Genomic DNA, 48,262 nt, shown 5'->3' with positions numbered 1-48,262 from the left:
GGCCAGCGGGTTGCCGCCGTAGGTGGTGCCGTGCGTGCCGACGCCCATCACCTGCGCCAGATCTTCACGCGTCAGCATCGCACCGATGGGGAAGCCGCCGCCCAGCGCCTTGGCGGTGCTCAGCACATCCGGCGTGACGCCGTAATGCATATAGGCATACAGCGAGCCGGTGCGGCCGACGCCGCTCTGCACCTCATCAAAAATCAGCAGCGCCTGGTGGCGGTCGCACAGTTCGCGCAGTCCGCGCAGGAACGCCGGATCGGCCGGTAATACACCGCCCTCGCCCTGAATCGGCTCGACGATGACCGCGCAGGTCTGATCATTAATTAAGGCCGCCGCCGAGGCCAGATCGTTAAAGGTGGCATGCTGAATGGCTGGCGGTAACGGGGCGAAATCGCGCGAATAGGCGGGCTGGCCGCCGGCTGAAACGGTGAACAGGGTGCGGCCGTGGAAGGCATTGGTGAAGGCGACGATACCGTTTTTTTCGGCACCGAAACGGTCGTGCGCCACTTTACGCGCCAGCTTCAGCGCGGCCTCGTTGGCTTCTGCCCCGGAGTTACAGAAGAACACGCGGTCGGCAAAGGTGGCATCAATCAGCTGCTTCGCCAGGCGCAGAATCGGTTCGTTGGTGTAGCCGTTGCCGGTGTGCCACAGTTTACCGGCCTGCTCAGTCAGTGCCTGCTGCAGCGCGGGATGGGCATGGCCAAGCGCGTTCACCGCAATGCCACCGGCAAAATCGATGTACTCTTTGCCCTGCTGATCCCACAGCGTAGAACCTTCGGCACGCACCGGCACAAAAGCCGCAGGGGCATAAACCGGCATCATCCATTGATCGAAATCGTGACGTGAAACCTGCAGTGACATAGCCATTTCTCCTGCCTCACTTCGGGTGAAGCTTTTGTTTTAAAATTGTTAAAAGTTGCTGAGTTGCAGCTCGACTATAGAGTGCAGTTAACGTGCCAGCCAGAGGAAAAAATGCATAAATCAGGTTCGGCAACGAAATATCAATAAGTTACCCCCTTTCGCTATGCAAATTTAATGCATAAAAAGTGAATAACCATCCGATGACAGCGGCACCGCAGTAATTTGTTTAGCGGATTTATGCATTCGCAAAATGAAATATTGCTTTTGTGATCGCACAGCAGATATTTCGCCAAAATGAGGCGTCTGCTGCGCCATTTTGGGGCGCACTGCGCTTAGCGGGTGCAAGTGACAGCCCGGTTCAGGCATCGGCGTGGTGCATGTCGGCCGCTTATTAGTAACAACTGATTAACTTATTTTGGCTACCCTGTGCCAGGCTGGCCGGTAATTAGACGTATTAAAGATCGGGATATTATTTAGCCTGAAATAAACCGACACAGTGCGTCAATGCGGATAATTTACGGGGTGACTATCAGCCTGCTTTGATTCATAAGCATTGAACTTTAAGGCATAGGCTTGTGCTATTTAAGGCAATAAAGCGCTATTTTTATTAAGTCATATCCTTCTTAGTTTAATCATTATTTATCAATAAGATAAATATTAATCGTCGATTAAACGCTCACTTAATCATGATAAGTAAAAGCGATTCCCATTTCCGAATAATGGAATTGGAGTATGAAAATCGCACAAATAGCCAATAAGAAATTATTTGTTACAACTATTGCACTACTGATCTTTATCCTTTTGTGTCATTTTCTTGTCACCCCACCAGGGGCTTAAAAAATTAAAAAATAACACAGGGTAAAAATATAAATGATGAAGCGCACTTTACTGGCAGCAGTCATGCCATTGCTGCTGGGATTTTCTGTGGCTCAGGCCGCTGAAATCTATAATAAGGATGGTAACAAGCTGGATCTGGTCGGCAAAATTAACGTGTCGCACCTGTTCTCCGATGACACCACCAATGATGGTGATACCTCATCGTATGTCCGTATCGGTTTTAAGGGCGAAACCAAAATTACCGATCAGCTGACCGGCTACGGTTTCTGGCAATCGCAGTTCAGTCTGCGTAACACGGAAGGTGCCGATGCGCAGGCCGGTAACAAAACCCGCCTCGGCTATGCAGGTCTGAAGTTTGCGCAGTTTGGTTCGATCGACTATGGCCGTAACTATGGTCTGATTTATGACGTGCTGGGCTATACCGATATGCTGCCTTTCTTCGGCGGTGATTCCGGTTATGTCGATGCTTTCCTGTCCGGTCGCTCCACCGGCGTGCTGACCTGGCGTAACAAAGATTTCTTCGGTCTGGTTAAAGGCTGGAACGTCGCAGCGCAGTACGAAGGGAAAAACGAGCGCAGCGACAGCGCGGCAACGCCAAACCTGGCGGTACGTCGCTCTAACGGTGATGGTTTCGCCCTTTCCACCTCGTATGACACTGACTTTGGCCTGAGCGCGGTTGCCGCCTATGCCAGCCTCAATCGCGTCAGCGCGCAAAACCTTGCCACCTATGGCAGAGGTGAGAAAGCCGAACACTGGGAAACCGGGGTGAAATATGATGCTAACCAGCTCTATCTGGCGACCATCTACGGCGAATCCCACAACGCTACGCCAATCGGTAACATCGGGTTCGCCAACAAAGCGGTGAACTTTGAAGCTGTGGCGCAGTATCAGTTCCTGAACGGTTTCCGTCCGTCGCTGGGCTACGTGAGCTCAAAGGGCAAAAATATTGAAAACGTCGGCGACGCCTGGCTGTTCAAATACGCGTCCGTGGGTGCCACCTACTACTTCAACAAGAACATGTCAGTGTACAGCGAATACCGCATCAATCTGCTGAAAGATGACAACGCGCTGCGCCTGAAAACTGACGATATTACCGCGGTAGGTCTGGTGTACCAGTTCTGATGGTGATTTACCCTCATGGCATCCCGGCAAGTGTCGGCTGAGGATGCAGCAAAGGGCAGCTCCGGCTGCCCTTTTTCTTTGGCGCCGCGCTGATTATGGCGCCAGCAGGTCGAAGCGGTTTTCGCCCCCCTGCTCCAGCATCACCGGCGGCTGCACCTGCAGCGTAATCCAGTTGGAAGTCACGCGATTTTGCTTGCTGTCCTCCAGCGTCACCGACAGGCGATAACTGTTGTTCGCCTCAGGCGACGCATCCCACGCCGGCATAATGATACTCCAGCCCTGTGGATCGTTGGGATCGGCACCCGGCGTCAGGCTCAGCGCCTGCGTATCGCCCTGCCAGCTGACTTTACTGATTGGATGAGCACTGCGGATCTGCAGTTTCAGTGGCAAACTCTCGCCCGCATTGAGCTGCCACGGCGGCGTGGCGAGGAATACCGACAGGGTTTTACGCTGGCGGAACTCCAGCACCGGCGTATTGCTGCGCGTGACCAAATCATAGCGGCTACCGCGCAGCGAACGCGCGGCGGCGACGTTATCCGGATTGAGCTGCTGACTGAGCGCCACGCCAAAGCGGTAATTAACACGTAAGCCGAGCTGATCCTGGCTCTCGCCTTCATTACTGGTTTTGTGGCTGGCCGATACGGTGACCAGCGGCACTGGCGTATAGGAGACGCCCAGCGTCAGCGCTGAAGGATTGTGATAGCTGTTGCCGGAATTAAACAGATCGACATTGTTGCCGAGATACTGCTGCCAGCTGACCGACACGCCCAGCTGGCGGTAAAACGGCAGATAGCCCTGAGTGGTGACATCATACCCGCGCGCCAGCCGCTGCTGCTGGAACGGGTTGCGATTGCGCCAGCCGGACAGCGGCGTGTAGTAGTTGGCGGATAAGCGCAGGTAGTCGCTCCAGGCCTCGGTGCCCAGCGAAGCGCGCTGCAAGCCGCTGTCGAACAGCCGATCAACGAAGCCGTTATAGCCCAGCAGCCAGCTGCCGGCCACCCAGCGCTGTCCCAGCCCGGCATTGCCCACCAGCCCGTCATCGGTCTGGTGCACGCCCAGCTGGCTGAACGTGAGGTAATTGTAGCGATCGGCCCATGGCGTCAGCAGCGAAGCCCCGCTGCCGCTGAAGTTACCTTCCATATCGACGTTGAGATCGATCTGTGCCTGGCCATAAGGCGACAGCAGCGACTGCCCTTCATCCGCCACCCGGGTGGCAACCTCATCACGAAAATGGTTAAACGCCCAGATACCGGCCTGCTGACCCAGCGTGGTATCGCTGTCGCTGTTCTGGCTGGCCTCGCCGATGCTTTTGGCAATGCCCGCCAGCTTTTTACTGAACGCCGATGTATCGTCCTGATAGCCCAGCGCCGGTAATTCATCAGCGATTTTCTGGAAACGTGCCGGATCGGCAAACGGTGTTGCGGAGACGTCGCTGTTGTCGGTGAAGGCCTGCGCAGGCGCAACGGCCGCCAGTACAGGGGCCCCGAAGGCTACAGCAGCGAAAATTTTGCGGGTCAGAACCAATGGCAGCATAGCAAAAGAGTAGTCGTTTCAGTTTAGAATTTGAAGTAGCTCACAAAACTGTACGAGGTTACCTTAACATATCCTTGCGCCAACGTAGGACTTGTCTTGCTATGTTTCAGATTTTACGTCACCTAAGGGCATACAGTGCGATCAGACGGGAAAACACGTCGTGCGGTCCCCTCTCCCGGGCGGGAGAGGGTTCGGATGCGGGTTGAACACCCGATCAGCATTAAAAACCTAAACTGTCCAGCAGGTCGTCAACCTGGTCCTGGCTGGAAACCACACCTGGCGCGTTAGCATGGATCTGCGGACCGTTCAGCAGGCTGTTGCCCTCTTTACGTGCCGCCGCATTGGCTTCCGGCATGTTCTCCAGCAGTACCATCAGCAGCTGACGTTCAATCTCCTGGATCACATCCATCATACGCTTGATTACCTGACCGGTCAGGTCCTGGAAATCCTGCGCCATCATGATTTCCAGCAGCTGCTTGTTGGTGTACGCCGTGTGAGACGGAACGTCGTCAAGGAACTGGCGCGTATCCGAAACCAACTCGCGTGCATCCGCCAGCTCGATCGGGTTTTCAAACCAGGCATCCCAGCGGCCTTTCAGCTGGGTGGCGCCGGCTTCCATCTGGTCCTGGTGTGGCTGCGCCGCTTCCACACAGTTCAGCGCACGTTCCGCTGCCTGTGCGGTCATCTGCACCACATAATCCAGACGGTCACGCGCGTCCGGAATCGCTTCTGCCGCTTCGGCAATGGCCTGATCCAGCCCCAGTTCGCGCAGGCTGTCACGCAGCATACGTGTCAGAGAGCCAATCCGGGCAATAATCTCGTGTGCCGAAGCTTCTTCAGTTGGTTTCGGAAGGTCGCTCATCACATCTCCTTACATACCCAGTTTTTCGAAGATTTTGCCCAACTTCTCTTCCAGCGTGGCGGCGGTGAAAGGCTTCACCACGTAACCGCTGGCACCGGCCTGCGCGGCGGCGATGATGTTCTCTTTCTTGGCTTCGGCAGTGACCATCAGCACCGGCAGTTTGCCCAGCGTGGCGTCGGCACGAATGGTCTGCAGCAGTTCCAGACCGTCCATGTTCGGCATGTTCCAGTCAGAGATAACGAAATCGAAGCCGCCTGCACGCAGTTTGGTCAGGGCGTCGACGCCATCCTCGGCCTCTTCCACGTTATTGAATCCCAGCTCTTTCAGCAGGTTACGGACGATACGACGCATCGTGTTGAAGTCGTCCACTACCAAAAAGCGCATGTTTTTATCAGCCATATCTACTCCTGTGTTGTCTTGTCCGGCAGGACCGGCTCGTTAAATTCGCAATGCCTGTCCGGCGCTAATTTTGGCCAGCATATGCTGGCTGATGTGGCCCAGATCGACCACTTCACTGGTGCCGCCCATCGCTATCGCTTCGCGCGGCATACCAAATACCACACAGCTGGCTTCATCCTGGGCGATGGTCCACGCGCCGGCGCGGTGCATTTCCAGCATCCCGGCCGCGCCGTCGTTGCCCATGCCGGTCAGAATGACCCCCACTGCATTTCGCCCGGCGTTGACCGCAACCGAGCGGAACAGGACGTCCACCGACGGTTTATGGCGGTTCACCGGCGGTCCGTCGTTCAGTTTCACCACGTAGTTGGCACCGCTGCGCGCCAGCTCCATGTGCATCGCGCCCGGCGCGATATAGGCGTGGCCGGGCAAAATACGCTCGCCGTCTTCCGCCTCTTTTACGGTGATCTGGCACAGCTTGTTCAGCCGCTCGGCAAACGAGCGGGTAAAACCGGGCGGCATGTGCTGCGTAATCAGCAGCGCCGGACTGGTGGCCGGCAGCGGCTGCAGCACATGGCGAATCGCCTCGGTGCCGCCGGTTGAAGAGCCGATAGCAATCAGCTTTTCACTGCTCAGCAGCGGTCCCGCTTTCAGCATCACCGGCTGCGGCGTGGCGGCACGCGCATGCAGTTTGGCGCGCGCGGCGGCGCGAATCTTGTCGGCGATCATCTGGCTGTAGGCCAGCATGCCTTCACGGATGCCGAGCTGCGGCTTGGTGACGAAATCCACCGCGCCTAACTCCAGCGCACGCAGCGTCACTTCCGATCCTTTACCGGTCAGCGACGAAACCATCACCACCGGCATCGGCCGCAGGCGCATCAGTTTTTCGAGGAAGTCGAGGCCATCCATACGCGGCATTTCGACATCCAGCGTCAGCACCTGCGGGTTATACTGTTTGATCAAATCCCGCGCTACCAGCGGGTCCGGCGCCGTCGCGACCATCTCCATATCGGGATGGCTGTTGATGATCTCCGTCATCAACTGGCGCATCAGCGCGGAATCATCCACGCACATCACGGTGATTTTGCTCATCGTCTTTCCTTGGTCAGTCCATAGACAGTCTGTCCACGCAGCCAGAACTCTTTACTGATCTGACTGAAGTTTTCCGAATGCCCGGCAAACAGCAGACCACCCGGCTTTAGCAGGGGGACAAAACGGCGCAGAATTTGTTCCTGCGTCTCTTTATCGAAATAGATCATCACGTTACGACAGAAAATCGCGTCGAACGGCCCCGGCAATGCCCAGTCGTGCGCCAGTAAATTGAGCTGCGCGTAGTTCACCATGTTGGCCAGCTCGCTGCGCACGCGCACCATGCCGGCGTGCGGACCGGTGCCGCGCAGGAAGAAGCGCTGCAGCTGCGACTGCGATAAGGTGCGCAGCTCCTCCTGGCGATAAACGCCCGCCACCGCTTTCTCCAGCACCTGGGTATCAATATCACTGGCGTGGACGGAAAATTTCCCAGGTCCGGTGCCCAGCGTTTCTGCCAGCGTCATGGCAATCGAGTACGGCTCTTCACCGGTTGAAGCGGCGGTGCTCCACACGCTGTAGTTGCCGCTGCGTTTGCGCGCATGCTCTGCCAGAATCGGGAAGTGGTGCGCCTCACGGAAAAATGAGGTCAGGTTGGTGGTCAGTGCGTTAATAAACGCCTGCCACTCGGCACTGTTCGGGTCCTGCTCCAGCAGCGCCAGATAGCGACCAAAATCATCAATATTCAGCATGCGCAGCCGACGTACCAGACGGTTGTAAACCATCTCGCGTTTGTGGTCGGCCAGCACGATGCCCGCGCGCTGATAGATCAGCTGGCTGATACGACGAAAATGTGTATCGGAAAGCGGCAGGCGCTGCACCATTTGTGAGAGCAGCGTCGTGGCTTCATTTTGATCCAATAACGTCGATTTCTTCATTTCGGGTCACCCGGCAACAAACTGATTAAATTGTGATACTGCGGTTGCTACTGTGCTGCCAGTGCACACCATTCACACGGGCCGCCCTGCGGCGGCCACAAGGGTTAAAAGGTTTCCCAGTTATCGTCAGCGCCACGAGCTCCTGCCGCTGGCGCCAGCGCCTGCGGTGCAGACGGACGCGCAATTTTTGGCGCTGTAGTTACGTTAACGGCCTGGGCGACAAATTCTTTACCAATATTGAACACCGCCACCGACTGTTTCAGTCGGCTGGCCTGATCTTCCAGCGCCGCTGCCGCCGTCGCGGACTCTTCCACCAGCGCGGCATTCTGCTGGGTAACGCGGTCCATCTCGTTCACCGCCAGGCCAACCTGGTCGATGCCGCGGCTCTGCTCATCGGAAGCCGAGGCGATTTCGCCCATGATGTCGGTCACGCGGGTCACCGCGTTGACGATCTCGCTCATGGTTTCGCCCGCGCTCTCTACCAGCACCGAGCCGGTATTGACGCGGCTGACCGAATCTTCAATCAGGCCTTTGATCTCCTTCGCCGCCTGCGCGCTGCGCTGGGCCAGACTGCGCACCTCGCCCGCGACCACGGCGAAACCACGCCCCTGCTCACCGGCGCGTGCCGCTTCCACCGCGGCGTTCAGCGCGAGGATATTGGTCTGGAAGGCGATACCGTCAATCACGCTGGTGATATCGGCAATCTTCTTCGAGCTGCCGGCGATGTCCTTCATGGTACTGACCACACCATCGACCACTTTGCCGCCCTGCTGCGCCGTTTCGGACGCGTTCAGCGCCAGCTGCGACGCCTGACGGGCGTTTTCCGCGTTCTGCTTCACGGTAGCGGTCAACTGCTCCATGCTGGCCGCGGTCTGCTCCAGCGATGCGGCCTGCTGTTCGGTACGCGAAGAGAGATCGTTGTTGCCCATGGCGATTTCGCTGGCGCCGGTGTAGATGGCGTCCGAACCGTCGCGCACGATGCGTACGGTGCGCGCCAGCTCTTGCTGCATGTGCTGCAGCGAACTGAGCAGGTCGCCCATTTCGTTGCGTACGCTGAGATCGACCGGCTGCGTCAGATCGCCGCGCGCAATATGGCGGATGTGCTCAATGCTCTGCTGCAGCGGACGGATCAGCGCCGTACGCATACCGCTCCACACCAGCGCAATCACCAGCAGCGTCACCAGCAGCGTGCCGACCACCAGCATAATCGCGTGTTGGTAAGCGCTCTCGTTGGCGTCAATGCCCTGTTTTGCCAGCACAATGTTGTAGGCGAGCCAGGCGTTGTAATCCTTTTCAAATTTGTCCTGAAAACCCTGCGTTGGCTGATCGACAAAGCCTTTAAAGTTACCGGCACTGAGAAAATCAATCAGCTCGGCCAGAGCCCCGCGAAACGCGTTGTAGTTGGCCTGCAGCGTCAGCACGTTCTCCGCGCTTTTGCCCTTTTCCGACAGGTTAGCGTTGAACTCGGCAAAGCTCTGATCGGCGGTTTTCAGCTCCGTATTGGCCAGCGCTACCAGATCTTTTACCGTGGCACCGGAGCCGGCCTGCTGACTGTCCAGCAGATAGCGGATACCGGCACGGTTCAGCGTGTTACGCGCCTGTACCAGCGAAACCCATGAGGTGCCCATCGCCCTTTGCAGGGTGCTAAGACGTTGGTTGTACGCAAAATTATCTTTATCGGCTTTCACCGTTGAAAAAAACATTCCTCCGGAAAACAGCTGCAGTAAGGCAAATAACGCCAGCACGCACAGCAGGCCGGATACCACTCGAACACGACTAAACATAAACACCTCATTAATTGGCGGATCGCTGGTGTTATCGGCGCGCAGGCGCGGATCTTTATGTGAGGTGAAAGGGGTAAGACCAGCAGCAAACCGGGGAAGGGTCAGCCACGCGCCCCTCTCCCGCGGCGGGAGAGGGTCGATTCAGTCAATGATTAAAACGTTTCCCAGTTTCCGTCACTCACCGGGGCCGCAGCGGCTTTGCGCACCGCCGGCGGTGTCGTGGCCACCGGGGAACGCACGACGACCGCTGCCGACGCGCGCGGAATGCGGAACACCGCCACCGACTGGCTCAGGCGGCTGGCCTGCTCCTCCAGCGAGGCCGCAGCGGCGGCCGACTCTTCTACCAGCGAGGCGTTCTGCTGCGTGACGCGGTCCATCTCGGTCACCGCCTGGCCCACCTGGTCGATGCCACGGCTCTGCTCATCCGAGGCCGAAGCGATTTCGCCCATGATGTCAGTCACGCGCGTCACCGCTCCGACGATATCCTGCATGGTGTCACCTGCGGTGCCGACCAGCTGCGAACCGGCGTTAACCCGGCTGACCGAATCGTCAATCAGTCCTTTGATCTCCTTCGCCGCCTGCGCGCTGCGCTGCGCCAGGTTACGCACCTCGCCCGCTACCACGGCAAAACCACGGCCCTGCTCACCGGCGCGCGCCGCTTCGACCGCCGCGTTAAGCGCCAGGATGTTGGTCTGGAAGGCAATGCCGTCGATCACGCTGGTGATATCTGCGATCTTCTTCGAACTGCCGGCGATGTCATGCATGGTGCGCACCACGCCTTCGACCACGTCGCCACCTTTGCGTGCCGTCTCCGACGCGCTGAGCGCCAGCTGCGAGGCCTGCCGGGCGTTCTCGGCGTTCTGCTTCACCGTGGCGGTGAGCTGCTCCATGCTGGCCGCGGTCTGCTCCAGCGACGCCGCCTGCTGCTCGGTACGCGCCGAGAGATCATTGTTGCCAGCGGAAATTTCGCTGGCGCCGGTAAAGATGGCGTCCGAACCGTCGCGTACGTTGCCGACGGTGTGCACCAGCGACTGCTGCATTTCATGCAGACTGCTGGCCAGCTGGCTCATTTCGTTACGCCCTTCCACGGTGATGGTCTGCGTCAGATCGCCTGCGGCGATATGGCGAATGTGACCGAGCAACTGATGCAGCGGCTGAATCAGCACCGTGCGCAGGCCAAACCAGCAGGCGACGATTACCGCGATCACCATCACGGCGACGATCGCCAGCAGCCACATCATGGTGTGGAAGGCACGCTGGTTCTGCGCCACGCCCTCAGCGGCTAAAGCACTCTGCGCGCTGCGCCACTCTTCATAGGTGGCTTTCATTTTGACCTGTTTGGCTTCGATGTTCTGATCAAACATGCCCTGCAGATCGTTGGCTTTCAGCCGGGCCAGCATCGCCTTCAGGCCGTTATTGAACGCGGCATAATCCGCTTCCAGCCGGTCGCGCAGCGCATCCGGCAGCCCCGGCGTCGCGGGCAAATCGTAATAGCGCTGATAGTGGCCGGCCGCGGTGTCGAGCTGTTTCTCCGTCTGCGCGATCAGCGCATTAAGCTGACCGCCGTTGGTCTGTGATGCCATGCTGCCCTGCATGCGCAGCATGGCACGGTTGAGCACGGTACGGGTTTGATTGAGTTCAATCCAGGCATCGGACATGGCAGCGACGTTATTACTTGACGTTTGTGCCACAGCAAACGCCTCTTTATCTTTTTGTAATGCCGACCAGAACAGCCCGCCGGACAGTAATTGCATAGCACCGAACACCAGCAGGACGGCGATCAGGCTGGTGACGACGTTGATTCGTTTTAACATGGTGTCTCCAAAAAGGGGGGTTACGCCCTGTTTATCGACCGCTGCGCTGAATATTTGAGAGGGTTTACCGGACTTTACGAGGGATAATGCTGAATAAAAGCTTTTTTACAGCGTTTTATAAGTAAAGAAAGCAGGAGATGAGGGAGCGGCGCGTTGTCCGCTCCCGTTTCAGCTTAGAACGTTTCCCAGTTGGCGTCGCTGACCGGCGCGGTCAGCGCTTTGCGTGGCGCACTGGCCTGCGGGGGGGCGATCTGCGGATGGCGCACACCCGTGCTGCTGGCAGGCTGAGCGCCACGTGGAATGCGGAACACCGCCACCGACTGGCTGAGACGGCTGGCCTGCTCCTCCAGCGAGGCCGCCGCCGCCGCCGACTCTTCCACCAGCGAGGCGTTCTGCTGCGTGACGCGGTCCATCTCGGTCACCGCCTGGCCGACCTGATCGATACCGCGACTCTGCTCGTCCGATGCCGAGGCGATCTCGCCCATGATGTCGGTGACGCGCGTCACCGCATTGACGATTTCGCCCATGGTATCGCCCGCCGTGCCGACCAGCTGTGAGCCGCTGTCAACGCGACGCACCGAGTCTTCAATCAGCCCTTTGATCTCCTTCGCCGCCTGCGCGCTGCGCTGGGCAAGGTTGCGCACTTCACCGGCCACCACCGCGAAGCCGCGGCCCTGCTCTCCGGCGCGCGCCGCTTCGACTGCGGCGTTGAGCGCGAGGATATTGGTCTGGAAAGCGATACCGTCAATCACGCTGGTAATGTCGGCAATCTTCTTCGAACTGCCGGCAATATCGTGCATGGTGCGCACCACCCCTTCCACCACTTCTCCGCCTTTCTGCGCGGTTTCCGATGCGCTGAGCGCCAGCTGCGAGGCCTGCCGCGCGTTCTCGGCGTTCTGCTTCACCGTGGCGGTGAGCTGCTCCATGCTGGCCGCAGTCTGTTCCAGCGACGCCGCCTGCTGTTCGGTACGCGCCGAGAGATCGTTATTGCCGGCGGAGATTTCGCTGGCGCCGGTAAAAATAGCGTCCGAGCCGTCGCGCACGTTGCTGACGGTGCGCACCAGCGCCTGCTGCATCTCCTGCAGCTTGCTCGCCAGCTGGCTCATTTCATTACGTCCTTCGACGGTGATGGTCTGGGTTAAATCGCCCTGCGCAATGTGTTCAATGTGCTGGATGCTGTCGTTGAGCGGCTTAATCAGCACCTTACGCAGGCCGAACCAGCACAGCACGATCACGCCCACTACCAGCGCCAGTACCAGCCCCAGCAGCCACATCATGTGCTCGTAAGCGGCGCTGTTCGCCGCCACGCCGGCCGCCGTCAGACGATCCTGATCGGCGCGCCACTGGGTGTAGTTTTCCAGAAAGGCACTTTGCGTCGGGGCCACCGGTACTTTGCCGGCTGCGGCGGTATCGTTGTGCTGCAGTACCTGCTGCATCTCAGCCAGTGCGCTGGCGTAAGCTTTATAGGTCTGTTCCAGCTGCTGATTGAGCTGCAGGTTCTGGCCCGGCGTGTCCGGCGTGTTTTTAAACAGGGTGAATTTGTCCTGCGCCGTCTGCTGGAACGTCCTGCTCTGCCCGAACAGCGTACTGATGTCAGCTTCGGTGCCGGTCAGTTTACTGGTGGCAATACGCAGCTGGATGCGCGTCAGGATCACGCGGCTTTGGTTAAGGCTCATGTAAGCATCATTGATGGCGGCAATGTTTTTGCTCGCCAGCTGAGAGGTATTGAAACTTTTTTTGTCGTCACTCAGCGCTTTAAAAAACAGCGAGCCGGAAGCCAGCTGCAGTACGCCAAACACCAACAACACCAGCAACAGGCTGGTCACAACGCGGATTTTCGTAAACATAGTTTGCCCTGGGAAATGAAGAAAAATCGTGCAATACAGTTATCGACCTGGCGGCGGGAATATTGAGCGAGGGCAGGAAATATTTGTGGGCTTTGCTATTGATTTATAACGATTTAATAAAGGATGTAATAGTCACGGGCCGCATCAGCGACCCGTGACTCTCTGCGAACGATTATGCGCTACGCAGCGTATCCACCAGCGCCATCTCTTCACTGCTCAGCAGTTTTTCGATGTCGACCAGAATCAGCATACGCTCGCCCAGCGCACCGAGACCGGTGAGGTACTCGGTCGACATGGTGACGGCAAATTCCGGTGCCGGACGGATCTGATCCTGCGTCAGCGACAGCACGTCAGACACGCCATCCACCACGATGCCGACCACGCGATGCTCAAGATTCAGCACGATCACCACGGTGTTTTCGTTGTACTCCACGTCCGGCTGCGAGAACTTCACGCGCAGGTCGATAATCGGCACAATCACACCACGCAGGTTAGTCACGCCCTTGATGAACTCCGGCGTGTTAGCGATACGCGTTACCTGATCGTAACCACGAATCTCCTGCACTTTAAGGATATCGATGCCGTACTCTTCGTCACCGAGGGTGAAAACCAGGAACTCCTGGCCGACGGTTTCGCCGGCGATTTTCGTCACGGTTGCCATGTCAGTCATTTTTTTACCCTTTCGTTATCTGTTACGCTGCGGCACCGGCCACACGCTTCTCACGGTTCAATGATTGCAGTGCCGATACGTCGACAATCAGCGCAACGCTGCCATCGCCGAGGATGGTGGCGGCGGAAATGCCCGGCACTTTGCGGTAGTTGCTTTCCAGGTTCTTCACCACCACCTGATGCTGACCAATCAGCTGATCGACCAGCAGCGCATAGCGACGTCCTGCGCTCTGCAGGATCACCACGATGCCCTGCGTGGCGTCGGTTTTGGCGTTCTGCACGTCAAACACGTTCCACAGCTCAACCAGCGGCAGGTACTCGCCGCGCACTTCCAGTACGCGCTCGCCACCGGCCAGCGGTTTCAGCTCTTCAGCCGTGGGCTGCAGTGACTCCATCACCGCGTTCAGTGGCAGGATGAACACTTCGTCTGCCACGCGCACCGACATCCCGTCGAGGATCGCCAGCGTCAGCGGCAGCAGAATGCGAATGGTGGTGCCTTTGCCCTGCTTCGAGGAGATTTCGACGTGACCGCCCATCTCCTGGATATTACGTTTCACCACGTCCATGCCGACGCCGCGGCCTGATACGTCGGTCACCTGCTCGGCGGTCGAGAAGCCTGGCGCGAAGATCAGCATGCCGACTTCTTCATCACTCATGCTGTCGCTGACCGGCAGGCCGGACGAGAGCGCTTTCGCCAGGATACGTTCACGGTTGAGGCCGGCACCGTCATCGATCACTTCGATGCAGATGTTGCCGCCCTGATGTTCCGCTGACAGCGTCAGATTGCCGACCGCCGTTTTGCTGGCGGCCAGCCGTTTTTCCGGGGTTTCGATGCCGTGGTCGAGGCTGTTACGCACCAGGTGCGTTAACGGATCGATGATGCGTTCGATCAGGCTCTTATCCAGTTCGGTTGAGCTGCCGAGCAGCGTCAGTTCAACCTCTTTGCCCAGCTTGCTGGCCAGATCGCGCACCAGACGCGGGAAGCGGCTGAACACGTACTCCATCGGCATCATACGAATCGACATCACCGATTCCTGCAGGTCGCGGGCGTTACGCTCCAGCTGACCCATGCTGTTGAGCAGGTCACCATGTGCCACCGGATCCAGCGCACCGGAGCGCTGCGCCAGCATCGACTGGGTAATCACCAGCTCGCCGACCAGGTTGATCAGCTGGTCAACTTTTTCCACCGCCACGCGAATACTGCTGGATTCGCTGCTTTTGGCGGGCGCGGCGGCACGTTTGCTCTCACGCTTCACCGCCGGAGTAATGTCGGTGACGGTCGCCGTTTGCTGCACCGGCGCTTCGGCTTCGGCCTCTGCGACGGGCGCGGCGGCAACGGCGGCGGGTGCGGCGTCCTGCGGGAACTGAATCTGCGCTTCATCAATCACGAAACACAGCACCGCCACGATATCGTCTTTGCCGACACCGTCGATGGTGGCTTCCAGCGAGCTGGCGCCTTTCACCACATCGGTCAGGGTGCCGAGGTTGCCCAGCTCTTCCAGCAGCAGATCCGGCTCTTTCTCTTTCAGATTGATCAGCTGCAGGCGCAGGCCGCTGCTGGCGGGCGCGGCAGGTGCTGCCACGTCGGCGAGCGCCACCACCGGTGCGGCGGCTTGCGGGGCTATTCCTTTGGCTTCCAGCGCCAGCTGGCGCAGGGCTTCACAGATGTAGTTAAAGCTTTCTGCGTTTGGCTCCTGCGCGGTTTTATAGGCATCGAGCTGTTCCTGCATAATATCTTTGGTTTCCAAAAACAGGTTGATGATGTCGGTGCTGAGCTGCATTTCGCCACGGCGCGCACCATCCAGAATGTTTTCCAGGATGTGGGTGGTTTCCTGTAAAACCGTAAAGCCAAATGTACCGGCTCCGCCCTTAATGGAGTGGGCGGCGCGGAAGATGGCATTCAACTGCTCGGAATCGGGCTCCTGGGGATCCAGTCCCAACAGGTGTTGCTCCATATCCGCTAACAGCTCATCGGCTTCATCAAAAAACGTCTGGTAAAAATCGCTGATGTCCATGCTCACGGGATCACCTCGGCTGTGAGGGTTGGTCTGGTGTCACCGCGCTGGCGGCGGGCGGTGCCGCTGCCGGCGGATTCGCCGCGGCTGCCGGTGTGGCCGGTGCTGCGGTAGAACCCGTGGGGGCAGTTGGCGCCGCCGGACCAGCCGGTGCGGTAATGCTAGGTAAAATCTGCGCCGGGTCACTCACCTGAACGGCATCGCTCTCGGCATTCTCTTTTTCAATCGCCGCTTCGGTGTCATGGTTCAACACCAGCAGGCTGATACGACGGTTCACCGCGTCGTTGGCGCCGCGGTTTTTCAGTTTCATGGTGTCGGCCATGCCGACCACGCGCAGCATTTTGCCGCCGTCCAGCCCGCCCGCCACCAGCTCACGGCGTGAGGCATTGGCACGATCCGCCGACAGTTCCCAGTTGCTGTAGCCGCGATCGCCGCTGGCGTACTGGAAGTCATCGGTATGGCCGGACAAACTGATTTTGTTAGGAATATCATTCAGCAGCGGCGCAATGGCGCGCAGGATATCGCGCATGTACGGCTCCACTTCGGCGCTGCCGGTTTTAAACATCGGGCGGTTCTGGCTATCGATAATCTGAATGCGCAGCCCCTCTTCCACCATGTTGATGATCAGATGCGGACGCAGCGCTTTCAGGCGTGGATCGGCCTCAATCAGCTGGTCGAGTTTTTCACGCAGCCGGTTCAGGCGAATGTCATCCAGCTGGCGCTTTTGCGCATCCATATCGACCTGTTTTTGCACTTCGCCTTTCTTCTGCGTCGGATCATCGCCGCCGCCGGGAATCGGACTTTCGCTGTCGCTGCTACGCTGACCGCCGGTCAGGGCGACCTTGAGCGGCGTTTTAAAATATTCGGCAATCTGCACCAGCTCCTGCGGATTGGCGATCGAGATCAGCCACATCACCATGAAGAACGCCATCATCGCCGTCATAAAGTCGGCATAGGCAATCTTCCATGAGCCATGGCTGCCTTCATGCTTTTTATGTTTGCGCCGTTTGACCAGCACAATCGGGCGATTACCGTGCTTCATGAAGGCGTATCCGAAGTCTGCTTAGCCGGGTTTTTCGCGTTACGCACGTGCTCTTCCAGCTCGGTAAAGGACGGACGCTCGGTGGAATACAGGGTTTTACGACCAAACTCGACGGCGATCTGCGGCGCATAACCGTTCAGGCTGGAGAGCAGCGTGACTTTGACGCACTGCATCATCTTGGTGGTTTCCGCGCACTTCTGGCGCAGCACGGATGCCAGCGGCGAAATGAAGCCGTAAGCCAGCAGAATACCGAGGAAGGTTCCCACCATGGCGTGCGCAATCAGCGCGCCCAGTTCTGCCGCCGGGCGGTCCGCGGAGGCCAGCGCGTGCACCACGCCCATTACCGCGGCGACGATACCAAACGCCGGCAGGCCATCACCGACCGCCGCTAAGCTTTGTGCTGGTACTTCGCACTCGTGTTCATAGGTTTCGATCTCTTCATCCATCAGGGCTTCGATCTCGAAAGCATTCATATTTCCGCTCACCATCAGCCGTAAATAGTCGGTAATAAAATCCACTAAAGGTTTATCGGACAAAATACGCGGATAGTTAGCGAAAATTTCGCTCTGGCTGGGATCTTCAATATCGCGTTCCAGCGACAGCATGCCCTGCTGACGTGATTTCGCCATCAGGCGATACAGCAGCGCCATTAAATCCATGTATACGGCTTTGTTATATTTTGAGCCGCGCATTAACAAGGGCAGCGCTTTTAGCGTCTTTTTAATCGATTTGCCGTTGTTGCCCACCAGAAACGCACCAATGCCGGCGCCGCCAATAATCAGCAACTCCGACGGCTGGTAAAGCGCGCCCAGATGGCCGCCTACCATCATGTAACCGCCCAGCACGGAACCGAGGACTACGATATAACCCACAATAATCAGCACAAAAACATCCTTACGTCCGTAACGTGTTGGTGGAAGTTAAGCCAGAGAGCCGCAGGTGTTATTCGCAGGGTGTGGGCAAAAAAAAAGCAGCGGTATTAACCGCTGCTGGATGCTTTCCACGATGCGAACAAACTTAAACGGCGCGTTTAACCTGTTCATCCAGCAGTTGTGGAAAGGTATCGGCAGAATCTGCAGAAAGTTTACGTCTTTTTACGGCACGTGATGGCGGCTGGCACAGGCTGCAAACAAAGCTGCCCGGCGGCTGATGCGCGTGGTTGATGAAGCTTCCGCCACAGCATTTACAGTCAGACAATTCCAGCATGCCACTTTCAACAAATCGCACCAGGGTCCAGGCGCGGGTCAGCGCCAACAGCGGGCCCTCGTCCGATTGCGGACACTGCTCAAGATACAGGCGATACGCTTTGATAACCGCCTCTACGCCACTGCTCAGCCGGGTTTTCAGCAGAAACTGCCAGGCGTTGCAGAACATCGACGCATGAATATTTTGTTCCCAGGTCATGAACCAGTCGGTAGAGAATGGCAGCATGCCTTTCGGTGGTGGTGCACCACGCAGCTCTTTGTACAGTTTAATCAGGCGACCGCGGCTCAGCTGGGTTTCACTTTCCAGCATCTGCAGTCGTGCGCCCAATGTAATCAGCTCCATTGCCAGCTGAATATCACGCGCTTCCTGAACAATACTTTTTTCGGTCATTACACCGCCCTCTTTTTAGCAGAGACATCATCTTTCGATGCGCTGCGCAATAAACGGCTGGATAATAAAATACCGGTGTGGATTTGCTGCAAATCATCCACACGTGATTCCTGCGTTAAACGGTTAATAAGATTGTGATCGGTAAAGCGGAACTGGCAAACCAGTTGATTGGTTTCCGCTAATTTTACCATCTCAGGTAAAGTCAATTGCTGCAATGCATCCGCCATTGGCTCATCGATACCTAAACGAAACATTGCTGAAGCTTTTTCCTGGTTTATCAAACGCTGTGCAAGCAATAAATATGACAGATTGATGTCATATATGTGTTTTAGTAATTCTGATGTACCCATTTTTTTCCATCCTGATAGACGCGACATATATACGGCCACAGAATTAAGTGTTCTATGGTTCGGGTTGCTGGTTGGTAAATCTAAAGATGGCAAAAAATAATCAGGCATAAGCCAACGCGTACTGAACTGTTTCACTTCCCACCGGGATATTGATCAGTAGTAGTCAAAACTCCAGGCCAATCTTTTCTTGAGTTGTAACCATCTTCCGTGACGTCTGCTTACAGTTTTTTAAGACTAATCCGAAAACAAGGCAAATCTATATCGTCTGATTTCGACATACAACGTGATTGGTATGAAATTTTAGATAAAGTGTGATCTGCGTCACACTTTTAAGGCAAATTTTTCAAGTGAAGCTTCAGTAATGCTTTTCTGTTGTTCCTTTTTTGAGCGATTTTGAAACGTTTCGCTAATATTTCACAGGAAAAGTCTGAATTTTGAAGTGTGTCGCAGATCGCCGCCATGGGACGATCTTTTATCTGCTACGTTGGCTTTAGGCAAAGATAAGACCCCGAAATAAACCAAAAAGGCAGCATAAAACACCAAAAATGGCTGTAATTATTCGCTTTTAAATTAATCACTTACAGGGAATATTGCCACGCAGGACTAATGGCGCTGTGCTAGCGAAGCGTGAAGAGTGGATGCAGCGCGCTTGTGGTGTGTAAAGAGTTTGTAGGGAGGGTTTAGCGAGTCACAAGGGATGTAACAGCACGTTACATTAGCGATATGAATGAATTGACTAACTAACACACTGATGTATTAGAACTATCGGCCTGGCCAGCCAAATCTTTAGGGTTGGAAGAAAAAATTCAGCGTTTCAGTGCTTAACTGGCTTAATTTTAACCAATTCGTGCGTTTTTTGGTGCCGGGTCAGCGGGTTAGCGCTTAACAAAATGAAATCGATTTCATCCGGTAAGAGTATCGCGTGAAAACGCTACGCAGCACGGTCCTGCCTGCGTCGTCTGACGGATACCTCTCCCGCGTACGGGAGAGGCATTGCCTGAGGGGAAAATCGCGCCTTGCGGGGCTAATTACGCCAGCTTCTGAAACGTCGCGACCTTGTTATCGCTACCGTGGCTGGCGCTGCGTGCCGGCAGCGTGTTCAGATCGTTCAGGAAGCTTTCCCGCCAGTGCGAAATGTCCTGCTTACGCAGTACGGCCATCATGTCGTTATAGCGCGAGATACGCTCGGTGCGCGGCATGGTCAGCGCGCGGTCCAGCGCCGCCGCCACATCATCACGATCGTACGGGTTAACGATCAGCGCAGAAGTCAGCTCGTTGGCCGCTCCGGCAAAGCGCGACAGCACCAGCACGCCCGGATCGTCCGGATCCTGCGCCGCGACATACTCTTTCGCCACCAGGTTCATGCCGTCACGCAGCGGCGTAACCAGCCCCACGTCGGTCAGGCGGAAAATCTTCATCAGCAGACGGCGGTCAAAATGCTGGTTGAGATAATAGAGCGGCGTCCAGCCCAGCGTGCCGTATTTACCGTTAATGCGCCCCGCTTCCGTCTCCAGCTGGTGACGAATATCCTGATAGGCCTGCACGTCGCCGCGCGAGGTCGGCGCAATCTGTGAGTAGCGGATTTTGCCGCGGTGCTGCGGGAAGTTTTCCAGCAGCGCTTCATAGGCAAGGAAACGCTCCGGCAAGCCTTTGGAATAGTCGAGACGCTCACAGGCGATGATATTCTGCAAATCGCCCAGCTCACGCTTCATCGCGGCCATCTTCGGTGGCAGCGGCCCTTCCGCCATCTCTTTAATGCTGTCCGGCTCGATACCGATAGGGTAAACCTCGGTCATAAAGGTATTGCCAAAGGCGCGATGCTTCTTCTCGCCTTTATTCTGCAGCTGCGTCAGCTGGCTCAGGCTGTCGAGAAACGCCACGCGATCGGATTCTGTCTGGAAACCCAGCAGATCGTATTCACACAGCATTTCCAGCAGTTCCTGATGCGGCGGCAGCGCATTGAAAATTTCCGGCGTCGGGAACGGGATATGCAGAAAGAATCCGATTCGGTTATTGATGCCCTGTTTACGCAGTTCAGCGGCAAACGGCAGCAGGTGGTAATCGTGGATCCACAGGATATCGTCCGGCTTGATCAGCGGTTTCAGCCGCTGCGCCAGCAGGGTATTCACGCGGCAGTAACCTTCCCAGGCTTCACGCTGGTACTGCACCAGATCGAGGCGATAGTGGAACGCGGGCCAGATCACCGTATTAGAAAACTGGCAGTAGTACTGATCGTAATCGTTTTGATTGAGGGGGAATGAGGCATAGGTAATGCCGTCTTGTTCGATCTGGGTAAGTTCCTCATCTTCTTCACCGGAAAACTCACTGATCTCTCCGTTCCAGCCAAACCACAATCCTCCGGTGGTCTGCAGCGCATCCAGAATGCCGACGGCGAGACCGCCTGCGTTGGTTTTGCTTCCATCAGGAATAGCGATACGGTTAGATACGACGACTAAACGACTCATAACCTAAACTCCTTACCGACGTTGTCATGTTCTAGTTGTAATAATAGTTGTTCCAGCCAGTGCCAGACCGCTGCCACATCGGGCAGACGATAGCGCGCCTGGCTTGGACCTTCACCGACCTTGACCGAGATGCCATGCATGGCATTGACTGCAAGAAAGCCTTTCTCATCGGTCAGATCGTCGCCCACAAATACCGGAATGCGACCGGTAAATGGCGCTTCCTGCATAAATTCGCGTACCGCAGCACCTTTATCGATGCCCTGCGGTTTCAGTTCCACCACGCATTTACCTGGCTGCAGCGCCAGCGCCGGAAAGCGGGTTACCGCCTCTTCGGCCAGCTGCATGATGGCGTTTTCATACTCTGGCGCGTTGCGGTAGTGCAGCGCAAAGGCCATACCTTTTACTTCCAGCAGCGTACCGGGCCACTGGTCAAGGGTCTGCTGCAGTTCAACCTGCAGCGTTTGCGCCACCTCATCGGGCAGCGACTGACGATGCAGATGTCCGCTGGCATCGCGGCGCTCAGCGCCGTGCACGCCCGCTGCCGGGGCTTCCAGCGGCGCGACCAGCTCATCCAGCTGGCTGATCGGACGGCCGGAAACCAGCGCCAGCGCGCCGTGACTTAAATTAGAAATTTGTTGCAGATGCTGGCGCACCGATGCGGGGATGGAAACCGACTCGGGCTGCGACTGAAGCGCGGCCAGCGTGCCGTCAACATCAAAAAAGAAGGCGTAAAGTCCGCCACTTAGCGACGGCAGGGTGCTGTTCTCATTAACCGCAGGGGTCACGTCTCCTCCTGTATCTGAACGTAAACGGGCAGTCTGTTCGCAGGCAGGCAGGAAGTGAGGAGGTTTTTCCGTAAACACGGGAATCGAAAGGGTAACGCTCCAGAACTAAACGAAATTTTCATCAACACTGCAACCGCACTACGAACATCGGCAACATTAAGTGTAGACAACAATTGAAGTTTCGCCAGACGGGCGCACAGAGTGCTTAGCGAAGAGTGCCCTTTTCAGCGGTTTGCGCGGCAAAAAACTGAATTCTGCTGTTTTTCATACGCTTCGCTTTTTTTACCGCGGGCAGACTTGATCATAGCAAAAACCGCCTGATACTGTATATAAAAACAGTATCTATGGAATGTTCGCTATGACGCGTTTCTTTTTGCCACAGCTTTCACCGCCTTCGCGCTCCCGCCCGCTATTCCTTGACGCGGTGCACGGCGGTTTCCCCTCGCCCGCTCAGGACTACATTGAGCGCCAGATTGATCTCAATGAGCTGCTGGTGACCCGCCCCAGCGCCACCTATTTTGTGCGCGTCGAAGGCGACTCGATGCGCGATGCCAATATCCGCGAAGGCGACCTGCTGGTGGTCGACAGCTCACTCAATGCCCGGCACGACGACATCGTAATCGCCGCCATTAACGGCGAGTTCACCGTCAAGCGGCTGCAGACGCATCCCTGCGTACAGCTGATGCCGATGAATCCGCGCTATCAGCCCATCCGGCTGCGTGAAGAGGAGGAGCTGGAAATTTTTGGCGTGGTGACGTTTATTATTTACGCCGCACGCGTCCAGCGTTAGCGCATCGTTTCGGCGCGGATCATCTCAATCAGCCGGCGTAAACCCGGGTGCAGCTGGCGACGGTCGGGGTAATACATCACCAGCGGTTCGTCTTCGCTGCACCAGTCCGTCAGCACGCGCACCAGCTGCCCGCTCGCCAGCTGCGCCTGTACGTAGCGCTCCGGGCAGTAGCCGAGACCGTAACCGCCGGCGACCGCATCAATAATCATGTCGCTCTCATTGAGCGTCAGCGTGCCCGGCACATCGACCTCATACGTCACCTTGCCCTGCGCCAGCGGCCACTTATACAGCGTGCCATTGCCAAGGCGCATGCGAATACAGCGATGGTTGCGCAGATCGTCCGGATGCTGCAGCGGCGGCGCGTCGCGCAGGTAATCGGGTGACGCCACCACGATCCAGCGCAGTTTGGGCGTCAGCGGCATGGCGATCATATCTTTCGGTACGCTGGCACCGTAGCGAATCCCGGCGTCATAGCCGCTACCGATGATATCCACCAGATTGTTATCCACCGTAATTTCCAGACTGAGCTCCGGATAGGTCGCCATAAAGCGCGCCAGGATCGGCCGAAACAGCAGCTGCCCGGCATCACGCGGGATGTTCAGCCGCAGGCGGCCGCTGGGTGATTCGCGGTACAGGTGCAGATCGTTCAGCGCCAGCTCAATTTGCGCAAAGCCGGTTTCCAGGTGGCGCAAAAAAGCGGCACCGGCGTCCGTCGGCACCACCGCCCGGCTGGTGCGGTTGAGCAGGCGCACGCCAAGACGCGCTTCAAGACTGCGCAACGTGTGGCTGATGGCCGACGTGGTGACCCCCAGTTCCAGTGCGGCGAGGCGGAAGCTCTTGCGCCGGCAAATCAGCAGAAAAACATTCAGATCGGCCAGTTCATTACGTTGCAGGGCGGGCATTTTCGTGTCTCCTGACTCATTGCCTCGTTGAATCTGATTCAACTTCAGATGAGCTATCATAGCGAAGCTGCCGTACCGGACGCTATGCGTGCGTGGCATGGCAGGCAAAACGTCACTGTTAACCCTGAGCTCATCATGCTGCCCGAAGACCGAAAAGACGCTATTTATCGCTACCTGTTTGCGAAACGATCGGCCACCATTCACGAACTGGCCACGCTGATGGCAGTGTCGGCGATGACCATCCGCCGCGATATTAAATTCCTGCAGGACGCCGGCCTGGTGGTTGGCATACACGGCGGCGCCAGGCTGCCTGCCGTGGTCCATCAGGCATTGCCGTATGTGGATAAGGCACAGCTGAACGTGCACGCCAAACAAAGCCTTGGCCGTTATGCTGCGTCACTGGTAGAGGATGGCCAGGTTGTCTACCTCGATGCCGGTACCACCAGCTATGAAATTGCGCGTGCGTTAGGCGATCAGGCAAGTCTCACCGTGCTGACTAACGACTTTACGATTGCCGCCTGGCTGATGCGCCACAGCCACATCACGCTATTTCATACGGGTGGCAAAGTCGATAAACGGCATATTGCCAGCGTGGGTGCCATGGCGGCGACCGCCCTTGCCGCGTTCAATATTGATCTGGCCTTCCTCAGCGCCAGCGCGTGGGATGTCACGCACGGCCTCTCGACACCCGACGAAGACACCTTGCTGGTGAATCAGGCGGTGCTGGCCGCCTCAGCGCAGCGTTATCTGGTGGCTGACAGCAGCAAATATGGTCGTTACAGCGTGTATTCCGTGTGTAAGCTGCAGCAGCTGGACGGTGTGATCACCGATGACGATTGCCCCTGTGCTGCCGTTGAAGAGATGAAACAGCGTGATATTTGTCTGCACCGGGTAAATCGCCGCGGCTGAGCGGCTCTCTGCGCATCCCGATAAAGAGCATTAATTAAAAAGGAGGCGCGAACGCCTCCGGTGGCTACAGGGAAATCACATCAACTATTTATTATGGGGCACGGTTTACGGCGTAGGGGCGACTTTAGGATTGGAGCTGAACCAGCCGCGGCGATCCTGCCAGTTGCCATATTCATCCACAATCGCCCCTTTACTGTTGGCCATCAGGAAATGATAACTCTCCAGTTTTTTCAGCGACAGCGTTTCGCCCTGATGCTGAATGACGACATTGTGGCTTTGCACCGGACCAAAACTTTTCGGCGTCGGCGGAATATCCGCTGATGCGGCGCCAATTTCTGAGAAGTTATATACCCAGCCATCGAGAACGCGCCATGATTCATGTTTTGCCGGACGTGCCGGCGGCGCGCTAATCGGCATGTGTCGATGCTCCGGAATCATCTGGTTCGGCAGCAGATACATGGTCATAGCGTAATAACCGTAATCCAGATTATTGACCCAGGTGATGCTGGCCAGGCCAACATGCTGATAATCGCCCAGCCCGAAATCATTGACCCACAGCTGCTGGCGCATGGCCGGCGTCAGCGTATGACCATAAGAGGCGAGCAGTTGCGCTATTGCATCTTTCGCCACCTCTTTCTGGAAGACGCCATTTTTATAGAAATCTTTATTGGTATAAACGTGATGCGGCTGAGCCGCAATGGATGCGGTGGCATTGAGCGCCAGTAAGGCCGCAGCGAACGCCAGAGCAGGTTTTGTCATAATTCACCTCCTGTTTATGACAGCCATGTTGATGCAAATAAAAATTTCACCGGCCGGTAAAACGCAAGGGTGGCCAGCGCGGAGAACAGAGTTGCAGATGGCGATGCGGAGGGGAAATTCATTTAGAGAATCGGATCTATCTAATTATCAGATACGGCTGTGCTTTTTTGTGATTATTAACAAATAATCACAGGCTATTCTGCCCGGCAAAGCATCCAGCTGCTGGCGGGCGCAATTTATCAGCTGCTAAAGAAATTCTTAAAATGTTGGTTGCGCTCGCAATTGTGACAGGCGCGCGGCCAATTGTGTTTGACCTGCTTTTCACATCAATGCACACTGGCGGGCGTGAAAAACGGCAGATGAAGAGCCAAGAGATGTTGCAGAATTATAGTCAGCGCGTCCATTTCTATTACTGCATTCTGGTTGCGTTAAAACTCTATGTGAACAGCAAGAAGTCCGGCGGCGTACGCGGGAAAAATAACTTTTTGCTGAAGTGGTTACGCAACGCGCAAAACAACACCATCTTTCATCCTGATATCACCAGTGAAATTGAATGGCTGCGCGGCAAAATTATCAGCGCCGGACCAGATGCCGATTTAGAACCGATGCTGCAATACGTTTACGAGACAGCAAAACGCGCCGAAACGCTGCGTCTCGGGCCGTAATCGCACGGGCTGCGCATGGCATTACCCCTGTCTGCAGGCAAAAAAGGGGGCAACGCGCCCCCAACCACTACAAAAATTTCATCCCTGACGCCCTGGTGCGGATTCCCTTCCGGCTGGCGCTAATTCTCTTCGCACTGGCTACGCGTTACAGGGTTAGCGCCAGCACGCTGATCAATAACCAGCAGCCCGCGCAAAATGCGCCCGCCGCCACCCAGGTTAACGCCCGGGTATTTAAATGACAGACATCGCGTTGCCAACGTTTAACCGGCTGCATAACCACTCCTGAAAATACATTCTCATTATGCCTGGCAGAGGATTGCCGTGAACTGAGGATAAGCTTGTCACGTATTAATATCCCTGACCATCGGATGTGCTTACCGATTGTGTAGGCGCAGGACTACATCCCATTAATTACCGCTTATATCGCCGTCGAGACGAAAAATGCCGCAGGTGTGCAGATCGCAATAGCGTCGTTTTCGCGCCGTTTGTCTCGCGGAAAGGCGGTTTCGCATCGTTTAGTTTTCCTAAAAAACAGGCGCAGATTAAATCGTTTTTATTTACCCCTGTTCAGGGTTATTAATAAGCACACCGAACGCGATAGTTTGCAGATGATAAAGGGATGTGGCGTGACCAGTCTCTTTATGCACAGCCTGACCGCGTTCAGTGCCCTTTTTCAGGGTGTAAATTACGTTAGCATTTAACTTTGGATTCAATCATCAATGAAAACCCGTCTGGCCGTTATGGCCTCTGTTGCTGCAATATTATTTTCACAGCAGGCATTCGCCAAAAACCTGTGCACTCTGATTGTTGACGCTGAATCAGGCAAAGTCCTGCTGGAGAGTGGCAACGACTGCAGTAGAGAAGTCACACCCGCATCCACCTTTAAAATAGCCATCAGCCTGATGGGATTTGATGCCGGCGTGCTGAAAAATGAAAAGGAACCCGCCTGGGATTACCAACAAGGATACCCGGACTGGGGCGGTAAAAACTGGATGAATAAAATCGATCCCACGGCATGGCTAAAATATTCGGTCTTCTGGTATTCGCAGCAGGTTGTTAAAAAAATCGGGCAACATCGCTTTGAAGACTATGTAAAGGCATTTGCTTACGGAAACGAAGATGTTTCCGCCGTTGACGTCAGCGCCCCCGGTCAGAATGGGGTGTGGGTTATGTCATCCCTGCAGATCTCACCGGTTCAGCAGATTGGCTTTTTAAGGAAAGTCGTTAACCGTGAGTTGCGCGTAAACCAGCATGCCTATGACATGACAGATAATATTACCCGCTACGACGTCAGCGTTAAGGGCTGGACGGTGCACGGCAAAACAGGAACCGGCTCACCGGGGAAAAAGAATCAATACGATCCGCACCATGCCTATGGCTGGTATGTCGGCTGGGCGACCAAAGGCAGGAAAAAAATTGTTTTTGCCAAACTGATTCAGGATGAACAGGTGTTAACGCCGAATGCTGGCCTGAGAGCACGTGACGAAGTGGTGAAGCAGATGTCGGCGGTCATTGCGCCCTGATGGCATAACACACGGATGCCACGGATTTTTATTAACCTCCCGGTTTTCATGCGGCTGACAGATTGCGGCGAGGCCCTTCATTATGAAACTGATGGTTAGCCAGCAAATAAATTGACCTCCGGACCGTGGCTTATCTTTCTTTACGCAGCGTTGTCAGCAGTGACTGCGCAGCAACAGAAGACTGACCGGATGGCGAACACACCAGTCCAAACTGACGCTGAATCGCTGGCCTGCGCTACTGGCGTATATGGCACGGATCAATGCGCGCCCTGCTGTGCAGGCGGCACTGATGGCAGAGGCGTCTGAGTGAGACTGGCAGACAGAGTTTTGTGCCGGCGATCAGGCTCTGTCTGCAAGGTTAGATGTCAGTGTTATTGTGACAACGGCGCGCAGAAAGTTATGCTGTGCGCGCCAGGCTATGAACCCCGCTATTGGGCCCGCGTGGCAACATCAACATCGAAACTGTGCTGTTTTGAGGACACTGACATGACCCCTTTTTATCAGTTTTCGGCCACCAGCCTGACCGGTCAACCTATCTCTATGGCCGATTATGAAGGCAAGGTGGTTCTGGTGGTGAATACCGCCAGTCATTGCGGCTTCACGCCCCAGTACGCCGGCCTTGAAGCGCTCTATCAGAAATATGCCGCGCAGGGTCTGGTGGTGCTTGGCTATCCCTGCAATCAATTCGGTAAGCAGGAACCGGGAAACGCTGATGACATCTCACAAACCTGTCATGTTAATTACGGGGTGAGCTTCCCGATGTTCGGCAAAGTCGAGGTTAACGGCAGCGCAGCGCACCCGCTATTTCGCTATCTGAAAGCGGAACTCCCCGGCGTGCTGGGCGGACGGATTAAGTGGAATTTCACCAAGTTTCTCATCGGACGCGACGGCCAGCCGCTGAAACGCTTTGCACCGATCACGTCCCCGGAGAAAATGGAAGCCGCGATACTCGCTGCACTTTAAGGTGGAGCGTTACCGGATTCGCAGCATTAATTTTAGAGCACAGCGGAAATTAATGGTATCCGGCGGGAGACAGTGTGCCCCGCATATTTATTTTTTATTCCACTTGTCCTGAGTCAAGGTGAAAAGCAAGCTTGGGGGCGCACTTTTCACATCATGAATTTCTCGTAAGTACTGCAATCCTGCCCTGGTTAGAACTTTTTGCGAGGCCAGATGATTTGCCCGTACTACAGCAGATATTTCAGCCAACTTTATTTCACCAAAACCATAGTCGACCGTATACTTAGCAAACTCTGTCGCCAGCCCTTTTCCCCATGCCTCTGTAGAGAAGCGATATCCAAGGTTATTGATTGATAAATCGGCATAGCTCCTGATGCTGAGTCCGCCAAAACCAATGACTCTCCCCGGATTGTCCGTCAACGCGATCGCCCAATTACCGAAACCGTACGTTTCCCAGTGCTGAAGCCAGCGAGCCAACACCTGACGGGCATAATCAATATCGGGATACGGACCTGCGGGGTTGAAGGTATTTGTAGCAGGGTCGCCATAAATTCTGAAAAGATCATCAGCGTCAGATTCAATTACCGTTCGTAGATGAAGTCGTGTCGTATCTGCCTGCAAAGAAACCTCCTGAACTTACCGTTTATAAGCCACGTTTTCTTACTATTTTATCGCGGGGCAATCCCGGGTTCATAACAGGGACGTTAAATTTAATTTTATGAAATTCTCAGTCACTACGAATAACAGCACGCTTTATACCCTAAACACCAGCCTGAACAGGTTAAATTTTATCAGGCTCAGCGTCCTGGCTGGTTAAGTCGGGCGTTTTTCCGCCCATTTCAGCATGGCATCAAGAGCAGGACAAAGTGCCTGTCCCCATTCAGTGAGTCGATATTCCACTTTGGGTGGCACCTGAGGATACACCATCCGCGACACTATATCGTCGGCTTCCAGCTGTCTCAGTTGTTGCGCCAGCATCTTCTGCGAAATACCGGAAATTAATTTTTCAAAATCTGAATAGCGCTGTACTTTGCCGTCGAACAGATGAAAAAGGATGATTAATTTCCAGCGCCCTTCCAGCAGTTGAATAACATGCTCCACTCCGCTTGCGGCTGATTCCGGACTGTATAACTTACTCATCATTCAGTAACTCACTTTTTTGTGCGTACTTGTCAATTTAACAGTCTATGTGGAATATGACCGTACTGTAAACAAAGGGAATACAGGTCTATGCCATCCACATTACCGCTCGCTATTTATGACGACTTCGCGCTCAGCAAGGGTGGCGATATTGCCAGCATTACTGATTATTGTACTGCCACTTCAACAGACCAGAGATTCTCCAATGCCATGTGATCTCAATTTCCACGGTAAACGCATATTGGTCACTGCGGGTACCAAAGGTGTGGGTAAAGCGGTAGTTGGGCTATTCAAACAGCTGGGTGCAACAGTATTAACAACCGCACGCCACGCATCCGCAGAATGTAGGGCAGACGCGTTCGTAACGGCAGACCTGACCACGGTTGAAGGGTGTAACTCAGTCGCGGAAGCCGTTCAGACACATCTGGGAGGCGTCGACATCATTGTTCATGTGGCCGGCGGTTCTACCGCACCCGGTGGTGGCTTTGCAGCATTGGGTGAAGAGGAGTGGCAACAGGAGCTCAATCTTAATCTGTTGCCCGCGGTACGTTTAGATCGTGCGCTGTTGCCTGCCATGCTGCAGCAGGGGGGCGGAGTGATCATCCATGTCACTTCTATCCAGCGAGAACTGCCCTTACCAGAATCAACCACGGGTTATGCAGCAGCGAAAGCGGCGCTGTCAGCCTACAGTAAAAGCCTGTCGAAAGAGGTTGCGTCACAGGGGGTTCGGGTGGTTCGCGTGGCACCCGGCTGGATCGAGACCGAAGCTTCAGTGGCCATGGCGGAACGGCTGGCGCAGCAGGCAGGAACAGATTACGAAGGCGGTAAGCAGATCATCATGAAGGCACTTGGCGGTATTCCGCTGGGACGCCCTTCTCAACCCATTGAGGTAGCTAATCTCATTGTCTTCCTCGCATCATCTTATGCTGCCGCGATCACCGGTACTGAATTTGTCATTGATGGCGGTACTATTCCAACGGTGTAGTCAGATATCCTCATCGATCCATTCGGGTAGCGATCCGGATATTTTATATACCTTAATAAGGCGCCAGCGGCTATTAGATCAAGCCATGTGCGATATCGACCCGGCCGCTGTGTGATATTCCCCGACTCTTTGTCGCTAATATCCGCTCCTCGCTCATGGCGAATACGCAGTCCGCCTGGTGGCAGAAACGGACATGAATAGCGAAAACCAAGGATGATTATTTGCACACAAATCAGGGTTTCTTTGGCCGTCCATTGAAAAACGTTTATGACGCTTTTTCATTCACCGTCATGATAAAGTTCAGCGTGTTTTCTCCCTGGTTTGCGTAGAAGTGTGGAACATCAGTTTTGGCTGTAACGGAGAATCCCGCCGTTACCTGAAATACGCTCTCTTTCACGCCAAGCGTGAGGGTTCCGGATTTTACGTGCAGTAGCTCCAGCGTGCCTGAGGTATGCCCGGGTGATTCAAACTTTTCGCCTGGCCGCATTTCCCACAGCCACAGCTCAAGCATATCGGGTCCACCCGAGCCGGCCAGCAGCCTGGCGCTTCCCCCTTTGTCTCCTTTCCAGAGTTCGGGGATGTCCGTATCAGCGATGATGTGCACATCAGGCCTGGCGCTGACATCAACAAAATCCGCCACGGACACGCCCATGGCAGCAGCAAGCCGGCATAGCAGCGCAATGCTGGGGTTAGCCTTACACCCTTCAATTTCTACCAGCATCCCCTTACTGACACTGGCTTTGCGGGATAACTCATCGAGAGAAATTTTTCTTTGTTTACGAAACTGCTTAATCCGCAGAGATACGGCTTCGTTAACCGTGTTGACATCTGCGCCGGCAAAGGTCACTAAATTGACTTTTTTGGTCATTGGTCGATATTATAAAATAAAATGGTCATTACAGGATTATCGCGTGTTAATCGTATCTGCGTCAATTTCCCCTGAAGTCTGTCAAATCGCCCCCGGTTTTCGGGCGCTCAGCATCAGTGTACAGGCAGCGCCTGTCGTGAATCCGCACGTCGGGGTAACGGCACTGAAGGCGGCCTGTGAGGCGGTGCTGTCAGATTCCCCCAACTGGGCTGAATCCCATCTGGCCGCATGGGCCGATGTGTTTCAGAAATTTGGTGCCAAACCCAAACGCACGCCCTGTTCTGCTGAGGCGCTACGCAAACGCGTGCTTCGCGATGGCACCCTGCCCGCGCTCGATCCGGTCGTTGATCTTTATAACGCTGTCAGTCTGCGTTATGCCGTGCCCGTAGGGGGAGAAAATATTGCCGCGTACCGGGGTGCACCTCGCCTGACGGTGGCAACAGGCACGGAACCCTTTGATACCATGAAAGAAGGGGTTATGGCGGTGGAATATCCTGCGCCTGGCGAAGTCGTCTGGTGTGATGATGCCGGCGTAACCTGCCGTCGCTGGAACTGGCGGCAGGGAATCAGGACTCGCTTAAGCGTTGAAGCGCAACACATGTGGTTTATTCTGGAAAGTCTGCCGCAGATGCCGCTCGATCAGCTGCATGAAGCTGGAAAGATGCTGACCGACGGCCTTGAAGAAATGATGCCCGGACGGCAGTGTAACGTCACCCTCATCGGCGAGTAACACCTTTAACTCAGTTCTGGAGACTCTGCATGTTCACCGGCTTGTCTGCTTTCCCGTTAACGCCTGTCACCGCGCGTGGTGTCGATGAACAGGGATTCACGAAGATCCTGGCTCGCCTGACGGCAGCCCGTGTCGATTCTTTGGGTGTTCTGGGTTCAACCGGCAGCTATGCTTACCTGAGCAGGGAACAGCGCAAACGCAGCGCAACGCTGGCCCGTCAGGTTGCCGGGGAGATTCCCGTGATGGTTTGCGTGGGTGCTATCAGTACCGATGCCGTACTGCATCTGGCTGAAGATGCGCAGTCCGCAGGCGCTGCTGCGCTGCTGCTGCCGGCGATGAGTTACCAGCCGCTGCGTAATGAAGAGGTGTATGCCCTCTTTGAGACGGTTACCCGACATGCTTCAGTACCGGTTTGTGTTTATGACAACCCCGGCACCACGCATTTCCGCTTTACCGACGAACTGCTCGGGCAGCTGTCGTCACTGAAAGGGATTCGCTCAATTAAAATTCCGGGAGTACCGGATACCCCCATCGCTGCGGTTGAACGCGTCGCAGCATTACGAAAACATCTTCGTCCTGGCGTGACCCTGGGTATTAGTGGTGACGCCAGTGCCGGGCTGGGGCTGAATGCCGGTTGCGAAGTCTGGTATTCCGTTTGCGGCGGTATCTTCCCGGAAACCGCTAAACAAATTACGCAGGCCGCAGCCATTAACGACGCTGAACGCGTTACTGCCCTAACTCACCGCCTGCAACCTTTATGGGATCTGTTCCGTAAGCATGGCGGAAGTCTCCGCGTGATCGCAGCGGCAGCAGGCATACTGGGGCTGACCGATGCCGACTGTCTGCCTCGTCCCCTGTTACCCTTATCGGCCGCAGAGGTGGCAGAAGTAGCAGCAGTGATGGCCGCTCTGGACCTGAAGTAACGCGCCGGCGGAATCGGTCCTGCGCCAGGCCGTTGATAGAAAGTAGGGTTTGAAGGGTGCACAAAAGGTCATGGTGCCTGCATGTATCAGCTTCTGATAAAGAATGCCCGGAGATAAACATCACCGGGCATAAAGCGTTGTTTAAGCTGATTTGTAGCGCGCTTCGAGCTTATCCATGAAGCCAAAAAGTACCTGATTCATTTCGCTGTAGTCGTGCGCACGAAGTTCTTCTGGCGTATGAACAAAGCGATACTCTGCGGCTCGGCTCAGGTCTTGCTGCGAATGAGCGATGAGCCGTTCTACAACATCCAGCGTCAGTTCCATGTGGCACTGAAAACCAAAGACGCGATCTGAATAGGAAACGATCTGGCGGGGACAGCCTTCGCTGTAGGCGATGATTTTTGCATCCGCGGTCAGGCCCGGCATGTCGTTATGCCAGTGACCGACCTCAAGCGACTTCGCAAAGTGAGAAAACAACGCATCCTCGCGAGCCTCTTCAGTTAGCGTGATCGGGAACTTACCAATCTCTTTTTCAGGGCTGTGAGCAAACGGCGCGCCCAGCGCCTCACCGATCAGCTGTGAGCCAAGGCAGATACCGATAACGGCTTTACCGGTTTTAACAGCAGCAGCAATCAGCGCCTGCTCGCCTTTCGCATCGAAGTGCGGACACTCTCTCTGGGTCGTGGACGGGTCCTGCGGACCGCCCATCACGATCAGGAAATCAATACCTTCGGCGTCCACGGGTAGCTCATCGCCTGCGTATACACGCGAGTAAGTCACATTATGACCTTGATTTCTGGCCCATGTTTCATAAGCCCCTGGCGCTTCAAAACTTTCATGTACGATAAAGTGTACCCGCATGAGGATAGGCTCCTGTTATACCTGTGATAATCTGACTGATAAACGACACACTCATCCAGTGAGTTGGTACACCGGATGGTTTCGAGGCAGCATCATAGTTGCAGGACCCTAATCTGAAATGCCAGGTAGTATAGATAAAGCGCCAAGACATGAAGCATCCACTGGCTGGTCCGGCACAGCGATTAGCTATCAGCGAGGAGAAACCGATCCTCCTCATCATCACCTTGAAGGGCAACTCCTCTATGCAACCAGAGGCGTGATGCTGGTCGAAACGGAAAACAATCGCTGGGTTATCCCCCCTCAGCGTGCATTGTGGCTACCGCCTCTGCAGATACATAGTTACAATCTGCTGTCTCACACAGATCTCAGGGCCGTCTATTTCAGTGGCAGCCTTATCGCGGAATGTACAAATTTTGCGAAGAGTGACCAGGTGCATGTCATTACGGCTACGCCACTGGTGAAAGAACTGATAACCGGTCTGTTCAGTGATAACTACAACAGACCGAGCCAGCGGAAAATGGCTCTGTTGCTTCTGGAAATACTCAGCGAAGCGCCTTCTCTTACTGCGGAACTTCCAATGCCACGTGATGAGCGATTATTCTCTGCGGCCAGAGAACTTGTGGTAAATCATCGCTGGGAAATACCACTGAGCGATCTGGCTTTTATCGCGTCAATGTCTGAACGTACCTTTTCGCGATTGTTTATTAAGGATACGGGTTTTAGTTTCAGAACCTGGAAGCAAAGAGCAAGAATTTATGCTTCGTTAGATCTCCTTGCTAATAACATCCCTATCAAACAGGTCGCTTATAAGCTCGGTTTTTCATGTCCTGCTGCCTATACCGCTGCTTTTCGCTCCATCCTGAATGCAACGCCGCGCGATTATTTGCCTTAATCTATGAATCAATGCCTGCCTCTCACTCCAGACAGACATTTTCCTGTGAGTCAGTCTGCCTTATCCCAGGAACTGACGCTGCCGTTTCAGGCCATTTAATGGCTGTACGCTGTATCAGGGTAAATTTATCAGGCGATATCTCTTAATCACCTGAGCAATAGCCACCCTGAGTTTCCACATCCTGTTAAACACGAGGCCGCGATGACCTCCCCGATGACACAACGGGGAGTCATTCAGCCTTAAGCATTTTCGTGCTGGCACCGGTGTCCAGCGCCAGCACTGCAGCCTCTAGGGTTTCAGCGGTTCCGCCAGCGTTATGATAAACAACTCACTGTCCGAGCTGGCTTTATCCAGCGGCTTCACGCTGATGGTGGTGGCAACCGGCTTATCATCTACCGTCAGCCCGCCCTGGTCGTTGACCCGATAATCCTTGCGCTTCTTACCTTCCACCGGATTTTGTAGCACCATTTTCACGCCGAAGTCATTGTCATTGATGACCGCCAGCGTGTTGCTGTCGATCAGCGCCAGCCCTTCGGCCTTCTCCTGCTGCCAGCCGAGTTGACGCAGATCCACCACCCGCGTTTTCGTTGCCAGCACGATGCCGCGCTGCGCCAGCGTTTTGGCGTCGTCAAACTCCGGGTAGTCACCGGCCTTATCGAATGCGGCCAGATCGCTAGCCTGACTGAGATCCACCTTATAGATAAGGTTACGCATCGCGTCGTCTTTGTCGCTGCCCTGCTCAATCAGCAGGATATGCTGATTATCGATCGCCACGATATCGCCAATTTTCGCGTCGCTGTTTTTACTGTACGCCTCGCTGTCGATAGGGTAACCATACATCGCGGTTTTCCCGGTGGCCGGATCGAAGCTCACCAGGCGGGTAAAGCGTGCCTGCTTTTTACTTTTCCCGTTGATATCGAGCGTGCTCTGCACCGCGGCGATGATACGTCCATCCGGCATGCGCGTGATCCCTTCAAAGCCACGATTTGGCTGGCGCCATTTAAGAACGTTCGGCAGACCACCCGCGATCGATTTTTCCCCTTCCATGGCCTGCGGCCCGTGAATCGCCAGAATCCTGCCCTGCTTATCAACGTTAATCAGGAACGGACCATACTCATCGCACAGCCAGTATCCGCCCTTCCCGTCCAGCGTAATGCCTTCCGTATCCAGACCCCGGTTATCGCCCTGCAGCACGTTCAATTTATCGCTTAGCGCGATCTCATTGGTTGACCCGATGACGCCATTCTGCAGCGGCAAGCCGTTAATATTGCCCTTTGCGTCGTGCAGCGGTCGGGCGTCCGTCGCCTGCGCTTTGCCGTTCTTCACCTGGATATTCATCAGCAGTGGCGCGAAGTCCGGCGTGACGAAAATTTTCGACTCCTGTTTACCCATGTCAGGCGAGTCGGCGTTCGGTCCGCGGTCGGTGACGGTCACAAAGTTGAGCGTGTCTCCCTGCCTGCCGGTAAACAGCAAACCGGAACCGATGCCCACCGGCAAACCCTCCGGAAACGCGCTGGCGAACGCACCGCTGTAGCTGACGCGCGTCCCCTGAGGAAAAGCGACGCTATAGCGTTCGGTTTGCGGCTGCGCCGCTAGCGTGGATAACGAGAGGGTACAACCGAGAATCAAAGGAAGCGTTTTTCTTTTCATATTATTCATGTCCATACAGAGGAGCTGACACCCTAAAGACTAAAAATGACAGGAAAATGAAATTGCAGAGCAACAGTGGCAGCTGACATCATCCCGGGCGATCTCCCCGGTTCGCCACCGTACCGGTTTTGCTTCATTCATCAGAAACCAGCTTGCCTGTTGTCCCCCTGCAGCTCAGCCATCCCGGACATTTCTCAGCCTTTTCCTGCAACCTGACGCAGGCCGTCTGATATCGGCTCCGCGCGGTTTCCGTTCAAATGGGTTAACCGCGAGCACAGGAGGAAACAATGCTGAACATCTTCACTATGGATAGCGACCGCTGGATTACGGAAGGTCTGCGCCTCTACTTTTCCGGGCAGATGATAAGCTGCCTGACGCTCACCTCGCCGGATGACCCAATCCCCACCGGACACGGGCGCAACGTGGTGATCAGCGAGCTGCATTTTGCCAGTAAAAACCTGGAAGAGACGTTGCGTAGCCTGCTGCTGATGCAGCTCAAAACGCCGGGCGTTGAGCTGGTGATTCTCACCGACATCAGCGATGAAGCCGTGCTGAATTACGTGGCCCGCCACCTGAAGAAAGCGCTGATCCTGAGTAAAAAATGCCCGCTGGCGACGCTGGTCAGTGCGGTGCTGACGCCGGAAAACGTTGCCGCCGTCGCCGTACCGCACGGCAACGCCGATGTGCTGACCGAGCGCGAGTTCACGCTGCTGCGCTGGCTGGCGGGTCCGCGCCGCATGACGGAGATCGGGCATGCGCTGCACCTCAGCAATAAGACCATCAGCCACTACAAGAACACCATCTCACGCAAGCTGGGCTGTAAAAACCACATGGATTTTTACCATCGCCTCACCAGTTACGGCTTTTAATTCGCGCCACCCGCCTCAATTCAGGATGTTCAGCCCGCTGGACATCCTGCGCCTGCCTCCTTCCTGTTAAAAAATCAAGACATTCAGCCAACATCCTTACCGTAAAAGGGATGACACCCGGTTTGATTCGCGCATAATGACGGGTCACCTGTACGGGCAGGATGCCCGCTGACATCCCCACTCTGCCGTAACGCAGGATAAAACATAAAAACTGAAGGAAGACTGGCATGGAATTCACCATACGCAACGCGCAGCCTGATGATGCCGAACTGCTGCATCAGCTGGGGCGCATGACCTACAGCGCCCACTTCAAACATATGTGGGTATCCGAAGCCGAGCTGGATGAATTCATCGATAAAGAGTACGGCCTGGCCGAACTGCGCAGCAGCCTGGTGGCGCCCAACGAAAGCTGGCTGATTGCCGAAACCAACAAACCCATCGGCTTTGCCAAAGTGACCTGGAACACGCCGGTACCGGACTCCGGTATGAGCGGTGCCCAGCTGAATAAGCTCTACCTCAATCCGCAGGAAACCGGTAAAAACTATGGCCGGCGCATGTTCGAAAGCATTATCCACGCCGCGCGCGATAAGCAGGAAGGCTATCTGTGGCTGGAAGTGATGGGTGAGAACGTGCGCGCACGCAAATTTTATGAAGCCTTTGGCATGCAGCACATCAAAGACATTCCTTTTATTACTGCTTCGCAGCAGAGCATCCTGCAGATTTTAGGCATGGTTATTTAGCGTGGCTCACGGCGCCGGGTCAACTGTCTGGCCCGGCCGATTGGGTGCACTGGAGTGTTTCATTTTATTACTTCACCGCCGCAAAAGTTTTAAATAAGCGCAGCGACAACGCAGAATTATTGTTATTTCAACAAACTAAGATAAAAATAAAAACGCCCTTTTTATGCGCCGTCACGCTTGCAGAAATAGCACCAGCGATTAGTATTAAATACGCAACACGCACATGACAGCGCAACAACGTCATGTTATTTATTACTCATGAAGAGGATATATTATGACTCAGCATCGAGGCGGTTCAGGTAATTTCGCAGAAGATAAACAGAAAGCATCAGAAGCCGGTAAAAAAGGCGGACAGCACAGCGGCGGCAACTTTAAAAACGACCGCGAAAAAGCGTCCGAAGCCGGTAAAAAAGGCGGTCAGAGCAGCAATCGCGGCTCGTGATTCGCCGGCCAGCACAGGATGAGGCGGCCATGGCGCAGGGAGCGCGCCGTTACCCCCCGGATTATTGTCTTACCCTGCGCTGACTTTCCTCACGTTTAACAGATAACTCTGAAACCGCCTGAATCTGGCAGAAAACGTTATATGATCAATTAACTATTTATTGCCTTACAGGAACAGCCTGACGTGATATTGCGCTATTTTACCTTTCTTTTTTCCAGTCCGGAATCATTACTGCAGGTGATGAGCCGCCAGGATATTCGTGAATCCATTCAGGAAGGTGACCGGATTATTATTGACGAAGACGGTAACGCTTCGGTTAATCCCCTCAGTCCACAGGTACAGCAGGACTTCGCCGATCATATTAAGCGCTTAAAGGATATCTGATGGGAACCGCGATATTTATGGTGCTGATGGTCTGCGGCTACTGGTACACCAGTCGCGATATGTCCAGCCGCCTGAAAATAAAACGCTCCTTTGGCTGGGACGTCTATTTTCTCATTGCGCTGTACGGCTGCATTTTTGTCGTTCAGGGCGTGGTCGCCACCGGCCTGGTCTGGCTGCTACTGCTGGCGGCCTCGGCCATCAATAACAGCCTGGCGCTGTCTGCCGATCTCCATGCGCGCTGGCACGTCGATTTCATGACATGGAGTTTTCTCGGCATTCAGGCACCGGTGGTGATCATGCTGGCGTTTGCCGTGCTGTTTTGTGTGTATCGTTCCAATTCCGGCAGCGCGCGGCTGACCGCCGGCAGTCGCAAAGAGCTATATCAGCGCCTGTCGCGCTCTAACGGTATTGAACAACTGCTGCTGCACTGCATGGAAGAAGGCGAACTGGCCTGGGTTACGCTGAAATCGCGCCGTATCTACATCGGCATGATTCACGCTGCCACCTTTGAATATCCCAGCACCGCCAATATCGTGCTTATTCCGATGCTCAGCGGCTATCGCGATTCGCGCACGCTGAATCTGGCGATTGAGCATAACTACAGCCGCTGGTATCACCAGCACGAGATTAGCTTTGTCTCCAAACCCAAAAGCGCGCTGGAGTTCCGTAAGGTGCTGATGGTCAACCAGATTGAAAGCCTGTCGCTGTTCGATCCGGCCAGCGCCAGCGCACTGGCTATGGGGAAACATCAGCACACAGAGAAGCGGCAGAATGTTCCGGGCTGAGCCGCGCAGCCACCCTTTCATCCGCGCAGCTGGCAACGGTGGCGCGGGTTCACATGGTAACCGTTAAGGAGTATACAATGACCGATCGTCCCGTTCACGGCGACCAGCCGGATTACGATCCGCGTAAAAACAGCCCCGACCAGAAGCCGAAAGATGACGAAACCAGCGCGCCTGAATCCGGGGATAAACAGGCCGAATAAACCATAAACCGCCTTTTCAGGCGGTTTTTTTCGCGCCCGGGTCGGGTTAGCCCGGCCACAGCCAGTTACGTACTTCCGGCACGTCTTCACCGTATTCGCGCACATAGCGATGGTGCTCCGCGATGCGCTGCTGCAGGTCGTCGAGCAATTCAGGATGGCGATCGGCCAGGCCCGGCACATGCAAAATCGCCGCCTGCGCCAGATGATAGCGGTCCAGCTCGTTGAGCACCGTCATATCAAACGGCGTGGTGGTGGTGCCCTCTTCGTTGAAGCCGTGCACGTGGAAATTGGCGTGATTGCTGCGCTGATAGGTCAGACGATGAATCAGGCTGGGATAGCCATGAAAGGCGAAAATTACCGGTTTGTCGCGGGTAAACAGCGCATCGAAATCTTCTTCCGACTTGCCGTGCGGGTGCTGCTGCTGCGTCTGCAGCGCCAGCAGATCCACCACGTTTACCACGCGAATGCGCAACGTGGGCAGATAGTTTCGCAGCAGATCTACCGCCGCCAGCGTCTCCATGGTGGGCACATCGCCGGCGCAGGCCATCACCACGTCCGGCTCGTCGTCATCGCTCGCCCAGCGCCATTCGCCCATACCCGCCTCACAGTGGGCAATAGCGCTGTCGATGTCCAGCCACTGCGGTGACGGCTGCTTGCCGGCGACAATCACGTTGATGCGATCCCAGGTGCGCAGACAGTGATCGCCTACCCACAGCAGGGTGTTTGCGTCCGGCGGCAGATAGATGCGCACGATATCCGCCTTTTTATTCGCCACGTGATCGATAAAACCGGGATCCTGATGGCTGTAACCGTTGTGATCCTGGCGCCAGACATGTGAAGACAACAGATAGTTGAGCGACGAGATCGGCTGACGCCAGCCCAGCTTGCGCGTCACCTTCAGCCATTTGGCGTGCTGGTTAAACATCGAGTCGACAATATGGATAAAGGCTTCATAGCAGTTGAACAGCCCGTGTCGACCGGTGAGCAGATAGCCCTCCAGCCAGCCCTGACACTGATGCTCGCTGAGAATTTCCATCACCCGACCGTCACGCGCCAGCTGCTCATCATACGGTTCGATATCTGCCATCCAGCTGCGGCTGGTGACGTCAAAAACCGGCGTCAGGCGATTCGAGGCGGTCTCATCTGGCCCGAACAGCCGGAAGTTATCGGCGTTGCGCTGAAAAATCGCGCTGAGGTAGTGGCCGAACTGTTTAGTGGCTTCGCCGCGCTGGCTGCCCGGCGCGCCGGTGTCGAGCGCAAACTCGCGGATGTCCGGCGTGTTGAGCGTGCGTCGCAGCCGGCCGCCGTTGGCATAGGGCGAGGCGCTCATGCGTTTATTCCCCTGCGGCGCCAGCGCACGCAGTTCCGGCCTGAGTTTACCCGCCTCGTCAAACAGATCCTCCGGCTGATAGCTGCGCAGCCACTGCTCTAACACCTGCCGATGCGACGCGTCTTCGCGACACGCCGCCACCGGCACCTGATGCGCACGCCAGAAATCTTCCACTTTTTTACCGTCCACCTCTTTCGGGCCGGTCCAGCCCTTCGGGCTGCGCAGCACAATCATCGGCCAGCGCGGGATCGCCTGCTCAGCCTGGCCGCTGCGCGCCTGCTGCTGATAAGCGGCAATTTTATCAAACGCGTTATCCAGCGCTGCCGCCATCTGCTGATGCATGTCGGCCGGCTCGTGCCCGCAGACAAACAGCGGCTCATAACCGTAACCGCTGAACAATTGCTGCAGATCGTCATCACTGCTGCGCCCCAGCAGCGTCGGGTTGGCAATTTTGTAGCCGTTCAGATGCAGAATGGGTAGCACCGCACCATCACGCTGCGGATTGAGGAATTTGATGCCGTGCCAGCTGGCGGCAAGCGGCCCGGTTTCGGCTTCGCCGTCACCAATCACGCAGGGTACGATCAGCTGCGGATGATCGAAAACCGCGCCAAACGCATGCGACAGCGAATAGCCCAGCTCGCCGCCTTCATTAATCGAGCCCGGCGTTTCTGGTGCCGCATGGCTGGGAATGCCTCCGGGAAACGAAAACTGCTTAAACAGCCGCTGCATACCGGCGGCATCTTCACTGACGTGCGGATAGATTTCGCTGTAGCTGCCTTCGAGCCAGCTGTTCGCCACCATGCCCGGACCGCCGTGCCCCGGACCACAGACGTACAGCAGATCCACCTCGCGCTGGCGGATGATGCGGTTGAGGTGCGCATAGATAAAGTTCAGGCCGGGCGTCGTGCCCCAGTGGCCGAGCAGACGTGGCTTGATATGCCCGGGCTGCAGTGGTTCGCGTAACAGCGGGTTGGCCATCAGGTAGATTTGCCCGACGGACAGATAATTGGCGGCGCGCCAGTAGCGATCGATCAGCGCCAGTTCATCGGCGGCACTCGGATTGGTCATGCCCTCTTCTCCTTTGGTTAGCCATCAGTTAACCCTAATAGAGGATAGGCGATGCTGCGAGCCAGACGGTATTTCTGCACTGTCGCTATTAGCCGCTGCGCTTATTCAATCTTTCACGAAAATATAAGCGCAGCGGTAAAAGCTGTACACGTTAATATTTTTTTCATTTTGTGCACTATTTAATGGGTCGTGACCCGCAAAACTGGCGCTTTTTCACTTTTGGTCTATTGTGCCTTTTACAGGTAATACCAGTAGAAAATAGAAAAATAAAAGGATCCTAAAATGGACTATAAAATGTTCGCTAACCGACTGCAGCAGTGGCCGCAGTTACATTTTACGGCGATTGAACTGCAGCAACGCGAGATGACCTGCGAGATCTACGCCACGGCGGCTGAGCACCAGACCATGAGCCAGCTGTTTATTTGTCGCGCCAGTGATGAAAAAAATGCGCAGGAATTAATCAGACAGTACCGCAGCTGGCTGCATGAATTTAACCTCGGTCGCAGCAGGCGCGATAATTCCCGCCCGCCGCGCAGCGTGTCGGTGAATGTTCCGGGCGCAATAAGCACAGCGCTAAAATAGAGTTATCGGCATGCTTAACCATTTTTTAGTTGCATGAATCTGCTACAGCAGCGTATTACTATTCGCGCAGCGTGATAACGCCTGGCAATCTGTCTGACGAATAACCTGTGCCATTTTCACTGACAGCAGAAAAAGGTGTTGAGTTGTTATCACCTGTGCAACACTGTACGGATATACAAGTCCCGGAGGTGACGTGAAAAAAGTTAACCGTCCTGCACCGGATCTGTATGCGCTGATAGGCATCGCGGTGACGGAATTTATCAGGGAAGGTAGCGTATTCAGGATACATGACGTGACGCAGGTGCTGCATACGATGAAAGCAGAAGCGCGTGATGAGGATTTCCGGCATCGCTGCGATGCCGCAATAAGGCTACTGGCAGATCTTATGCACTGAACCGATCCCCGCCTGCGCGGGGACCACTACCTCAGGCGTCGTCTGGCGTATAACCCACCACAATTTCCAGCGTTCTGCGCAGCACACTTGCCTGCGCTTCGTCCTGTGTCGCTTCCAGCGCCATAATCAGACATAGAATGATGGATTTGTTACTGACGCGGCCTTCGCTGGCCAGCACGCTACGAATGACATCATTCAGTACCGCGGCCTCTTCACTCAATGCCACTCCGGCATCGCGAAAATGCGCCGCCAGTTCCGTGTCCGGCAGCGCAGAATAGAGAGAGTGATTCTCCGACATCGTTCTTTTCCCGTACTGTGAGCAATACAGTCAGATTATAATTTAACTGTCAGTCAGTGCTTGCGGCTGCCGCCACCCTGACCGTTGTGGCCAAACAGCGGATGCACATTATCGCGATCCGATTGTTCGCCACGCCGCTTTTGTCCAGCCGTCATGCTCGACCGGACTTCATCGATTGCAGTGCGAATCGCAGCCGCCTGAGCATCATCGCTGGCCTGCTGCTGCATAATGTGGAGCTCATCAAGCAACGCCTGGGTGGTGACCGGCCCGGAGCGCTGCAGCAGCGTTAACGCCGCTTCGCCGATGATCTCATCAATAAGAGTCTGGTGTTCGCTTCTGTTCATATCATAATAAATCTCTGCATGCTGCCTGCCCCGACCGGGAACGCGACAGAAAAACAGCGCCGCTATCCTGCGGCGCGATACAGCCCGTCACAAGTCATACATGCAGTGATACGTTATCAGAATGGCGTTTTCGTGTGTACAACCTGGACGCTTTCGCTTCGCTCTCAGCTCTCGCGTTCAAATAGCAGGCCAATCAGCTGGTGATAATGGTGCTCTTCTTCCGTGGTAGAAGCGAGCTCCAGACGACGCAGCAGCTTAGTACACAGCGATTTACGGTTCAGATTACGGCCTTCACGCAGGATTTCGACCACGACCTGGCCCAGCGTCTCCTGCTGCGAAGGCAGCGTGGCTTTGCTAAAATAGTTGGCAATCGCCTCGACTGAGTTCGGAGTGTATCCGTTCTGGCGCATAAGTGACTCCCGTTAACATTAAATTGTCAGAAAAATGTTCTGGCTAAGTTGTACAAGTTTTTCAAAATCTGTACAAGAGGATAAACAAGAGAATGGGGTTTTTTTGTTGCAAAAAGTGCTACCGAAAAGTTATTAACCCATGCATAAATTGAAATTTTTTAACATCGTCAACGCCCGATCAGGTCCACATTAATAATGAGTCGACAACGTATCGCTTCGTTATCAGTGCCACCTAATCTGCCTGTTACTTATTTCCTCTCGCGCTAACAATCGTTATTGGTGGTTGCAGCCGCTGCGCTTATCAGATATTACCGCGCGTCATTTTTTCGTTCCCTGCAGCACGGCAGCTGGTGATATAAAATGCGTGCGGCGCAATGGACCACTCCCTGAATTGCGCCGCTGCGTTACCGATTAAGCCGCCTCAGGGTAGCTTAACTGATTACGCTGACTGCATTTATATTAAAGAAGGCGGTTTAAGCTTCCGCCGCTGCGGTTTTGCCGCGACGACTTACTTTTCCACCGCGTCTGCCCGCTTCTACTGCCCTTTCAGGACAGTTTTTAAAATTCCCGCTGCTGACGCTGCCGCCTTTTTTACCCGCTTCGCGAGCACGCTCGGTATTTTCTGCAAAATTACCTGCACCACCACGTCGTTGTGTCATATGTCACCCCATTGATAAAAATAATTAAGTAGTTAAACGACAGAATATCTCCACACAGGAACAATATGGATGGGATTGGAGATAAAACAACATTTAATATGCATATTTGCGCTGACAAAAAGCCATGCGCAAATGGTTATTTTCACCGCTGCGCTTATAGCGGGTTGCTTGTAAAGATTTTTTTTCAAACTTGTACAAAATAATTTTAGTGGTATAAAATCAATTAATTAACAAAAGCGTGATCTGCGTCACAAACAAGTATTGAGAGATTGTTGCTATTTTTCAGTTTTATCTGAATTTTCCGGGATGATGGAAATATGACCGCTCACTTCCAGCACCGCGTATTTAATTTGATCGATGCGTTCCAGTCCCTGACCTGAACGCGCGGCCTCGAGGATATCTTCCCGACTGATGCCCGACATTTTTAGCCGCTGCGTTAATATCCGGCCATGCTCCACCAGAATCAGCGGTCCTCCCTCCGCCATTTGTTCGAATAGCGGAAAGCGCGCTTTGAGTTTGCCCAGCACAATATCAATAGTGATTAAGGTAATGATGGTGAGGCTGGCACCGGTAACGGAAAAGTCATCACCCAGCAATGCCTGCTGCGTGGCTTCGCTAATAATCAGCAGCAGAATCAAATCGAATGAGGTCATTTGCAGCAGTGTGCGTCGACCGGCAATTTTAAATACCACCATTAACAACAGATAAATGGCGGCTGCGCGTAATACCGTTTCCATAACGCTCTCCTTTTATGGGTAAATCCACTGCGATACCTTTACCGGTACCTGATGATTGACGTGCACGCTCAGCGCAACCCGTCCCGCCGCCTGCGGCTGAATCCCCAGCCAGATCACATGACCTTCTGCCGCCTCGCTGGCGTAAGTCAGCTGCAGCGTGTTATCCCGCGTGATGGCCTGCTGTGGCTGTGGCTGTAGCGTCTGGATCTGCAAATCGTCTAACGCGCCGCTGCCTAGCGTGACGGTGAAACGCTCGCCGCTCTGCGGTGCCACGCGAATCCGCAGGTTCATATTGCTGTCGATGCGACCAAAACGTTCATAGCGAATGCTGACGGAACTATCAGCCGACTGCGCCTGCCCGTCGCTTAATATGCCTTTGGAAAACAGCCCGCAGGCACCCAGGATCACAATCACCATTAGCACGTATTCACCGATACGCTGTATAACGCTCTCCCTGCGTTGCCAGCGCATATCCTCCTGCACCGGATAATCACGGCTGGCTAACTCATCTTTCTTCATGGTGTTATTCCTCTTGCAGTTAATTAGCTGACATCATGTCGCTCCGGTTATTCCCTCTTCGTTCTGAGTTTTAAGCTTAGCGGTAAACGCCGGGAGCTTCGGTAACAGTTTAATTCGGCTGAGCAGCGGTGCAGAAATTACTCCTATAATTCGGATGCACGCCGCTGGCAATGCATATGAGCAGCGGCAGAGACAGCGTTTATTAATTTCACTCTGACAAGGGATACAGAATATGGATGAAGAACTGGTTAATTTAGCGACCGAAGTGGGTAATAAATTACTGGCCGCCGGCCTGAGCGTCACCACCGCTGAATCCTGCACCTCTGGCTGGGTCGGTTCCGCGCTGGCGGCCGCCAGCGACAGTAGCCGCTTTTACAGCAGCGGCTTTATTACTTACACCAATCAGGCGAAGCAGCGCGTGCTGGGCGTCAGCGCAGAGACGCTGGCGCGTGATACCGCCGTCAGTGAAGCCGCGGTACGGGAGATGGCCTGCGGCGCGAAAAAGCTCTCCGGGGATACGCTGGCTATTGCCGTCAGTGGCTATGCCGGCCCGGACGGCGGTGAGGACGGCACGCCAGCCGGCACCGTGTGGTTTGCATGGTGTCTGGCAGATGGCAGCGTGCACACCAGCCGGCAATGGTTTTCAGGTGAAGGTGAAGAAGTGGTGCGCAAAGCAACCCTTTTTAGTCTGGCGGAATTGAACCGTCTGCTCGACGCTATTTAGCGCCGCTTCGCCGTTCAATGATTAAACGTCAATAAAATAAGCCAGGCGGATGAAATTTCCACCTAAGGAAAATGTGTAGAGCATAAATAATCATCAGGTAGGTTAAAAGCGAGACCGTAATATGGACCGGCTCGCTAAAAATTGCGTGGTTATTTTACACCACAATCTCCAGCCTTCTCATTAATATAGCGTTAGCGAGGCGTGAAAAATATAACCGCCGCGCTTGTCAGTGAGGCAGCCTGCATTAGTATTAAGTGTGCAAAACATGCATGGCGGCAGATGCGTCATGTTATTTATTACTCATCACGAGGTAATAGTATGACAGAGCATAGAGGCGGTTCAGGTAATTTCGCAGAAGACAAAGAGAAAGCATCTGAAGCGGGTAAAAAAGGCGGACAAAACAGCGGCGGTAATTTCAAAAACGACCGTGAGAAAGCGTCCGAAGCCGGCAAAAAAGGCGGACAGAATAGCCATCGCGATTCCTGATGCGCTGTAACGCAGAGTAAGGAATGTCTCGGAGCAGGGAATGCTCCGTCATCAACAGGATGACAGGGATTCATTGCTTCGTTTCATTCCCTCTCTTAATCGCGTTATCACTTAATGGCTTCAGCCTCCCGTTAATCACCGATTCGGAGAATATTCCATGAAAGTTAAATCGCTACTCGATCTTTTTATTCACGATCTTTCGGACGTTTACAGCGCGGAGAAACAGATCACCCGTGCGTTACCCAAACTGGTCCGGGCAGCCTCCGATGAAAGTTTAAAAAACGCTTTTCAGCAACATCTGGAAGAGACCCAGGGACAAATTGAGCGCCTCGATCAGGTTGTAGAGAGCCACGATGAGCTGCGCATCATGCGTATGAAGTGCCATGCGCTGGAAGGCCTGGTAGAAGAAGCGCAGGAGCTGATTGAATCCACCGAAGCCGGCCCGGTGCGCGATGCTGGCCTGATCGGCGCAGCGCAGAAGGTTGAGCACTACGAAATTGCCACTTACGGCACGCTGGTGGCCATGGCGAAAAAGCTGGAGCTGAACCAGGCCGCAGAGTTGCTGGCTGCCACGCTGGCAGAAGAAAAATCCACCGATGAAAAACTCACGGATATCGCGGAAAAACAGTAACGCGACTGCCGTACAACGGAGGTAGATATGACGACCACATCCGCACTCTCGCATTATCACGACTGGCTGCGCGACGCTCACGCCATGGAAAAACAGGCCGAAACCATGCTCGAGCAGATGGCAAAACGCCTGGAAAACTACCCGCAGCTGCGGGCCCG

General features: G+C 55.0%; 53 protein-coding genes and 2 pseudogenes. 23 read left to right on the top strand and 32 right to left on the bottom strand.

Going from position 1 to position 48,262, the window contains the following annotated elements:
* Positions 1-864, bottom strand: an 864-nt coding sequence (locus ERD80_RS13335) for an acetylornithine/succinyldiaminopimelate transaminase (protein ID WP_136547204.1), incomplete at its 3' end; no start/stop codon positions are given.
* Between the two features lie 870 nt (positions 865-1,734).
* Between ERD80_RS13335 and ERD80_RS13330 the strand changes: the two genes are divergently transcribed.
* Positions 1,735-2,823 (top strand): porin, encoded by a 1,089-nt coding sequence (locus tag ERD80_RS13330; protein ID WP_136547202.1) that lies wholly within the window; start codon positions 1,735-1,737, stop codon positions 2,821-2,823.
* A gap of 93 nt (positions 2,824-2,916) precedes the next feature.
* On the opposite strand, the gene ERD80_RS13325 is transcribed toward ERD80_RS13330, so the two are convergent.
* From ERD80_RS13325 to otsB, 16 genes are all read right to left on the bottom strand, one after another.
* Positions 2,917-4,356 carry a YchO/YchP family invasin gene (locus tag ERD80_RS13325; protein ID WP_136547200.1) on the bottom strand — a complete coding sequence of 480 codons (1,440 nt, stop codon included), beginning with the start codon at positions 4,354-4,356 and terminating at the stop codon, positions 2,917-2,919.
* Positions 4,357-4,576: 220 nt separating this feature from the next.
* Positions 4,577-5,218, bottom strand: a complete 642-nt coding sequence (cheZ, locus tag ERD80_RS13320) for a protein phosphatase CheZ (RefSeq protein WP_058757663.1) — start codon at positions 5,216-5,218, stop codon at positions 4,577-4,579.
* Positions 5,219-5,227: 9 nt separating this feature from the next.
* A complete protein-coding gene (gene cheY / locus ERD80_RS13315; protein ID WP_021506272.1) occupies positions 5,228-5,617 on the bottom strand; it encodes a chemotaxis response regulator CheY in 390 nt (129 codons plus the stop codon).
* Positions 5,618-5,656: 39 nt separating this feature from the next.
* The gene (locus tag ERD80_RS13310) at positions 5,657-6,706 is read right to left on the bottom strand and encodes a chemotaxis response regulator protein-glutamate methylesterase (RefSeq protein WP_021506273.1); all 1,050 of its coding nucleotides are present in this window, start codon (positions 6,704-6,706) and stop codon (positions 5,657-5,659) included.
* On the bottom strand, positions 6,703-7,578 hold the full coding sequence (gene cheR / locus ERD80_RS13305) for a protein-glutamate O-methyltransferase CheR (RefSeq protein WP_031279190.1): 876 nt from the start codon (positions 7,576-7,578) through the stop codon (positions 6,703-6,705). Before cheR ends, ERD80_RS13310 begins: the two co-directional genes overlap by 4 nt.
* Positions 7,579-7,682: 104 nt before the next feature.
* Positions 7,683-9,362 (bottom strand): methyl-accepting chemotaxis protein, encoded by a 1,680-nt coding sequence (locus tag ERD80_RS13300; protein ID WP_058785637.1) that lies wholly within the window; start codon positions 9,360-9,362, stop codon positions 7,683-7,685.
* Between the two features lie 152 nt (positions 9,363-9,514).
* Positions 9,515-11,176 carry a methyl-accepting chemotaxis protein gene (locus tag ERD80_RS13295; RefSeq protein ID WP_136547199.1) on the bottom strand — a complete coding sequence of 554 codons (1,662 nt, stop codon included), beginning with the start codon at positions 11,174-11,176 and terminating at the stop codon, positions 9,515-9,517.
* A 173-nt stretch (positions 11,177-11,349) separates the two neighbouring features.
* Positions 11,350-13,023 (bottom strand): methyl-accepting chemotaxis protein, encoded by a 1,674-nt coding sequence (locus tag ERD80_RS13290; protein WP_127833954.1) that lies wholly within the window; start codon positions 13,021-13,023, stop codon positions 11,350-11,352.
* 172 nt (positions 13,024-13,195) lie between these two features.
* Positions 13,196-13,693 (bottom strand): chemotaxis protein CheW, encoded by a 498-nt coding sequence (cheW, locus tag ERD80_RS13285; RefSeq protein ID WP_021506278.1) that lies wholly within the window; start codon positions 13,691-13,693, stop codon positions 13,196-13,198.
* A 22-nt stretch (positions 13,694-13,715) separates the two neighbouring features.
* Positions 13,716-15,707, bottom strand: a complete 1,992-nt coding sequence (gene cheA, locus ERD80_RS13280) for a chemotaxis protein CheA (protein WP_181444757.1) — start codon at positions 15,705-15,707, stop codon at positions 13,716-13,718.
* Between the two features lie 10 nt (positions 15,708-15,717).
* Positions 15,718-16,749, bottom strand: coding sequence for a flagellar motor protein MotB (gene motB, locus ERD80_RS13275; RefSeq protein ID WP_021506280.1), 1,032 nt, complete (start codon positions 16,747-16,749; stop codon positions 15,718-15,720).
* Complete coding sequence (gene motA, locus ERD80_RS13270) at positions 16,746-17,633, bottom strand: flagellar motor stator protein MotA (RefSeq protein WP_021506281.1); 888 nt, start codon at positions 17,631-17,633, stop codon at positions 16,746-16,748. Before motA ends, motB begins: the two co-directional genes overlap by 4 nt.
* 133 nt (positions 17,634-17,766) lie before the next feature.
* The gene (gene flhC, locus ERD80_RS13265; RefSeq protein ID WP_021506282.1) at positions 17,767-18,345 is read right to left on the bottom strand and encodes a flagellar transcriptional regulator FlhC; all 579 of its coding nucleotides are present in this window, start codon (positions 18,343-18,345) and stop codon (positions 17,767-17,769) included.
* Positions 18,345-18,695 (bottom strand): flagellar transcriptional regulator FlhD, encoded by a 351-nt coding sequence (gene flhD / locus ERD80_RS13260; RefSeq protein WP_021506283.1) that lies wholly within the window; start codon positions 18,693-18,695, stop codon positions 18,345-18,347. The genes flhC and flhD overlap by 1 nt, the downstream gene beginning before the upstream one ends.
* A gap of 1,028 nt (positions 18,696-19,723) precedes the next feature.
* Complete coding sequence (gene otsA, locus ERD80_RS13255; protein ID WP_021506284.1) at positions 19,724-21,160, bottom strand: alpha,alpha-trehalose-phosphate synthase; 1,437 nt, start codon at positions 21,158-21,160, stop codon at positions 19,724-19,726.
* Positions 21,157-21,945 carry a trehalose-phosphatase gene (gene otsB, locus ERD80_RS13250; protein WP_021506285.1) on the bottom strand — a complete coding sequence of 263 codons (789 nt, stop codon included), beginning with the start codon at positions 21,943-21,945 and terminating at the stop codon, positions 21,157-21,159. The genes otsA and otsB overlap by 4 nt, the downstream gene beginning before the upstream one ends.
* Before the next feature lie 358 nt (positions 21,946-22,303).
* Between otsB and umuD the strand changes: the two genes are divergently transcribed.
* Entirely contained in the window at positions 22,304-22,735 is a 432-nt protein-coding gene (umuD, locus tag ERD80_RS13245; protein WP_021506286.1) for a translesion error-prone DNA polymerase V autoproteolytic subunit, read from the top strand.
* Here the strand turns inward: umuD and ERD80_RS13240 are convergent.
* On the bottom strand, positions 22,732-23,637 hold the full coding sequence (locus ERD80_RS13240) for a LysR family transcriptional regulator (RefSeq protein ID WP_058785633.1): 906 nt from the start codon (positions 23,635-23,637) through the stop codon (positions 22,732-22,734). The two genes, umuD and ERD80_RS13240, sit on opposite strands and share 4 nt — an antisense overlap.
* Positions 23,638-23,772: 135 nt before the next feature.
* Here ERD80_RS13240 and ERD80_RS13235 point away from each other — a divergent pair, with 135 nt between their 5' ends.
* A complete protein-coding gene (locus tag ERD80_RS13235) occupies positions 23,773-24,546 on the top strand; it encodes a DeoR/GlpR family DNA-binding transcription regulator (RefSeq protein ID WP_136547197.1) in 774 nt (257 codons plus the stop codon).
* Between the two features lie 105 nt (positions 24,547-24,651).
* Here ERD80_RS13235 and ERD80_RS13230 read toward each other — a convergent pair whose 3' ends face one another.
* Complete coding sequence (locus ERD80_RS13230; protein WP_058776238.1) at positions 24,652-25,305, bottom strand: hypothetical protein; 654 nt, start codon at positions 25,303-25,305, stop codon at positions 24,652-24,654.
* 374 nt (positions 25,306-25,679) lie between these two features.
* Here ERD80_RS13230 and ERD80_RS13225 point away from each other — a divergent pair, with 374 nt between their 5' ends.
* Positions 25,680-25,970, top strand: a complete 291-nt coding sequence (locus ERD80_RS13225; protein WP_031279201.1) for a hypothetical protein — start codon at positions 25,680-25,682, stop codon at positions 25,968-25,970.
* 719 nt (positions 25,971-26,689) lie between these two features.
* Positions 26,690-27,493 carry a class D beta-lactamase gene (gene blaOXA, locus ERD80_RS13220; RefSeq protein WP_136547195.1) on the top strand — a complete coding sequence of 268 codons (804 nt, stop codon included), beginning with the start codon at positions 26,690-26,692 and terminating at the stop codon, positions 27,491-27,493.
* A gap of 130 nt (positions 27,494-27,623) precedes the next feature.
* Here the strand turns inward: blaOXA and ERD80_RS22885 are convergent.
* A pseudogene (locus ERD80_RS22885) lies at positions 27,624-27,722 on the bottom strand (LysR family transcriptional regulator); the annotation flags it as partial.
* Here ERD80_RS22885 and ERD80_RS22880 point away from each other — a divergent pair.
* Positions 27,699-27,803: pseudogene (locus tag ERD80_RS22880) on the top strand (glutathione transferase GstA); the annotation flags it as partial. The pseudogenes ERD80_RS22885 and ERD80_RS22880 sit on opposite strands and share 24 nt — an antisense overlap.
* 176 nt (positions 27,804-27,979) lie before the next feature.
* Positions 27,980-28,456: a glutathione peroxidase gene (locus ERD80_RS13205; RefSeq protein WP_136547193.1), complete on the top strand. Its 477-nt coding sequence runs from the start codon at positions 27,980-27,982 to the stop codon at positions 28,454-28,456.
* Between the two features lie 87 nt (positions 28,457-28,543).
* Here ERD80_RS13205 and ERD80_RS13200 read toward each other — a convergent pair whose 3' ends face one another.
* Together ERD80_RS13200 and ERD80_RS13195 are read right to left on the bottom strand one after the other, a co-directional pair.
* On the bottom strand, positions 28,544-29,074 hold the full coding sequence (locus ERD80_RS13200; protein ID WP_136547191.1) for a GNAT family N-acetyltransferase: 531 nt from the start codon (positions 29,072-29,074) through the stop codon (positions 28,544-28,546).
* Between the two features lie 192 nt (positions 29,075-29,266).
* Positions 29,267-29,593: a winged helix-turn-helix transcriptional regulator gene (locus ERD80_RS13195; protein WP_136547206.1), complete on the bottom strand. Its 327-nt coding sequence runs from the start codon at positions 29,591-29,593 to the stop codon at positions 29,267-29,269.
* Between the two features lie 205 nt (positions 29,594-29,798).
* On the opposite strand from ERD80_RS13195, the gene ERD80_RS13190 reads away from it, so the two are divergent.
* The gene (locus tag ERD80_RS13190) at positions 29,799-30,578 is read left to right on the top strand and encodes an SDR family oxidoreductase (RefSeq protein ID WP_021506295.1); all 780 of its coding nucleotides are present in this window, start codon (positions 29,799-29,801) and stop codon (positions 30,576-30,578) included.
* Positions 30,579-30,843: 265 nt separating this feature from the next.
* Here the strand turns inward: ERD80_RS13190 and ERD80_RS13185 are convergent, their stop codons facing one another.
* Positions 30,844-31,446, bottom strand: coding sequence for a helix-turn-helix transcriptional regulator (locus ERD80_RS13185; protein ID WP_021506296.1), 603 nt, complete (start codon positions 31,444-31,446; stop codon positions 30,844-30,846).
* Between the two features lie 43 nt (positions 31,447-31,489).
* On the opposite strand from ERD80_RS13185, the gene ERD80_RS13180 reads away from it, so the two are divergent.
* Both ERD80_RS13180 and ERD80_RS13175 read left to right on the top strand, forming a co-directional pair.
* Complete coding sequence (locus ERD80_RS13180; RefSeq protein ID WP_136547189.1) at positions 31,490-32,176, top strand: B3/4 domain-containing protein; 687 nt, start codon at positions 31,490-31,492, stop codon at positions 32,174-32,176.
* Between the two features lie 29 nt (positions 32,177-32,205).
* Positions 32,206-33,099, top strand: coding sequence for a dihydrodipicolinate synthase family protein (locus ERD80_RS13175; protein WP_136547187.1), 894 nt, complete (start codon positions 32,206-32,208; stop codon positions 33,097-33,099).
* 141 nt (positions 33,100-33,240) lie between these two features.
* On the opposite strand, the gene ERD80_RS13170 is transcribed toward ERD80_RS13175, so the two are convergent.
* Positions 33,241-33,960, bottom strand: a complete 720-nt coding sequence (locus tag ERD80_RS13170; RefSeq protein WP_088515888.1) for a type 1 glutamine amidotransferase — start codon at positions 33,958-33,960, stop codon at positions 33,241-33,243.
* Positions 33,961-34,078: 118 nt separating this feature from the next.
* Here ERD80_RS13170 and ERD80_RS13165 point away from each other — a divergent pair, with 118 nt between their 5' ends.
* Entirely contained in the window at positions 34,079-34,852 is a 774-nt protein-coding gene (locus tag ERD80_RS13165) for a helix-turn-helix transcriptional regulator (RefSeq protein WP_058769667.1), read from the top strand.
* 288 nt (positions 34,853-35,140) lie between these two features.
* Here ERD80_RS13165 and ERD80_RS13160 read toward each other — a convergent pair whose 3' ends face one another.
* Positions 35,141-36,502, bottom strand: a complete 1,362-nt coding sequence (locus ERD80_RS13160) for an esterase-like activity of phytase family protein (RefSeq protein ID WP_136547186.1) — start codon at positions 36,500-36,502, stop codon at positions 35,141-35,143.
* A 287-nt stretch (positions 36,503-36,789) separates the two neighbouring features.
* Between ERD80_RS13160 and ERD80_RS13155 the strand changes: the two genes are divergently transcribed.
* The 6 genes from ERD80_RS13155 (at position 36,790) to ERD80_RS23005 (ending at position 39,922) form a co-directional block, all read left to right on the top strand.
* Positions 36,790-37,371 (top strand): LuxR C-terminal-related transcriptional regulator, encoded by a 582-nt coding sequence (locus ERD80_RS13155; RefSeq protein ID WP_059010369.1) that lies wholly within the window; start codon positions 36,790-36,792, stop codon positions 37,369-37,371.
* A gap of 227 nt (positions 37,372-37,598) precedes the next feature.
* Positions 37,599-38,111, top strand: a complete 513-nt coding sequence (locus tag ERD80_RS13150) for a GNAT family N-acetyltransferase (protein WP_021506315.1) — start codon at positions 37,599-37,601, stop codon at positions 38,109-38,111.
* A 274-nt stretch (positions 38,112-38,385) separates the two neighbouring features.
* Entirely contained in the window at positions 38,386-38,553 is a 168-nt protein-coding gene (locus ERD80_RS13145; protein ID WP_021506316.1) for a general stress protein, read from the top strand.
* A gap of 186 nt (positions 38,554-38,739) precedes the next feature.
* Positions 38,740-38,937 carry a hypothetical protein gene (locus ERD80_RS13140; protein WP_211145590.1) on the top strand — a complete coding sequence of 66 codons (198 nt, stop codon included), beginning with the start codon at positions 38,740-38,742 and terminating at the stop codon, positions 38,935-38,937.
* Positions 38,937-39,722 (top strand): hypothetical protein, encoded by a 786-nt coding sequence (locus tag ERD80_RS13135; RefSeq protein WP_136547182.1) that lies wholly within the window; start codon positions 38,937-38,939, stop codon positions 39,720-39,722. The genes ERD80_RS13140 and ERD80_RS13135 overlap by 1 nt, the downstream gene beginning before the upstream one ends.
* Positions 39,723-39,799: 77 nt before the next feature.
* Complete coding sequence (locus ERD80_RS23005) at positions 39,800-39,922, top strand: hypothetical protein (RefSeq protein WP_255412066.1); 123 nt, start codon at positions 39,800-39,802, stop codon at positions 39,920-39,922.
* Positions 39,923-39,968: 46 nt separating this feature from the next.
* On the opposite strand, the gene ERD80_RS13130 is transcribed toward ERD80_RS23005, so the two are convergent.
* Positions 39,969-42,320 (bottom strand): phosphoketolase family protein, encoded by a 2,352-nt coding sequence (locus ERD80_RS13130; protein ID WP_136547180.1) that lies wholly within the window; start codon positions 42,318-42,320, stop codon positions 39,969-39,971.
* 282 nt (positions 42,321-42,602) lie between these two features.
* Between ERD80_RS13130 and ERD80_RS13125 the strand changes: the two genes are divergently transcribed.
* Positions 42,603-42,902 (top strand): hypothetical protein, encoded by a 300-nt coding sequence (locus ERD80_RS13125; RefSeq protein WP_211145589.1) that lies wholly within the window; start codon positions 42,603-42,605, stop codon positions 42,900-42,902.
* A 193-nt stretch (positions 42,903-43,095) separates the two neighbouring features.
* On the top strand, positions 43,096-43,296 hold the full coding sequence (locus tag ERD80_RS13120) for a hypothetical protein (RefSeq protein WP_136547178.1): 201 nt from the start codon (positions 43,096-43,098) through the stop codon (positions 43,294-43,296).
* A 31-nt stretch (positions 43,297-43,327) separates the two neighbouring features.
* Here ERD80_RS13120 and ERD80_RS13115 read toward each other — a convergent pair whose 3' ends face one another.
* The 6 genes from ERD80_RS13115 to ERD80_RS13090 all read right to left on the bottom strand — a co-directional run bounded on the left by ERD80_RS13115 (position 43,328) and on the right by ERD80_RS13090 (position 46,263).
* Positions 43,328-43,594 (bottom strand): biofilm development regulator YmgB/AriR family protein, encoded by a 267-nt coding sequence (locus ERD80_RS13115; protein WP_021506323.1) that lies wholly within the window; start codon positions 43,592-43,594, stop codon positions 43,328-43,330.
* 53 nt (positions 43,595-43,647) lie between these two features.
* Complete coding sequence (locus ERD80_RS13110; RefSeq protein ID WP_058769661.1) at positions 43,648-43,938, bottom strand: hypothetical protein; 291 nt, start codon at positions 43,936-43,938, stop codon at positions 43,648-43,650.
* A gap of 164 nt (positions 43,939-44,102) precedes the next feature.
* Entirely contained in the window at positions 44,103-44,348 is a 246-nt protein-coding gene (gene ycgZ, locus ERD80_RS13105) for a regulatory protein YcgZ (RefSeq protein WP_021506325.1), read from the bottom strand.
* Between the two features lie 473 nt (positions 44,349-44,821).
* Complete coding sequence (locus tag ERD80_RS13100) at positions 44,822-45,007, bottom strand: general stress protein (RefSeq protein ID WP_071813571.1); 186 nt, start codon at positions 45,005-45,007, stop codon at positions 44,822-44,824.
* A 275-nt stretch (positions 45,008-45,282) separates the two neighbouring features.
* Positions 45,283-45,744: a YetF domain-containing protein gene (locus tag ERD80_RS13095; RefSeq protein WP_021506327.1), complete on the bottom strand. Its 462-nt coding sequence runs from the start codon at positions 45,742-45,744 to the stop codon at positions 45,283-45,285.
* Positions 45,745-45,756: 12 nt separating this feature from the next.
* On the bottom strand, positions 45,757-46,263 hold the full coding sequence (locus ERD80_RS13090) for a hypothetical protein (protein WP_136547176.1): 507 nt from the start codon (positions 46,261-46,263) through the stop codon (positions 45,757-45,759).
* A gap of 232 nt (positions 46,264-46,495) precedes the next feature.
* Here ERD80_RS13090 and ERD80_RS13085 point away from each other — a divergent pair, with 232 nt between their 5' ends.
* The 4 genes from ERD80_RS13085 to ERD80_RS13070 form a co-directional block, all read left to right on the top strand.
* Positions 46,496-46,987, top strand: coding sequence for a nicotinamide-nucleotide amidohydrolase family protein (locus tag ERD80_RS13085; protein ID WP_058769659.1), 492 nt, complete (start codon positions 46,496-46,498; stop codon positions 46,985-46,987).
* Positions 46,988-47,305: 318 nt separating this feature from the next.
* Positions 47,306-47,473 carry a general stress protein gene (locus ERD80_RS13080; protein ID WP_021506330.1) on the top strand — a complete coding sequence of 56 codons (168 nt, stop codon included), beginning with the start codon at positions 47,306-47,308 and terminating at the stop codon, positions 47,471-47,473.
* Between the two features lie 157 nt (positions 47,474-47,630).
* Complete coding sequence (locus ERD80_RS13075) at positions 47,631-48,104, top strand: ferritin-like domain-containing protein (RefSeq protein WP_021506331.1); 474 nt, start codon at positions 47,631-47,633, stop codon at positions 48,102-48,104.
* 27 nt (positions 48,105-48,131) lie between these two features.
* Positions 48,132-48,262: DUF892 family protein (locus tag ERD80_RS13070; protein WP_136547175.1), on the top strand; the 131-nt coding region annotated here is incomplete at its 3' end.

It is taken from the genome of Pantoea sp. R102 (genome assembly GCF_004916815.1).
GTDB classification, from domain to species: Bacteria; Pseudomonadota; Gammaproteobacteria; order Enterobacterales; family Enterobacteriaceae; genus Pantoea; species Pantoea dispersa.
This window is presented reverse-complemented; position numbering and strand designations above follow the sequence as displayed.

What these genes read in the sequence shown, in the direction of transcription:
- ERD80_RS13330 (WP_136547202.1), top strand. Translation starts at nt 1,735, where the DNA reads ATGATGAAGCGCACTTTACTGGCAGCAGTCATGCCATTGCTGCTGGGA.
- ERD80_RS13325 (WP_136547200.1), bottom strand. Translation starts at nt 4,356, where the DNA reads ATGCTGCCATTGGTTCTGACCCGCAAAATTTTCGCTGCTGTAGCCTTC.
- cheZ (WP_058757663.1), bottom strand. Translation starts at nt 5,218, where the DNA reads ATGAGCGACCTTCCGAAACCAACTGAAGAAGCTTCGGCACACGAGATT.
- cheY (WP_021506272.1), bottom strand. Translation starts at nt 5,617, where the DNA reads ATGGCTGATAAAAACATGCGCTTTTTGGTAGTGGACGACTTCAACACG.
- ERD80_RS13310 (WP_021506273.1), bottom strand. Translation starts at nt 6,706, where the DNA reads ATGAGCAAAATCACCGTGATGTGCGTGGATGATTCCGCGCTGATGCGC.
- cheR (WP_031279190.1), bottom strand. Translation starts at nt 7,578, where the DNA reads ATGAAGAAATCGACGTTATTGGATCAAAATGAAGCCACGACGCTGCTC.
- ERD80_RS13300 (WP_058785637.1), bottom strand. Translation starts at nt 9,362, where the DNA reads ATGTTTAGTCGTGTTCGAGTGGTATCCGGCCTGCTGTGCGTGCTGGCG.
- ERD80_RS13295 (WP_136547199.1), bottom strand. Translation starts at nt 11,176, where the DNA reads ATGTTAAAACGAATCAACGTCGTCACCAGCCTGATCGCCGTCCTGCTG.
- ERD80_RS13290 (WP_127833954.1), bottom strand. Translation starts at nt 13,023, where the DNA reads ATGTTTACGAAAATCCGCGTTGTGACCAGCCTGTTGCTGGTGTTGTTG.
- cheW (WP_021506278.1), bottom strand. Translation starts at nt 13,693, where the DNA reads ATGACTGACATGGCAACCGTGACGAAAATCGCCGGCGAAACCGTCGGC.
- cheA (WP_181444757.1), bottom strand. Translation starts at nt 15,707, where the DNA reads ATGGACATCAGCGATTTTTACCAGACGTTTTTTGATGAAGCCGATGAG.
- motB (WP_021506280.1), bottom strand. Translation starts at nt 16,749, where the DNA reads ATGAAGCACGGTAATCGCCCGATTGTGCTGGTCAAACGGCGCAAACAT.
- flhC (WP_021506282.1), bottom strand. Translation starts at nt 18,345, where the DNA reads ATGACCGAAAAAAGTATTGTTCAGGAAGCGCGTGATATTCAGCTGGCA.
- flhD (WP_021506283.1), bottom strand. Translation starts at nt 18,695, where the DNA reads ATGGGTACATCAGAATTACTAAAACACATATATGACATCAATCTGTCA.
- otsA (WP_021506284.1), bottom strand. Translation starts at nt 21,160, where the DNA reads ATGAGTCGTTTAGTCGTCGTATCTAACCGTATCGCTATTCCTGATGGA.
- umuD (WP_021506286.1), top strand. Translation starts at nt 22,304, where the DNA reads ATGACGCGTTTCTTTTTGCCACAGCTTTCACCGCCTTCGCGCTCCCGC.
- ERD80_RS13240 (WP_058785633.1), bottom strand. Translation starts at nt 23,637, where the DNA reads ATGCCCGCCCTGCAACGTAATGAACTGGCCGATCTGAATGTTTTTCTG.
- ERD80_RS13235 (WP_136547197.1), top strand. Translation starts at nt 23,773, where the DNA reads ATGCTGCCCGAAGACCGAAAAGACGCTATTTATCGCTACCTGTTTGCG.
- ERD80_RS13230 (WP_058776238.1), bottom strand. Translation starts at nt 25,305, where the DNA reads ATGACAAAACCTGCTCTGGCGTTCGCTGCGGCCTTACTGGCGCTCAAT.
- ERD80_RS13225 (WP_031279201.1), top strand. Translation starts at nt 25,680, where the DNA reads ATGTTGCAGAATTATAGTCAGCGCGTCCATTTCTATTACTGCATTCTG.
- blaOXA (WP_136547195.1), top strand. Translation starts at nt 26,690, where the DNA reads ATGAAAACCCGTCTGGCCGTTATGGCCTCTGTTGCTGCAATATTATTT.
- ERD80_RS13205 (WP_136547193.1), top strand. Translation starts at nt 27,980, where the DNA reads ATGACCCCTTTTTATCAGTTTTCGGCCACCAGCCTGACCGGTCAACCT.
- ERD80_RS13195 (WP_136547206.1), bottom strand. Translation starts at nt 29,593, where the DNA reads ATGAGTAAGTTATACAGTCCGGAATCAGCCGCAAGCGGAGTGGAGCAT.
- ERD80_RS13190 (WP_021506295.1), top strand. Translation starts at nt 29,799, where the DNA reads ATGCCATGTGATCTCAATTTCCACGGTAAACGCATATTGGTCACTGCG.
- ERD80_RS13185 (WP_021506296.1), bottom strand. Translation starts at nt 31,446, where the DNA reads ATGACCAAAAAAGTCAATTTAGTGACCTTTGCCGGCGCAGATGTCAAC.
- ERD80_RS13175 (WP_136547187.1), top strand. Translation starts at nt 32,206, where the DNA reads ATGTTCACCGGCTTGTCTGCTTTCCCGTTAACGCCTGTCACCGCGCGT.
- ERD80_RS13170 (WP_088515888.1), bottom strand. Translation starts at nt 33,960, where the DNA reads ATGCGGGTACACTTTATCGTACATGAAAGTTTTGAAGCGCCAGGGGCT.
- ERD80_RS13165 (WP_058769667.1), top strand. Translation starts at nt 34,079, where the DNA reads ATGCCAGGTAGTATAGATAAAGCGCCAAGACATGAAGCATCCACTGGC.
- ERD80_RS13160 (WP_136547186.1), bottom strand. Translation starts at nt 36,502, where the DNA reads ATGAAAAGAAAAACGCTTCCTTTGATTCTCGGTTGTACCCTCTCGTTA.
- ERD80_RS13155 (WP_059010369.1), top strand. Translation starts at nt 36,790, where the DNA reads ATGCTGAACATCTTCACTATGGATAGCGACCGCTGGATTACGGAAGGT.
- ERD80_RS13150 (WP_021506315.1), top strand. Translation starts at nt 37,599, where the DNA reads ATGGAATTCACCATACGCAACGCGCAGCCTGATGATGCCGAACTGCTG.
- ERD80_RS13145 (WP_021506316.1), top strand. Translation starts at nt 38,386, where the DNA reads ATGACTCAGCATCGAGGCGGTTCAGGTAATTTCGCAGAAGATAAACAG.
- ERD80_RS13135 (WP_136547182.1), top strand. Translation starts at nt 38,937, where the DNA reads ATGGGAACCGCGATATTTATGGTGCTGATGGTCTGCGGCTACTGGTAC.
- ERD80_RS23005 (WP_255412066.1), top strand. Translation starts at nt 39,800, where the DNA reads ATGACCGATCGTCCCGTTCACGGCGACCAGCCGGATTACGATCCGCGT.
- ERD80_RS13130 (WP_136547180.1), bottom strand. Translation starts at nt 42,320, where the DNA reads ATGACCAATCCGAGTGCCGCCGATGAACTGGCGCTGATCGATCGCTAC.
- ERD80_RS13125 (WP_211145589.1), top strand. Translation starts at nt 42,603, where the DNA reads ATGGACTATAAAATGTTCGCTAACCGACTGCAGCAGTGGCCGCAGTTA.
- ERD80_RS13115 (WP_021506323.1), bottom strand. Translation starts at nt 43,594, where the DNA reads ATGTCGGAGAATCACTCTCTCTATTCTGCGCTGCCGGACACGGAACTG.
- ERD80_RS13110 (WP_058769661.1), bottom strand. Translation starts at nt 43,938, where the DNA reads ATGAACAGAAGCGAACACCAGACTCTTATTGATGAGATCATCGGCGAA.
- ycgZ (WP_021506325.1), bottom strand. Translation starts at nt 44,348, where the DNA reads ATGCGCCAGAACGGATACACTCCGAACTCAGTCGAGGCGATTGCCAAC.
- ERD80_RS13100 (WP_071813571.1), bottom strand. Translation starts at nt 45,007, where the DNA reads ATGACACAACGACGTGGTGGTGCAGGTAATTTTGCAGAAAATACCGAG.
- ERD80_RS13095 (WP_021506327.1), bottom strand. Translation starts at nt 45,744, where the DNA reads ATGGAAACGGTATTACGCGCAGCCGCCATTTATCTGTTGTTAATGGTG.
- ERD80_RS13090 (WP_136547176.1), bottom strand. Translation starts at nt 46,263, where the DNA reads ATGAAGAAAGATGAGTTAGCCAGCCGTGATTATCCGGTGCAGGAGGAT.
- ERD80_RS13085 (WP_058769659.1), top strand. Translation starts at nt 46,496, where the DNA reads ATGGATGAAGAACTGGTTAATTTAGCGACCGAAGTGGGTAATAAATTA.
- ERD80_RS13080 (WP_021506330.1), top strand. Translation starts at nt 47,306, where the DNA reads ATGACAGAGCATAGAGGCGGTTCAGGTAATTTCGCAGAAGACAAAGAG.
- ERD80_RS13075 (WP_021506331.1), top strand. Translation starts at nt 47,631, where the DNA reads ATGAAAGTTAAATCGCTACTCGATCTTTTTATTCACGATCTTTCGGAC.